51 protein-coding genes, 2 tRNA genes and 2 pseudogenes (1 of these 55 running past the window's edge) are annotated in these 57,671 nt (G+C 51.0%); 27 read left to right on the top strand and 28 right to left on the bottom strand.

Annotated elements, in window-relative coordinates; all coding sequences use genetic code 11:
- Positions 1-85: the start of a S8 family serine peptidase gene (locus AGRI_RS12590; protein ID WP_008985286.1), read on the bottom strand. The gene continues 1,283 nt to the left of window position 1, outside the view; the window shows 85 of its 1,368 coding nt (coding positions 1-85); it begins with the start codon at positions 83-85; its stop codon lies off the left edge, out of view.
- A 120-nt stretch (positions 86-205) separates the two neighbouring features.
- Between AGRI_RS12590 and AGRI_RS12585 the strand changes: the two genes are divergently transcribed.
- From AGRI_RS12585 to AGRI_RS12575, 3 genes are read left to right on the top strand one after another with little or no spacing between them, the layout of a single operon-like run.
- Positions 206-700, top strand: coding sequence for an RNA polymerase sigma factor (locus AGRI_RS12585; RefSeq protein WP_008985285.1), 495 nt, complete (start codon positions 206-208; stop codon positions 698-700).
- On the top strand, positions 691-1,410 hold the full coding sequence (locus AGRI_RS12580; RefSeq protein WP_008985284.1) for an anti-sigma factor: 720 nt from the start codon (positions 691-693) through the stop codon (positions 1,408-1,410). Before AGRI_RS12585 ends, AGRI_RS12580 begins: the two co-directional genes overlap by 10 nt.
- Positions 1,403-1,903, top strand: a complete 501-nt coding sequence (locus AGRI_RS12575; RefSeq protein WP_008985283.1) for a CC0125/CC1285 family lipoprotein — start codon at positions 1,403-1,405, stop codon at positions 1,901-1,903. The genes AGRI_RS12580 and AGRI_RS12575 overlap by 8 nt, the downstream gene beginning before the upstream one ends.
- A gap of 79 nt (positions 1,904-1,982) precedes the next feature.
- On the opposite strand, the gene AGRI_RS12570 is transcribed toward AGRI_RS12575, so the two are convergent.
- Together AGRI_RS12570 and AGRI_RS12565 are read right to left on the bottom strand one after the other, a co-directional pair.
- Positions 1,983-3,356, bottom strand: coding sequence for a histidine-type phosphatase (locus AGRI_RS12570; RefSeq protein WP_008985282.1), 1,374 nt, complete (start codon positions 3,354-3,356; stop codon positions 1,983-1,985).
- 65 nt (positions 3,357-3,421) lie between these two features.
- Positions 3,422-6,244: a TonB-dependent receptor gene (locus tag AGRI_RS12565; RefSeq protein ID WP_008985281.1), complete on the bottom strand. Its 2,823-nt coding sequence runs from the start codon at positions 6,242-6,244 to the stop codon at positions 3,422-3,424.
- A gap of 207 nt (positions 6,245-6,451) precedes the next feature.
- On the opposite strand from AGRI_RS12565, the gene AGRI_RS12560 reads away from it, so the two are divergent.
- From AGRI_RS12560 to AGRI_RS12545, 4 genes are all read left to right on the top strand, one after another.
- Complete coding sequence (locus tag AGRI_RS12560) at positions 6,452-7,363, top strand: GGDEF domain-containing protein (protein ID WP_008985280.1); 912 nt, start codon at positions 6,452-6,454, stop codon at positions 7,361-7,363.
- A complete protein-coding gene (locus AGRI_RS12555) occupies positions 7,360-8,382 on the top strand; it encodes a helix-turn-helix domain-containing protein (RefSeq protein WP_008985279.1) in 1,023 nt (340 codons plus the stop codon). Before AGRI_RS12560 ends, AGRI_RS12555 begins: the two co-directional genes overlap by 4 nt.
- Before the next feature lie 35 nt (positions 8,383-8,417).
- Entirely contained in the window at positions 8,418-9,275 is an 858-nt protein-coding gene (locus AGRI_RS12550; protein ID WP_008985278.1) for a metallophosphoesterase family protein, read from the top strand.
- A gap of 121 nt (positions 9,276-9,396) precedes the next feature.
- Entirely contained in the window at positions 9,397-10,266 is an 870-nt protein-coding gene (locus AGRI_RS12545; RefSeq protein ID WP_202800800.1) for a DMT family transporter, read from the top strand.
- Here AGRI_RS12545 and AGRI_RS12540 read toward each other — a convergent pair.
- Entirely contained in the window at positions 10,263-10,814 is a 552-nt protein-coding gene (locus AGRI_RS12540) for a cytochrome b (protein WP_008985276.1), read from the bottom strand. The two genes, AGRI_RS12545 and AGRI_RS12540, sit on opposite strands and share 4 nt — an antisense overlap.
- On the bottom strand, positions 10,807-11,802 hold the full coding sequence (locus AGRI_RS12535; RefSeq protein ID WP_008985275.1) for a catalase family peroxidase: 996 nt from the start codon (positions 11,800-11,802) through the stop codon (positions 10,807-10,809). Before AGRI_RS12535 ends, AGRI_RS12540 begins: the two co-directional genes overlap by 8 nt.
- Positions 11,803-12,057: 255 nt before the next feature.
- Here AGRI_RS12535 and AGRI_RS12530 point away from each other — a divergent pair, with 255 nt between their 5' ends.
- The gene (locus AGRI_RS12530; protein WP_008985274.1) at positions 12,058-12,399 is read left to right on the top strand and encodes a PRC-barrel domain-containing protein; all 342 of its coding nucleotides are present in this window, start codon (positions 12,058-12,060) and stop codon (positions 12,397-12,399) included.
- A 116-nt stretch (positions 12,400-12,515) separates the two neighbouring features.
- On the opposite strand, the gene AGRI_RS12525 is transcribed toward AGRI_RS12530, so the two are convergent.
- The 4 genes from AGRI_RS12525 to AGRI_RS12510 all read right to left on the bottom strand — a co-directional run bounded on the left by AGRI_RS12525 (position 12,516) and on the right by AGRI_RS12510 (position 18,160).
- Positions 12,516-12,863: a BON domain-containing protein gene (locus AGRI_RS12525; RefSeq protein WP_040291987.1), complete on the bottom strand. Its 348-nt coding sequence runs from the start codon at positions 12,861-12,863 to the stop codon at positions 12,516-12,518.
- A gap of 192 nt (positions 12,864-13,055) precedes the next feature.
- Positions 13,056-14,489, bottom strand: a complete 1,434-nt coding sequence (locus AGRI_RS12520; RefSeq protein ID WP_008985272.1) for a YfcC family protein — start codon at positions 14,487-14,489, stop codon at positions 13,056-13,058.
- Positions 14,489-15,367 (bottom strand): N-formylglutamate amidohydrolase, encoded by an 879-nt coding sequence (locus AGRI_RS12515; protein ID WP_008985271.1) that lies wholly within the window; start codon positions 15,365-15,367, stop codon positions 14,489-14,491. Before AGRI_RS12515 ends, AGRI_RS12520 begins: the two co-directional genes overlap by 1 nt.
- 42 nt (positions 15,368-15,409) lie before the next feature.
- Positions 15,410-18,160: a TonB-dependent receptor gene (locus AGRI_RS12510; RefSeq protein ID WP_008985270.1), complete on the bottom strand. Its 2,751-nt coding sequence runs from the start codon at positions 18,158-18,160 to the stop codon at positions 15,410-15,412.
- A 112-nt stretch (positions 18,161-18,272) separates the two neighbouring features.
- Here AGRI_RS12510 and AGRI_RS12505 point away from each other — a divergent pair, with 112 nt between their 5' ends.
- On the top strand, positions 18,273-19,181 hold the full coding sequence (locus AGRI_RS12505; protein ID WP_008985269.1) for a LysR family transcriptional regulator: 909 nt from the start codon (positions 18,273-18,275) through the stop codon (positions 19,179-19,181).
- Positions 19,182-19,245: 64 nt separating this feature from the next.
- Here the strand turns inward: AGRI_RS12505 and AGRI_RS12500 are convergent, their stop codons facing one another.
- Both AGRI_RS12500 and AGRI_RS12495 read right to left on the bottom strand, forming a co-directional pair.
- Positions 19,246-19,659: a GNAT family N-acetyltransferase gene (locus AGRI_RS12500; protein WP_008985268.1), complete on the bottom strand. Its 414-nt coding sequence runs from the start codon at positions 19,657-19,659 to the stop codon at positions 19,246-19,248.
- Positions 19,660-19,674: 15 nt separating this feature from the next.
- Positions 19,675-19,857, bottom strand: coding sequence for a hypothetical protein (locus AGRI_RS12495; protein ID WP_008985267.1), 183 nt, complete (start codon positions 19,855-19,857; stop codon positions 19,675-19,677).
- Positions 19,858-20,076: 219 nt separating this feature from the next.
- Here AGRI_RS12495 and AGRI_RS12490 point away from each other — a divergent pair, with 219 nt between their 5' ends.
- Both AGRI_RS12490 and AGRI_RS16725 read left to right on the top strand, forming a co-directional pair.
- Positions 20,077-20,361, top strand: a complete 285-nt coding sequence (locus AGRI_RS12490; RefSeq protein WP_008985266.1) for a hypothetical protein — start codon at positions 20,077-20,079, stop codon at positions 20,359-20,361.
- Positions 20,362-20,777: 416 nt separating this feature from the next.
- Positions 20,778-20,906: a hypothetical protein gene (locus AGRI_RS16725; RefSeq protein WP_272942277.1), complete on the top strand. Its 129-nt coding sequence runs from the start codon at positions 20,778-20,780 to the stop codon at positions 20,904-20,906.
- Positions 20,907-21,041: 135 nt separating this feature from the next.
- Here the strand turns inward: AGRI_RS16725 and AGRI_RS12485 are convergent, their stop codons facing one another.
- On the bottom strand, positions 21,042-22,214 hold the full coding sequence (locus AGRI_RS12485; RefSeq protein WP_008985265.1) for a porin family protein: 1,173 nt from the start codon (positions 22,212-22,214) through the stop codon (positions 21,042-21,044).
- 328 nt (positions 22,215-22,542) lie between these two features.
- Between AGRI_RS12485 and AGRI_RS12480 the strand changes: the two genes are divergently transcribed.
- Genes AGRI_RS12480 through AGRI_RS12460 form a run of 5 tightly spaced genes read left to right on the top strand, consistent with a single transcriptional unit; the run spans position 22,543 to position 28,945 of the window.
- On the top strand, positions 22,543-23,706 hold the full coding sequence (locus tag AGRI_RS12480; RefSeq protein ID WP_040291959.1) for an iron-containing alcohol dehydrogenase: 1,164 nt from the start codon (positions 22,543-22,545) through the stop codon (positions 23,704-23,706).
- Between the two features lie 10 nt (positions 23,707-23,716).
- Positions 23,717-25,060 carry a permease family protein gene (locus tag AGRI_RS12475; RefSeq protein ID WP_008985263.1) on the top strand — a complete coding sequence of 448 codons (1,344 nt, stop codon included), beginning with the start codon at positions 23,717-23,719 and terminating at the stop codon, positions 25,058-25,060.
- Positions 25,057-26,409: a sigma-54 interaction domain-containing protein gene (locus AGRI_RS12470; protein ID WP_008985262.1), complete on the top strand. Its 1,353-nt coding sequence runs from the start codon at positions 25,057-25,059 to the stop codon at positions 26,407-26,409. Before AGRI_RS12475 ends, AGRI_RS12470 begins: the two co-directional genes overlap by 4 nt.
- 20 nt (positions 26,410-26,429) lie before the next feature.
- The gene (locus tag AGRI_RS12465) at positions 26,430-27,878 is read left to right on the top strand and encodes an NAD-dependent succinate-semialdehyde dehydrogenase (protein ID WP_008985261.1); all 1,449 of its coding nucleotides are present in this window, start codon (positions 26,430-26,432) and stop codon (positions 27,876-27,878) included.
- Between the two features lie 32 nt (positions 27,879-27,910).
- Positions 27,911-28,945 (top strand): cyclase family protein, encoded by a 1,035-nt coding sequence (locus tag AGRI_RS12460; protein ID WP_008985260.1) that lies wholly within the window; start codon positions 27,911-27,913, stop codon positions 28,943-28,945.
- 309 nt (positions 28,946-29,254) lie between these two features.
- Here the strand turns inward: AGRI_RS12460 and AGRI_RS12450 are convergent.
- Positions 29,255-29,689: pseudogene (locus AGRI_RS12450) on the bottom strand (IS66 family transposase); the annotation flags it as partial.
- Positions 29,690-29,752: 63 nt separating this feature from the next.
- Here AGRI_RS12450 and AGRI_RS12445 point away from each other — a divergent pair.
- On the top strand, positions 29,753-30,742 hold the full coding sequence (locus AGRI_RS12445; RefSeq protein ID WP_008985258.1) for a zinc-dependent alcohol dehydrogenase family protein: 990 nt from the start codon (positions 29,753-29,755) through the stop codon (positions 30,740-30,742).
- Positions 30,743-30,911: 169 nt separating this feature from the next.
- Here the strand turns inward: AGRI_RS12445 and AGRI_RS16790 are convergent, their stop codons facing one another.
- Complete coding sequence (locus AGRI_RS16790; RefSeq protein ID WP_414631646.1) at positions 30,912-31,220, bottom strand: helix-turn-helix domain-containing protein; 309 nt, start codon at positions 31,218-31,220, stop codon at positions 30,912-30,914.
- Between the two features lie 768 nt (positions 31,221-31,988).
- On the opposite strand from AGRI_RS16790, the gene AGRI_RS12435 reads away from it, so the two are divergent.
- The 5 genes and pseudogenes from AGRI_RS12435 to AGRI_RS12425 all read left to right on the top strand — a co-directional run.
- Entirely contained in the window at positions 31,989-32,291 is a 303-nt protein-coding gene (locus AGRI_RS12435) for a putative quinol monooxygenase (RefSeq protein ID WP_007182542.1), read from the top strand.
- 178 nt (positions 32,292-32,469) lie between these two features.
- Positions 32,470-32,673 (top strand): hypothetical protein, encoded by a 204-nt coding sequence (locus AGRI_RS16545; protein WP_156808392.1) that lies wholly within the window; start codon positions 32,470-32,472, stop codon positions 32,671-32,673.
- Positions 32,674-33,529: 856 nt separating this feature from the next.
- Complete coding sequence (locus AGRI_RS12430) at positions 33,530-33,784, top strand: helix-turn-helix domain-containing protein (protein WP_008985255.1); 255 nt, start codon at positions 33,530-33,532, stop codon at positions 33,782-33,784.
- A 3-nt stretch (positions 33,785-33,787) separates the two neighbouring features.
- Positions 33,788-34,132, top strand: a complete 345-nt coding sequence (locus tag AGRI_RS16410) for a HipA N-terminal domain-containing protein (RefSeq protein ID WP_337445397.1) — start codon at positions 33,788-33,790, stop codon at positions 34,130-34,132.
- Positions 34,113-34,304, top strand: a pseudogene (locus AGRI_RS12425) (IS3 family transposase); the annotation flags it as partial. The gene AGRI_RS16410 and the pseudogene AGRI_RS12425, both read left to right, overlap by 20 nt.
- Before the next feature lie 125 nt (positions 34,305-34,429).
- Here AGRI_RS12425 and AGRI_RS12420 read toward each other — a convergent pair.
- Positions 34,430-35,329 (bottom strand): AraC family transcriptional regulator, encoded by a 900-nt coding sequence (locus AGRI_RS12420; RefSeq protein WP_008985252.1) that lies wholly within the window; start codon positions 35,327-35,329, stop codon positions 34,430-34,432.
- Between the two features lie 169 nt (positions 35,330-35,498).
- Here AGRI_RS12420 and exaC point away from each other — a divergent pair, with 169 nt between their 5' ends.
- Entirely contained in the window at positions 35,499-37,019 is a 1,521-nt protein-coding gene (gene exaC, locus AGRI_RS12415) for an acetaldehyde dehydrogenase ExaC (protein WP_008609528.1), read from the top strand.
- 220 nt (positions 37,020-37,239) lie between these two features.
- On the opposite strand, the gene AGRI_RS12410 is transcribed toward exaC, so the two are convergent.
- The 3 genes from AGRI_RS12410 to AGRI_RS12400 all read right to left on the bottom strand — a co-directional run bounded on the left by AGRI_RS12410 (position 37,240) and on the right by AGRI_RS12400 (position 38,192).
- A tRNA-Gly gene (locus AGRI_RS12410) sits at positions 37,240-37,314 on the bottom strand.
- A 23-nt stretch (positions 37,315-37,337) separates the two neighbouring features.
- The gene (locus AGRI_RS12405; protein ID WP_008985251.1) at positions 37,338-37,589 is read right to left on the bottom strand and encodes a hypothetical protein; all 252 of its coding nucleotides are present in this window, start codon (positions 37,587-37,589) and stop codon (positions 37,338-37,340) included.
- Between the two features lie 526 nt (positions 37,590-38,115).
- A tRNA-Arg gene (locus tag AGRI_RS12400) sits at positions 38,116-38,192 on the bottom strand.
- A 149-nt stretch (positions 38,193-38,341) separates the two neighbouring features.
- On the opposite strand from AGRI_RS12400, the gene AGRI_RS12395 reads away from it, so the two are divergent.
- On the top strand, positions 38,342-40,243 hold the full coding sequence (locus AGRI_RS12395; protein WP_008985250.1) for an ATP-binding protein: 1,902 nt from the start codon (positions 38,342-38,344) through the stop codon (positions 40,241-40,243).
- Between the two features lie 175 nt (positions 40,244-40,418).
- On the top strand, positions 40,419-42,587 hold the full coding sequence (locus tag AGRI_RS12390; RefSeq protein WP_008985249.1) for a M3 family metallopeptidase: 2,169 nt from the start codon (positions 40,419-40,421) through the stop codon (positions 42,585-42,587).
- A gap of 86 nt (positions 42,588-42,673) precedes the next feature.
- On the opposite strand, the gene pmbA is transcribed toward AGRI_RS12390, so the two are convergent.
- Complete coding sequence (gene pmbA, locus AGRI_RS12385; RefSeq protein ID WP_008985248.1) at positions 42,674-44,014, bottom strand: metalloprotease PmbA; 1,341 nt, start codon at positions 44,012-44,014, stop codon at positions 42,674-42,676.
- Positions 44,015-44,132: 118 nt separating this feature from the next.
- On the opposite strand from pmbA, the gene yjgA reads away from it, so the two are divergent.
- Positions 44,133-44,669 carry a ribosome biogenesis factor YjgA gene (yjgA, locus tag AGRI_RS12380; protein ID WP_008985247.1) on the top strand — a complete coding sequence of 179 codons (537 nt, stop codon included), beginning with the start codon at positions 44,133-44,135 and terminating at the stop codon, positions 44,667-44,669.
- Between the two features lie 78 nt (positions 44,670-44,747).
- Here yjgA and AGRI_RS12375 read toward each other — a convergent pair whose 3' ends face one another.
- The 9 genes from AGRI_RS12375 to AGRI_RS12335 all read right to left on the bottom strand — a co-directional run bounded on the left by AGRI_RS12375 (position 44,748) and on the right by AGRI_RS12335 (position 56,395).
- Complete coding sequence (locus tag AGRI_RS12375) at positions 44,748-45,749, bottom strand: branched-chain amino acid aminotransferase (RefSeq protein ID WP_272942278.1); 1,002 nt, start codon at positions 45,747-45,749, stop codon at positions 44,748-44,750.
- A 63-nt stretch (positions 45,750-45,812) separates the two neighbouring features.
- On the bottom strand, positions 45,813-47,252 hold the full coding sequence (tldD, locus tag AGRI_RS12370) for a metalloprotease TldD (RefSeq protein ID WP_008985245.1): 1,440 nt from the start codon (positions 47,250-47,252) through the stop codon (positions 45,813-45,815).
- Positions 47,249-48,121: a carbon-nitrogen hydrolase family protein gene (locus AGRI_RS12365; RefSeq protein WP_008985244.1), complete on the bottom strand. Its 873-nt coding sequence runs from the start codon at positions 48,119-48,121 to the stop codon at positions 47,249-47,251. The genes tldD and AGRI_RS12365 overlap by 4 nt, the downstream gene beginning before the upstream one ends.
- On the bottom strand, positions 48,090-51,917 hold the full coding sequence (locus tag AGRI_RS12360) for a YhdP family protein (protein ID WP_237713090.1): 3,828 nt from the start codon (positions 51,915-51,917) through the stop codon (positions 48,090-48,092). Before AGRI_RS12360 ends, AGRI_RS12365 begins: the two co-directional genes overlap by 32 nt.
- 32 nt (positions 51,918-51,949) lie before the next feature.
- A complete protein-coding gene (gene rng, locus AGRI_RS12355; RefSeq protein WP_008985242.1) occupies positions 51,950-53,416 on the bottom strand; it encodes a ribonuclease G in 1,467 nt (488 codons plus the stop codon).
- Positions 53,413-53,985: a Maf family protein gene (locus tag AGRI_RS12350; protein ID WP_008985241.1), complete on the bottom strand. Its 573-nt coding sequence runs from the start codon at positions 53,983-53,985 to the stop codon at positions 53,413-53,415. The genes rng and AGRI_RS12350 overlap by 4 nt, the downstream gene beginning before the upstream one ends.
- Positions 53,985-54,467: a rod shape-determining protein MreD gene (gene mreD / locus AGRI_RS12345; protein WP_008985240.1), complete on the bottom strand. Its 483-nt coding sequence runs from the start codon at positions 54,465-54,467 to the stop codon at positions 53,985-53,987. Before mreD ends, AGRI_RS12350 begins: the two co-directional genes overlap by 1 nt.
- Complete coding sequence (gene mreC, locus AGRI_RS12340) at positions 54,467-55,324, bottom strand: rod shape-determining protein MreC (protein WP_008985239.1); 858 nt, start codon at positions 55,322-55,324, stop codon at positions 54,467-54,469. The genes mreD and mreC overlap by 1 nt, the downstream gene beginning before the upstream one ends.
- A 27-nt stretch (positions 55,325-55,351) precedes the next feature.
- Complete coding sequence (locus AGRI_RS12335) at positions 55,352-56,395, bottom strand: rod shape-determining protein (RefSeq protein ID WP_008985238.1); 1,044 nt, start codon at positions 56,393-56,395, stop codon at positions 55,352-55,354.
- A gap of 263 nt (positions 56,396-56,658) precedes the next feature.
- Here AGRI_RS12335 and AGRI_RS12330 point away from each other — a divergent pair, with 263 nt between their 5' ends.
- On the top strand, positions 56,659-57,597 hold the full coding sequence (locus AGRI_RS12330) for a 1-aminocyclopropane-1-carboxylate deaminase/D-cysteine desulfhydrase (protein ID WP_008985237.1): 939 nt from the start codon (positions 56,659-56,661) through the stop codon (positions 57,595-57,597).
- Positions 57,598-57,671: the final 74 nt, after the last annotated feature.

Raw genomic sequence — 57,671 nt, 5'->3', positions numbered from 1 at the left:
GCAGCTCAGGGGGGCGCACTACCTGCCCTGGGCTGACAGCAGGCAAACCGGCCAGAAACAGTGCTGCGACTAAGGTTTTTTTCATCAACACACCTCTTTAACTTGCATAACTTGTATCATGCTAACGGCTGGTGTCAAAAAAAATTCCCTGCTGCTGGAATAAAAGGTCAACCTCAGCCGTTATCCCGGTAAAAGGAGAGCGCTTATGACCAAAGCTGACTTACAATTACTACTCCCGGCCTTACGCCGCTTTGCCTATTCGCTAACGGGCAGCCGCGCTGATGCCGATGATTTAACCCAAAACACTCTGGTCCGTTTGCTGGACTACCCAACACCCGATGGTGTGCCAGCGGCACAGTGGGCCTTTCGGATTTGCCGTAATTTATGGATAGATGAATACCGCGCACGGCGCGTAAGGCAGACGGCCCAGCCACAGGTAGAGTATGAAACCCTGACCGAAACCGATGGCGAAGCGCAGCTATTAAATGATATTCAGCTGACTCAGGTTGGTAAGGCCCTGGATACGCTACCGCCCGAGCAGCGTGAAGTTTTATCGTTGGTGGCGGTGGAAGGGATGAGCTATCAGGAAGCTGCCTCAGTTCTGGCGATCCCGGCTGGGACTATTATGAGCCGGCTGGCCAGAGCGCGGCTTGCCATCGCCAACAAGTTAAAATTACCCGGGGGGCTGACATGCAATTAACCGATGAACTGTTATCTGGCTTTCTGGATGCCAGCCTATCCGAAGCTGAGATGGCCCTGGTGCGTCAGCAGTTGCTGGAAGATGAAAGCTTAGTGGATCGCCTCGCCAGCCTGGCCATGGTGGATGTGCTGGTGCAGCAACATGCCAGACAAATTGAGCAAACGCCTATTCCTGAGGCGATCACCGCACTGCTGCACGGCGCAACAACGCCTGAAACGGCAGAAGTGATCCCCTTTCCGTGGTGGCGCCGTGCCAGTCAGCAGCTTCAACGCCATGCCGCTGCCGTCGCTTGTGTGGCACTGCTTGCCGGCTATGGCGTAGCGCAATGGCTCCCCGACAGTAGCAATAGCTTCGCCGCACAACTGGCGGTTGCCCTCGATAGCACGCCAAGTGGCCGTCAGGTGCAGGTGCAGGATCAGCAGTTAACACCACAACTGAGTTTTATTAATCACAGCGGAGAGTTTTGCCGCTACGTCAGCCTGCAGAGTGCAACGCAGCTTACCGAAACCATCGCCTGTCGTACCACAAACGGCTGGCAGCAACAGGCCAGTATCACGGTGGCACAGCACCGTCAGGCCGGCGGCTATCACACCGCCAGCGCCGCCATGCTGCTGGATCCGATGCTGGACCAATTAATGGCAGGGCAGGCATTAGATGCAACGGCTGAACAGCGATATTTAAAATCACCGCTCGGAGGTAATGATGAGTAAGGTGTCCTTTTTAGCGAAACCTTGGCTGTTACTGGCGGTGTTATTGCTCGCCGCCTGTAGCAGCAAACCGGATTACCGGCCTGCACTAAACGGCGGTTTCGGCTATGCCGAACAGCGCATAGCGGATAATTTTTACCGGGTCAGCTTTAAAAGCCGTGGTGAAGATCGCGAGCGGGCCAAAGCTTATGCGATGCAGCGCGCTGCCGAACTTACTGCAGAGCAGGGGTTCGACTGGTACCTCGTGGTTGAGCAGGAAACGCTGCGGGAGCGGCAACGCGATAACAGCAGCCAGCTTGGCGTTAGCTATCAGCAGGATACGGTGCGCGACTGTTCATTGCTGGGCTGTCGCACCCGTACTGTTCATCGACCACAATATGAAGCCGGTATCGGCCTGGATAAGCGTAATGAGGTCGAGGTAGTGCTGCAGATCAGAATGGGTAAGGGCGTGATGCCGGAACGTGGCGCTTATCCGGCAGCAATGACGCACAATTAATCACACACCCGGTACCAGTTATCCACACGTCTCCGGTACCGGTCAGAGGTCAGACCGGTACCGGAGTGCTGTGGATAAGTTAGGGGAGCAGGCAGCGACGTAGCTCGCTGCTGGTATAGAAAAAGTGGCTGCCGGTATAGGGTTGGCAAGTGCCGCCAAAAGCGGTTTCCTGTTCGTGATGCAGCATCCGGATCAGCGTCAGGTTATCGGCATTACGATACACTTCCCACTGCACATTAGCTGCCATCGGCGAAACCTTAGCACTGCGCCAGGGGCTGTTTTTATAGCTATATAACACGCTTTGCGGCAACGGCTCACTGGCACCAGCGATGCCTAACAAGGCTGCCAGTGGCATCAGCACCTGGGCATGAGTAAAGCGAAAACTGGCCACGTAACCGTTTGGCTGCTCGGCTTTATCCAGCATATCAGCAACTAAACGCCCGGCCAGACGATAGGTAATATCATCACCTGCAAACGCCGGACCGCGACCATAAAAGGAATCCGCATCATCCAGTTCAGCCAGCGGTTGCAAATGCTCCTCCAGCAACAGCTCACTGAAATCAAACGGACCTTCCAGCGTCAGGTTACTGGCAATGCTGTACAGGCTAAACAGCACATTAGCCGCATCCAGCGGATTGCGAATCGCATCGTCGTCATCCGGCAGCGTTAGTTCAATTTCGCCCTGCTGCAGGCGGTTAAGAAACTCTGGTTGAAAAAACCGCGCCAACATCGACAGCGCCGCTTGCTGCCGGCTTGGGTCGGCAGCGAGTTGCTGCATGGCACTCAGTAACCGTGGGTCTTCGTCACGATAGCGGGCGAAGGCTTCACTCCCCTCTGCTTTATAAAAATATAAGGTACGCTCGTCGGCTTGCGGAGTATCAAACAGGGGTTTAAGCGCTGGCATAACCTCTGTTAGCCCGGCAACAAAGGCGTCGCCACTTTGATCGGCACGCTCCCGCCCTGAATGCAACACCGCGATCCGCAGCTGCTGTGCCACTGCCTGCTCGAACAACTGTGGCGACCTTGCCAGTAAGCGCTGCGCCATCTGCCGGTGCTCTTGCACGCCCAACGCAGAAATTTCACCATAATTATTGGGCTGATGCGCCTGATGCAGCCGGTTAACCAGCGCAGCCAATTGCTGCCCTAACGGGGTTAAGGCACCAGCATCTGCAGCCTGCTTTAGCAATTCTAACATCAGGATGTCATCGCCCTGACTGGATAAAAAACGCGAGCCATGCCGCGCCACATGTTGTAGCCCTACGGCGCTGAACCCCACGGGTACGGCACTGTAACTGCGCCAGTCTTGCTGGGGTTGGTACGGCGTTTTACTGGTTAATAACGCCCCGTTGCTGGCCGTGGTGGCCGCTGCACTCACGTTAGCCGCAACTTGTGGTGCGGGTTGACAGGCCGACAGCATCAGCAGCATTCCGGAACTGAGTAGAAATTTTTGCATAAGATAAGATTCCTTTAGCGATAAAAAAGGCCGGAACCCGGTTCCGGCCTCTGCTGCGGTTAAGCTTAGAATTTACCGCTTAAACCCAGTTGCCAGGCCCGGCCAAACTGCTCATGCTCGTAAACCCGGCCGCGCTCGCCCTGATAGCGAATGGCTTTGCTATCGGTCAGGTTAGTGGCCTCAACAAAAACTGACAGCTGTTTGGTTAGCTGATAACTGGCTGTAAAGTCGAGAGTGCCGCGACCATCCCAATACAGGTTTAACCCCGGATTCGCCGTATCGAAAGCATCGATATACTCTGAGCGATAGTTATAGGCTAACTGGCTGCTGAATTTTTCGATGTCATACTGCAAGGCCAGGTTCACCGTATGGCGGCTGGTGCCATTTAACTCGGTTTTGCCGATACCAAAGGGTAAATCGGCTTCAGACTTAGTATGGGTATAGTTGGCAATAAAACCTAAGCCACTCAGCGCGCCTGGCAGGAAGTCCAGTGTTTGCTGCCAGTTCAGCTCAATACCGTACAGATAACCACTGTCACCGTTTTCTGGCCGCACCATATTAAAGCCATCAAATTCGCCCCCCACCAGCTCGCTGCGGGCTTTAAAAATCGGATCGGACAGCTTTTTATAGAACACGCCCGCCGACAACAAACCCACCGGCGCAATGTAGTATTCGCCGGTCAAATCCAGGTTGTGGGCGTAGGTCGGTTTTAAATCGATATTCCCGATATCGACCGAACCACTGCCTGATTCGCGATCTTCAATAATAAAATACGGCACCAGGTCGACAAAGTTCGGCCGGCGAATACCGGTGCTGTAGGCGGCTTTTATGATCAGGCCATTGTCCAGTTCATGGCGTAAATGCGCACTGGGGAACAGCTTGGTGTAGGTCTTGCTGGCATCCTGCAAAGTCGCAGTATCGGTATCCAAATCATACTCAAACGCCTGGCCACTGTTTTTGGTTTGCTCTAACCGCGCACCAAACAACACGGTAGTGTTGTCCCAATCCAGTTTATTTTGCGCGTAAACCGCCAGGATGTCTTCCTTGGCACGGTAGTCACCGGTAATGGACGGCGCACCACGATCGAGAAAATCGGCATTCTCAAAAATATCGCGGTAAACCGCGACAAAGTCACGGCGCAATTTCGGGCCGTTGTTATAAAAGCCATCAAAAGGCCGGGATTGCTGATCGATAATCACCTCGGCATAACCCGGGGCATTGGTACCAACCGAATTACGCAGACGGTTCTCATCATTTTCTTTTTCTTTAAAGCGGGCTTTGGCACCAAATTTCAGTTCAGAGAACGCGCTGCGCCATTCCCCCGGCACGGTGAAGTTAAGTACATAAGCCTGTTCGGTTTCCTCGGCACCCCCGGTACGACGCTCATAACGGCGCCAGTTCATATCAGCTGGGGCAAAGTTAAAATCGGTACGCACCACCTGACCGTCCGCACTTAAGATCTGAAATTCCGGCAGATCCGGGTTGCTGAAATCATAGGCCAGACGTGGCCGGGTGCGTTCGCGGTACAACAGGTAATCCCGATTGGGATAAGCCTGCTCAGCTGACGAATAAGAGGCCTGAAAATCGGTGCTAAAGCGGTCCATATCGACACGGCCACCGGCAACAGTGGTGTTAATCGTGTTAACAAAGGTACGGTGGCGCAGTTCCTTTTCAAAGGTGGCTCGCCCGGCAATACCACTCACCTGGTTTGAGTCCGGCGTGTGACGCTCCCACTCTATCAGCAAGGTATCGCGATACTCGTTATCTTCAAACCGCGAATAGTTATGGCTCAGATAAAAGTGCTTATTGTCATCAACGCGGAAATCAAAGCGGCCGCTAATACCAGAGCGGATACGCTTTAAGTCATAATCTTTAAACTCGGTGATTTCAGGTGCATATTCGCCGTTATCCAGCTGCGTCCAGACATGCTCTACGTTATCGGTGACGCGGTTGGTCTCGCTATGCTGTGCCGAGAATAAAAAGCCGGCCCGCTCTGAGCCGTTAAACTTGTCGCCATACGTCAGGCTAAGTTTATACGCGTCGCCATTGCCTTTCTCATTTTTACCGCCCGACACTTTACCGCGTAAAATACGGCCTTTGCTGTCCAGCGCCCCCTGCGTCACGATATTGATATTACCGGCAATCGCATCGGCATCCATATCCGGAGTAATGGCTTTAGTCAGCTCTAACAACGAGATAATGTCAGAGGGAATGGTATCCAGATCCACCGCCCGGGTCGTGCCGTCAGGTGACGGGACCTGCACACCGTCGATCGAGACATTCGCAAACTCCAGCGGCGCACCGCGTACGTTGACGTATTTGCCTTCACCCTGATCGCGCTGAATCGAGGCGCCGACTAAACGTTGCATGGCTTCTGCAACGTTATCATCCGGAAAACGCCCCAGGTAATCGGCGGAGACTACCGACTTCACATTATCTGACGCCCGTTGAATATTCAGCGCCCGCGATTGCGCATCGCGACTGCCGACAATATTCAGTACTTCAACCTGATTATTGGCAAACCGCAGCGTCAGGGCCGCACCCTGCTCCGCGGTGACTAAGGCATCAACCTGTTTGGCAGCGTAACCCAGGTAGCGCACTTCCAACTGATAAGTGCCGGCCGGCAGATTTTCAAACCGAAACCGCCCCTGACTGTCGGTGGTGGTTTCACGGTTAGTGCCGATTAACCTTATCAGCGCGCCTTGCAGTAGCACATTACGGTCATCACTCAGCTGGCCGCGGATGGCCGGCCCGTCAATTTGTACTACTGAAACCGTTAATGGCACATCGACACCCTGCGCCAGAGCAGCAGTGCTGAAAAAGCCGGCTGCCGCGAGCGCTAAAGCCAGGCTGTTGCGTTTAAATCCAGGTCGAAGTAAAGCTTTCATCTTAGAGTTATTCCCGAGGCTATAAATTCAAGCCAAGAGTGTGCTGACCGCAGATGACAAAATAACGACAAGCTCGGGCTTGGCTGAGCTAATAAGACCCGGGTCCGCCTGGCTCAGTCGATACGGTCAGAAATATTTTTGCTTCATATTTCTGTCACAACACTGCCACACACTAAACCCATGACGACGTCACGCGACAGGCACATGATGTGGCAACAACATTTGGATAAGCTGACGCTGGCTGCGGTTTTGCTTCTGGCAGCCCTGCTGCTGGCGTTACAACTGGGCGATGTGAAAAGCTGGGCCGCAATTGATTGGCTGGACATCCTCGGAGAAGGCATAGTGTTGGCAGTGGCATTAAGCTGGCTGACGCTGAATCTGCTGAATCGCCCGGCCGGTCGGGTTACCGACTGGCTGTACTATGGCAGTTTATTGTTGAGCTGCTCTTTTGCACTCGACTTACTGGACGAGTTCCTGCGTTACCCGGCGCATGTGCGTACCATGAGCTGGCTGGAGTCTGTACCCGCGCCTTTAGGCATGCTGGCACTAACCTATGGTCTGATGGGCTGGCATCAGGAGCAGCGGCAAATTAACCGTCAGTTACGCGGGCGCGAGCGCTTTTTACGTGACCATCGCTTACTTGATCCGCTAACCCAACTCTACGGTCTGGACTACCTGTATGCGGTGTTAAACCGCGAATTGGCGCTACATCAACAGCAGCGGTTACCACTGAGTATTTTGATGCTGGATATTGATCAATTTGCGGCATTTAACCGCCAACATGGCACTGCTGCCGGCGATAATTATTTGATTAGTCTGGCGGAGCTGCTTAGCAGTCAAATGCGGGAATCCGATGTCATTTGCCGCTACGCTGGCGACCGCTTTGTCGCGGTGCTGGTGCATACCGAGCAGGCTGCCGCCGAGATTATTGCACTGCATCTGCAGCAACAACTGCAGCGGTTAACCGCAGCCGGACAAACGTTGCATTGCTCAGTAGCCTGTATTCAGGCAACCCAGACGCAGGCAACTGCAGTTTTAAAGCAAGCAGAATTGGCACTGCGGGCCAGTAAGTTGCGCGGGGCACGCCCTGTTTATCAACCAGGCCACGGTAACCTATGACAGTCGCTATCTTTGATCACAACGAAAAAAATCTGTTATTGCAGCACAGTGTCACGGCGTTATTGCACCTTGCCCAGCGGCGTGGCGCTTGCCTGCATAAGCTGTTACACGGCACGCAAATTTTCGAACAGGATTTATCACGGCCTGACAGCCGCTGCCACCATCGGGACTGGTTAACTTTACTCGGGCGTTGCCAGCAGCTCGCCAGCCCGGAGTTACCCTTTATTCTGGCTGACGCGCTACTGCATAATCCGGCGCTGGCGCTCAGCCAAAGTTTGCCCAAAGCCCCCCATTTAGCCGGCTGTTTGCGCCAGCTCTGGTACTTCCGCCATCAGATGCTGCCCGGCGTTTTTACTCTGGTACAGCACACGGAGCAATACCGTGTACTGTTGCTAAAGCCAGCATTACAGCTTGGGCCACAACAGGGCTTTATCCTGAATCTGGCGATGGCGCTGCTGGTGCAACTAATTCAACATCACACCGGGCGCGGAAATAACCTCAGGGTGCAACTCAAGCAAGCTGCCCCCAGCCACCCGGCACAGATCAGCAGTTACTGGCCATGCCCGGTCAGTTTCGGACAGCCCGTGGACGCGCTTTATATCCCTCATGAGCTTTGGTTTCAGCCCTGGCCAGAGCACCATGCCGGTGAATTTCGGGCCTATCGCCGGGCCTGCTATCAACTTAACCGTCGCTTACCACGACAACGCGGCCTGTTTGAAATCCTGCAGCGACAACTTTACCGCACTATGCCTGCCACACTCAGTCTGGAACAAGCAGCCAGCTTGTTAGGCTGCAGCAGCAGTAGTGTAAAACGACTGCTGCAACAGCAGGGCAGCAGTTATGCTGCCTTAGCGGACGATTTACGCTGTGATTTAGCCACGTTGTTGCTGTGCCAGGGCAAATTATCCAACAAGCAACTGGCCAGTCAGCTCGGCTATTCGGACGAGCATAACTTTCGCCGCGCTTTTAAACGCTGGACCGGGAACGTACCCAGCAGCCTGCGGCTACCCGTGAGCTGATCTGAACCTATTACTCAACTAAACAAGGAAACCTTATGCGTCTGTGCCGTTATCTGTTATTACCTCTCGCTGCGCTGCTACTGGCATTGCCTCTGTTCAGCTTCGCCAGCACCGCTGTCAGTTTCGCGGTGCTGGGCGATGCAGAGCCAAAACCCAAAGCCGAATTCCCACATATGGCACAGGCTGTAGCCGATATTAATCAGTTAACACCCCGCCTAAACCTCAAGTTTGTGCTGGGCGTTGGTGACATTGCCCATAAAGGCACGCTGTTACAGTACGAACAAGCCACGCCGGTATTACAGCAACTCCAACTGCCGTTTTATCCGATTATGGGGAATGAAGAGCATGGCAGTACTGTTGAACGGTTTTTGCATTTCGCCAAGCTGTGGAATAGCGGCAAAGCGACGATCAACAGCCCGCGCTACAGCCTCGAATTTGAACAATTTGCGCTGGTGTTGGCATCACCTGATTTTGGCCGCGATTTTAACGACGACGGTATTGCCTGGTTAAAACAGGAAATCACCCGACTCTCGCCCAAGCCAGTATTGCTGGTGGTGCATGGCGCTCAGCAGGGGGTGTATCAGGAAAACGCCGACAAAGGGATCAGCCATGCCGGCTTTGTCAGCGAAGTCATCAGTCAACCTAATCTGCGGGCCGTGATTTCAGGCGATTTACATATGGATATGCCAAGGGTTAAGCATTCGTTGGCAATTAATGGCGTGCATTATTTACATATCCCCGCGCTTGAGCGCACTAAGATCCCGGATGAAAGCCAGCATACTGCGATGTTCCGGGTGTTTCATGTCCAGGCCGATGGCACTGTCGTGGTCGAGACTTACCAAAATGGTACACTGCAACCTAAACCTGAGTTTCAATATCGCTTTCAGCTCTGAGCCCGACGCAGACTCTGGATATCCCCAAGGCTAAAATTGGGGATTTCCAGACTTTCGACTTCTATGCGCTACCGACACCTGCTAGCATAGCCATCCTGACGGCTTAAGAGTATTTACGGTGCTGTGGATCCCCTTTACCTTGCTGGCGGCCTTTATGCAGGCCTGGCGCAATGCGTTTCAGAAACAGCTGAGTAAAGAGGTCAGCGTGGCTGGCGTGACGCTGGCACGTTTTCTCTTGGCTTCGCCGCTGGCGGCAATGTATCTGGCCGGCCTTTATCAATGGCAACCCGTGGCCTTGCCTACCCTCAACCATCGCTTTGTGCTTTTTATTGTCGGTGCTGCTGTTGCGCAAATTATTGCCACCGCCTTAATGGTCAAACTGTTTAAGTTGCGCAACTACGCCATTGGCGCCGGCTTGGCGAAAAGTGAAGCCATACTGGCTGCGATACTGGGAGTCGCCTTTTTTAGTGAATCGTTAAGTTTGCTGGGTTGGGTCGGGGTACTACTGGGGGCGGTAGCTGTATTCTTGCTTAGCGGCGCCAGCTGGCGCAAGCTATCGTGGCCGGTCTTATTACTTGGCATCAGCAGTGGCTTGAGCTTTGCGCTAACCTCGCTCTGGGTACGGCAGGCCAGTCTGGCGCTCGGGCTACCTTTCCCGCACGGTGCGGCCTGGGTGCTGTTGGTCGTGATTTTACTGCAAACCTTGATCTTACTCAGCTACCTGCTGTGGCGGGAGCGCAGCACCTTGCTGGCTCTGTGGCGACGTCCGCGGCTGACCCTGTTAATCAGTATCAGCAGCTGCATCGGCTCAATTGGCTGGTTTACCGCCATGAGCCTGGAATCAGTCGCGTTGGTCAAAACACTGGGCCAGGTCGAAGTGTTGTTTATGCTGCTGATCTCCGCCTTTTTCTTTAAAGAAAAGCTGCAAAGAACCGATCACGGCGGCCTCGCTCTGATAGTCCTGGCCGCCATCGCAGTGATGTGGGCTTAGGGTTTGCGGTTAGCAGTAGCGGACGCTTTGACCATACTGCTAAACACCCCATCCCGCTTAATCAGGCCGTGATAGAGCGCAGCAATAATATGCACCACAAGCAGCAGCACTAACAGCAGGGCGGCCCAGCCATGAATTTCGCGAAACAGGCCATATAACGCTAAATCGGTATTGAGCAACGATGGCAGCGACAATCCAAACAGCTCCAGCGGGCGACCGGCAGCATTTTGCATTAAATAACCGGACAACGGCATCACTACTAATAATATATAAAAGCCAAGTTGCGTGAGTTTCGCTGCAAGCTGCTGCAGTTTCGGCACACTATCTGGCAACTTTGGTGTGTCACTACGCAAGCGGATGTAAAGTCGCACCAGGATCGCCAACATGGCCAGTAAGCCCATGGCTTTATGCCAGGCCAGCAACTGCTGCTGCCAGGGGCCCAGCGACTTCACCATAGTTAAACCGGCGAATACCAGGCTCAGCACTAAAGCCGCCATTAACCAATGCATTACCCGCATCGCAAGGGGATAAAGGTGTGGCTTATTCATTGGCACCTCCGGTAGTTTGCTGCATTAACACTTCACGGGCACGGCGGCGGTGCGATTCGGCATAGACTGCTGCTCGGGCGCGTAAAATCGGATCGTCTGAAGGCGCAAAACCCGCCGGCAGTACCAAGGGATCGAAGTTAATCGCATTACAGGCGCCAGTATCCTGCAAACTGGCTTGCTCAATCACGATAGTACCAGCACTGAGTTGCGGGTTAGTTTCAGGCCAGGGGATAGTGGCATCAGCCGGATTGTCGCTGGCGGTGGCCAGGGTAAACTGTAAATCAAAGCGTACCGGCCCTTGCTGCAGCCGGCTAAAGAATTCCTGCTGTAGTGCATCTGTGGCTTCTGCATCGGCTAGTTGCCCGGTTTCGTTGGTTAACGGTACCGCCGCCCAGCGCACTGCTTGTTGCTGGCCTTGAGTATCAACCAGATAAAAAGCATTAATACTGTGATAGCGCTCGGTAGCAAAGCTCTGGCTGGGCTGATAGCTGTTACGCCAGTTAATAAAGTTTTGCGCTTCCGGGTGGGCGGCAAAAAACTCCGGCACTGTGCTGTTTTGAATGGCTAACAGCTGCTGATAAAACTTTTCTGGGGTCGCGACCGCTAATACCGGCGGCGTATTCATTGCCGTGCGCCACTGCTGCGGGCTATCGGGCAGAATAGTTAGCGCCAGACTGCGTACCGGCGCTTTCAGATCGGGGGCAGATGGGTTATTACCAGCAATCGAGATTCGGCCAACAAAAGGATAACTGCCACTTTGCAGCACCTGAGCACTGGAATACTGCGCTAAGGCACCAGAGGACTGAAACTCACCACTGATGCAAAAGCCTTTAGCATGAGCGCGCCGAAAACCGGCCTGCACTTGCGCACCCTGCTGTAAGTTAACAAAATCCTGAGCACTGACGGGACCGCGCCCGCTAAAGCTAACGGCATAAACGGCAGCAGCTACCACAGAACCTGCGGCGGCGGCAAAAAGTAGGTATCGCATAAGAATGGCTTCTTCTAGTCAGAATAGGGAGTATCACTGATGCATCATCGGTATTGTACGGCAATGTTGTGAATCAGATCATGGAATATTTTCCGGCAGCTCCTGCTACTCAGTTAATGATAAAAAACTTAGCTACGTTAGCGAGCGAACAGAGTCAGAGGGTAGTTGTAGCTAACATAACAATAGCATCCTGTTTTCCCTTGCACCATGGTCAGAAGCAGGATCTGGTCAACAACCTCATTGGAGTATCAACTTATGGAAACGTCAACAACACTGCTAAGCGCTTCAACGATTACTAACGATGATGTAGTTAATCTAAAGCAAGAGAAGCTTGGTAAGCTTCAAGATATTATGCTTGATATCACCCAGGGCAAGATACGCTATGCCGTACTAACGTCAGGTGGTTTTTTAGGTATGGGTGATCGCTTGTTTGCTATTCCCTGGAGCGCGTTAAAGCTGGACACAGCAAACAAACGTTTTGTTCTGGATGTCGGAGTTGAACGCCTGAAAAATGCACCGGGTTTTAATAAAGATCAGTGGCCTAATATGGCGGATCCGACATGGAGTGCTGCGGTCGACTCCTACTACGTCAGATAAACCACACGAATGCGTAAATTTCTCAGGCCGAAAGTGTAACGCTGGATAACAACAGCGTTACTTTTCTTTCGCTTTCAAGTATCGGCGTTATGAGTGCCATTTTGACTGAAATATCGTTATTTTTTGACCTTTAACTGGTTGTTCACTGCGTGTACACCCGAAGTTGCCGCTACGATCCGGCCGGCATGCTCGCGCTGAGCCTCAGTTTCCACGTCGCCTGACAATTTTACATCTCCCTTGCGAGTTTCTACGGCAATCGTCAGATGCTTTAGCTCCATATCTGCCAACAGCATGGTATGCACCGCTGTCGTGATTCTTGCATCATCCCCAGATCCATCTTCTGTGGTCACCGTGAGATCAATCGGACCAGGTTGTGTGTTTGGGCCAGGATCACAATTAACTAATGCTAAACTGCCTGCCAACACTACACCAAGTGTAATAAATGAACGTTTCATTGTTTGCATAGTAGGCTCCTGCACGCTGCCAAAATGCAGCGTATATGCCATTCTCCTCTAACAACTCAGCTGCATTTGTTCGTTAACAAACAGAGAGACCGTTCAATCTAAGTACTTATTAGCATGATTAACTCTACTGTTGATAAAGCAGTATCTCCGCCGACAGAGCCAGAGCAGCTTTGGCCTGCGATGCGACAAACGCTAAAAACCCACATATACCGCAAAAAATAACATCATGCAGGCCAACACGATAAAAATCAGCACCAGCGGCAGAATAAATCTGGCCCAGTCGGTCCAGCTCACCTGAGCGGTAGCCAAATAGGCCAGCAAGGTACCGGAGGTTGGGGTAATCATATTGGTTATGCCATTGCCGAACAGAAATGTCAGTACTGTGGTTTGCGCCCCCACGCCGGAGAGCTGACCTATAGGCCCCAGGATCGGCATACTGACCGCCGCCTGACCAGAGGTAGAGGGGATCATCACATCCAGCAGTAACTGCGACACAAACATCCCCAATACAGCCAGATAGGAGTTATCCTCTCCAATGATACTGACCAGGCCATGCACTACCGCGTCAAGGACCTTGCCGTTTTCCAGCGTGATGGCAATAGCAAAAGCAACACCTATCAGGATACTGGCCAACAGGATTTTCTTCATCCCTGAGACAAAGGCATCAGCGGCGCCACTAGCTCCCAACCCACTACAACAAGCCAGTAAGATACTCATGCCGATATAATATGCAGACAGCTGCTGGTTTTTCCATTGCCAAGTATTGGAGGCATAGACCAAACCGGCAATCCCAACCAGCATGATCAACAACAATACCAGATGGCGCAAACTGAGTTTTCGGCTATCAAAACTGATCTCCAGCTGCTTTTTAAACCCGGTTTTCTTAATCACCCACAGCATGTAAGCAATACCAAACACTAAGAAAACAGCGAAAAACAAAGTTCTCATCCCGGCACCACTGAAGATAGGTAAACCGAGAAGCGGCTGTGCAATAGTAAGTGGTAAGGGGTTGGTAATAGAGGATAGGTAACCGACTTTTACGGCAATGGTCAGAATGGCCAAACCGATCAGATTTGACATACCCAGCCGGCGTGCCAGCTCAACCATCAGCGGAATAATCAGTAAATACTCCGAAGCCAGGCCTAAAAAGGTGCTACCCAACGCAAACATGGTCATCAGAAAGATCACCAGACCGTAGACATTGCCCTTTACCGCACTTATTAGCCGCTCAAGCCCGGCATCGACAGCACCTGATTTATTCAGAATGCCGAACATGCCGCCAATAATCAGCACCATAAAGATCAGCCCGGCTCCCCGCTGCAAACCTGCGGGTATCGCTTGCAGCACATCAATTACCCCCACGGGTCTGGCCTCACCTGCAGGCGCCTGGGTAACCGAACCAAACAGATTGCTCAGAGAACGGTCTTTTTCTATTACCTGATAACTACCCGCAACCACCAAACCATCAGTTCTTTGATAACTACCCGAGTCGAGTAAATAGGTGAGGCCGGCGGCAACGAGTAAAATAAACAGCAACACCACTATCGGGTTTGCCCCGGAACGCTGCGGTACAGCGATACTGACAGCGGGCTCAACCGTAGCGGAAACCTTGGCTTTATCTGACATTAATTCACCTCGTCGGCCAGTGCTGGCAAGCGCTGGGTAATATAAGTACGGATTGCGGCCACCAATTGCTGCAAATCATGTTGTAGCTTGTTAAAACCCTGATGTTTCATGAATGTTTGCTCATTCATATAGAGCGCCCGGTTGATCTCAATTTGCACACTGTGGATCTGCTGCGCGGGGGCGGCGAAACACTCGGTTAGATAGCCCCCTTTATAGGGATAATTTACACTGACACTATACCCCCTATCCTGAAAAAACTGCACAATCAGGCTGGTGAAACCCGGTTCAGCAGATTGCCCGTCCTTATCGCCGATCACGATATCGGCTCTGGCCTGCCCCTGATCGATATTCATGGCGTTACCCTGCGATTTCATCGAGTGACAATCAATATGCCATACCGCGCCAAACTTCTGATGCAAGGCGCTAATTTGCTCAGAGAGACAATGATGATAAGGCAGATAATACTGTGCGATACGCTGCTGCACCTCGCTAACAGCGAGTTTCTGCTCATACATCGGCACGCCGGGTAAGGCAAAGCGACGTAACAAACCCATCCCTCTTTTACTGTAGGTGGTAGGCTTTAACTCGCCGGGCCAATCGCCAGAAAGCAGCTCAGGATCGATATCATCCACAGCCCGGTTCAGATCAATATACATTCGTGACGCTCTGGCGGCGATCAAGGTCGCGCCTGCCAAATGGGCAGGCTGCCACAACTCATCAACAAAGGCATCCCAGCCTGAACGTAACTGTACGTCAGACGCTAAACACCGGAAATCGGCCGGAAATTCCATACCGCTGTGCGGCGAGTCGAAAATCAGCGGCATAAGGTTGCCGGCAGGCAAAAATAACTTATAGCCTTGTGTTAACTCTGTTCTCATAATACATCCAATACCGGACGCCCTTTGGGTGCCCCGGCGCGGTTAAAAGTCGTAGGTCAGCTGTAAATAGTAGAAACGGCCCACCGCATTGTAGGTTTGCTGATCAAAGTTAATATTGACGTTTACCAGCGAGGTTGGAGGCTGTTTATCAAACAGATTATTAATCCCTGCACGTAGTGACAGTCCTTGCTCAAATTTATAACCGGCAGAGAGGTTGTGATACACCATAGAACCGATACTTCTTGGCTGATTCGCGAAGGTTTCCGTGGTATCACCGATATAACGCAGGTTATAGGCCGCGCTCAGATTATCTTTGCGCCATTGGGTGGTAAAGTTACCGCGCCATTTAGGATAGGCCTCCCGTACTCCGGCAAAGCCTTTTTTGTCGGTGGTTAACTCAGAGCCGTCCGCCAGGGTTGAAGATTCAGCAAACTTATTTAACTTCGAGACACTGGTACTAAAATCCCAGCGGCCGATGGCGGTATCCAGGTTGTAACGGATTACGGTATCAATACCCGACACCTCAGTGCGATTCAGGTTAACCGGCCCATCCACCACATTCAGGATCTCACCCGATCCGGCACGGCTAATCACATTACAGTTACGCCCAGTAAAGGCACACAGGTCGATCAGGTTCTGAGTACCAAAGGTGCTGATGGTGTTATCAATTTTGATATTGTACCAATCCATGGTCAGGCTGAATCCTGACAGCCAGGCAGGGGTGTAAACCAAACCAGTTGAAATATTCTCGGATGTTTCAGGGGTTAGCTGATTATTGCCACCAATGGTGATCGGCACATTGGCATCGGTTTGGGTGTAAGAGGCGGGCACACCGGCACAACCAGGCAAACTGCTGTTTGCCGCACAAGGGTCATTGACCGGGGCAAAGGATGCACGTTCCCCTTCATACAGTTCCAGAATAGAGGGCGCCCGGAAGCCTTCTGCCCAGGTAGCTCTTAACATCAGATCACTTACCGGCCGGTAAAGCACCCCTACCTTGCTGTTAGTGGTGTTACCAAAGGTACTGTAATTGGAGTAACGGCTGGCCAGATTGAGTTCCAGATATTCAGCCAGTGGTTGTGCCGCCAACAGGGGAATATTCAGCTCCAGATAGGCCTCGGATAAATCATACTCACCGACGGTGCCGGTGCGTGGCGCAGAGGAGGTGGTTTGATAACGATTCACGCGCGGTGCCGCATTAATGACGCTATCCGGGGTGTCGGTACCCTTTTCTTTGCGGTATTCCGCACCGGCAGCCAGCAACAGATCACCGGCCGGTAGCTCGGCCACAGCATTGCTCAGGTTAAAGCGCAGGTGTTGCTGCTGAGTTTGGTTACGATCTTCACCCGTGAAATTAATGTATCGCACCATATCAGCGGTAAGAGGGTTAAACATATTTACCGGTACACAGCCAACCAATAAATCGCTGACATCCGCGGTTAAACCGGCCGTACCGCAAGCCCGCATCCCCAACGCCAGTTTATCCAGATGTAACTGGTTAGCGGACGTAAAGGTGCCCTCGTTCTTTGCCACCGAGGCAAACATATCCCAGCGCCAGTCGCCCGGTAAAAAGCCTTCAATTCCCAGTCCGGCCCGGCTGGTTTTGACTTCCTGAATGTTACGGCGCAAGCCGTTATCAACAAAGAAGTTATTCAGCGAGAAGTCATTACCGGAGAATTCGACACCAAAGGGGTTCACTCTGGGATCATTAACAATCACAAAGCCGCGGGCACCTGTTACCGTCGGAATAACCGCCGAAAACTGTTGGTCAGACTCACGTTTGTTATGTAACAGCTCGACCCGCAACCGGGTATCCTGAAATACCGCAGTATCGGGTAACTGGAACAGGGCCTGTCCATAAAGGCTTAGGCGCTCATTTGGCCCAACCACGTAATTATCGTGGTAACGGTTAAACCGATCATTGGTGGTTGCCGGGCGCCAGCTTGCCAGATTATTACCATCTGAGCCCGGCGCACGGGTAATGCCCTGCGCCGGGATCGGGAAATTCAGTACTTGTGCCAGGTTAGCTTCCCGAAATAGCCCTTCGGCAGTACCCAGTGATAAGCCATTTAACGGAATAGCCGTCAGGGCCCGGTCCTGAGTCAGGATCGGCTTTTGGTCAGAATAACTGGCAGCAAAAAACAGGTTATGCTTACCCCAATCACGGCCGAGTTTCAGATCAAGATTAACGGTTTCACGATCCTGCTTCGATGTTTGTCCGGCATAGGCTTTAAGCTGGGCGCCGTCATAGTCTTTCACGGTATGAATATTCACCACACCGGCAATGGCATCGGCACCATAAATAGCCGTAGCACCGTCCTGCAACACCTCAACCCGCTCAATAATGGCATAGGGGATGGTGTTTAAGTCGACAAAATCTCTGAACCCCCGACTACCGGCACCATTAACCCAGCGGTTACCGTTTACCAGAATTAAGGAGCGGTTTTCACCAAGATTTCTAAGGTTGATACTGGCCGTACCATGGCTGGTACCCGCTGAACCATTGTCATTTAAACTGGCACCGACGCTCGGCAACTGCTGCAGGATCTCGCCGATCGACATCGCACCCTTGATATCCATCTCTGAGCGTTCAATAGTTTGAATAGGGCTACCTTCGGTTTCGCCACGGCGTAAAATTCGCGATCCGGTTACCGAGATCACTTCTACGGCTTTTTGTTGCGCCTGTTCAGATGCTGCCGCATCCTGCGCCCTGAGGTGTACACTGTTCATCAGCAAGGCGGTACTGATCGCCAAACTGAGCATTGAGATTGGGTAAAGCGGTTTGTGCTGCATAGTTATCCCCGTTGCTTTTTATGTATGGGTTATTGTTTAACCAGAAAGCTAGCAAAGCCGCCAAAGCTATGCAATATTATGATTTAATGTTATCAACCCATAACAAAACGTCATGCAAATAGCGCATTTGAATCTGCGAAGCCTGCAAGCATTTCAGGCCATTATGCAAACTGGCTCCGCTACCGCTGCGGCTAAACAGCTTGGCCTGACCCAACCTGGGATCAGCCGGTTACTGGCTAGCCTGGAAGAATTGGTTGGCTTTCAGTTGTTTTACCGTGAGCATAGCCGGCTGATTGCCACCGAAGAAGCGAAACACTTAACCCCGGAAATCGATCTGTTACTTAGCAATAGCGCGCGTTTTCTGGAACTGGCCCGTAATCTTCATAAAACAGAAACCGGCTCCCTAACCATAGTTGCACCGGCAAGCTTTAATTCCGGCCCTCTGGTGAATGCCGTCGCCAGCTTTATTGAGAAGTATCCGCGGGTATCGGTCAGCATTGACTCGCATAATCCGCAAGTTGCCAGAGATTTGGTGGCGCAGCGCTCTATTGATTGTGGCTTTATCCAATTACCGGAGAACCATCCCGGCTTAATCAGTGTACCCATTCTGCGCAGCCCGATGGTGTGCGCGGTTCCGGTGGGTTTTGCTCTGGCGGGCAAGACAGTGATCGGTGTCAATGAGCTGCTTAACACCCCTTTGATTATGCTTGGACAAGGTCGGCCAACGCGGCAAAAAATCGATCTAATGTTTAAAGCCGCTCAGGTACAACCGCAGATCCGGCTGGAAACCCATAGTGTGGCAACAGCTTGTGCCTATGTAAAACGTGGCCTGGGTGTCGCTATCCTGAATCAGGTACTGGCTCAGCAATATACCGATGACCAGATCTTACTGATTCCGCTGGAGCCGGTAATTGAGCATCAGTATGGGTTTATCTATTCCGCCTATGCTCCAATGCCAAGGCTGGTACAGGCATTTTATAAACACTGTATCGATTATTTTAATGGCACGGCCGAAGCTTAATGGCCGTCGGCTACCATGAGTAACTAACCGCTTGCCGGCAGGCATAACTTATCAGTTTCTGCTTTTACAGCGTTTTGGTCATAAAATATTTGGCGCCGCCGGCAAAGGGGTAATCCTGCTGTATCCACGCCACCCGATAACCATGGCGCTGATAAAAGGGTTTTGCCTGAAACTCCAGGGTATCTAATAACACAAAACGGCAGCCGCGACGTCTGGCAATCGCTTCTGCTTCAGCCAGCATGGCGCTGCCCAGGCCCTTACCGCGCTCACTTTCCTGCAACCAGAAGGATTCCAGATAAAACCAGTTGCCAAAGGTGCGCCCGGCCAGCATGGCCACCACTTCGCCATGCGCATTAAGCTGCTTTAAACCTAACGCCTGACGTTGGCTGGCATCCCAATGCTGCGCATTAAACTCGGCAATTTTTTGTTTGGCTTGTTCAGCGAAGTCGCTGCTGTTATCAACGATAAAATTGGTCATATAGAACCAATAAAACTAGCATTTTCCTTTCTTTGCCTGACCCGGAGGGCAATGTTTGCCTTGTTTTTCGCCTTCAACGATTACGCCCGGAATAATCACTTTAGGCGGCTCGACTTTCACACTTGGCCCCCGGATGGTGCAACCCGTTAATCCTGCAGCCATAACGACAGCGACAACTAAAGCGGAAGAAATACGCATGGTGTTTCCTTTTCTGTAGAATACTAACGTTAGTTTAGTGTTGGCTGATCATATTGTACAACTGCGGATGTATGTCCGCTGAATATTTGAACATTCAGCTTCTGCCAGATAGCTTGCTTTGCCCACGGCATTCGCCCGCTGCTACAGATTGGTTAGGTGTCGCGAAAAGTATGGCGGTAATTTCTTTGCCTGCGCCAGCTGGAGCAGCAAGATGTAACGTTGACAGCCATTCATAAAGCCGCTGATAGTAGCAACTGGAAAAGCTTTGTTACCTTAATGGGTGGCGTATTTTGCACTCGCAAAGAGCAAACTATCAGGCCGCATTACGATATTGAGATAGACACCGAAACCGGCCAAATCAGTACTGACTATTACGATGGCTTTATCACTATCAAACTAAAAGGCATTTGCTACTTAGGGCAAGCAATAATCACCCGCCTGCACCAATGGCGGCTCGAATTCGACCGAAGCGCTTTTCGCTCTAACTTGGAGTTCTGTAAATAAGTGTACGTACGGGGGATTTTGCACTCTATGACTCATCAGCCTACAAAATAAGTAACCGTTAACGCACATACATGTAAAAGCGAAGCTCACCTTAGATTACGGTAAGGTGCATTCATAAAGTACTCTTGGCTACCTAAGCCCAGAAAATATTAAGTTGAAGAACAGTACTTAGTGAGTGTCTAATGTTGCTGGTACAGATCAGGTACTGGTCAACCTAATGTGACACCCAACCGGCCAAGATAATTGTCGTCAACCGGTCATCCTAATTGTCGCCGAACAGAAAACATCAATTTGAAGAACTCTCCCAAAAAATGGGAGCGGCAGCTCATTTTGGAGAGTTAAGAAAACAGCATGTCTTGCACTTTAGACAGACTCTTGGATTGCCAGAGGCACTCTAAGCAAGGATTATTGAGCAAATGAAAAAGACAATCCTGCCGGCTGCACAAGTTGCTGCAGAGCTCGCCCATGATGGTAAAGCTTGCGAAATGCAAATGCTGAAGAACATCCGCCATCTAAAAATTCAGGAAATGCTAAATCAGCTGTGAGCAAAATAATTTATCCTTATTGTGATACATTCGCTTCAACTCATGCTTGCTGCACGGAAACGGAATAGAGCTTAGGGCGAAACCAAGAGTAACGACCCACACCTTGCGTGCGGGCCTATGGTTTTTCAGGGACGTTTAGAAACTTAATGCAAGCCCCACGCTAAACGCGGTATTTTCAATGCTCTCGCCGGCATGGCTTTCTGCTTCCATCCGCGAGACTTCTCCAGAAATGGTGAACATGGTCCAGAGTGTGTGCCATACACCTGCACTCAGTTTCCTTTGCTGCTCCACTTGCACCAAGGCATCAACGCCAGCTAAATCTACGGTTGAGACGCCATAGTTAATGCCAAACTTAGTGGCTCCGATAGTGTGCGTGGCTTGGGTGAACCAGCCTGAGGTGTCGCGCGGCGTGCCATTGATATCTGCGCCGTCGACCAGTAATCCATAATAGCCTAAACCTTGGCCATCAAATGCTGAGGCAGCTAAGCGCGTCGCGCCGAGTTGGAGTGCTGCGGTTACGTCGATACCACGTGCGGTATAATCACCGTTCGGGGTGGCAACGTCTTGGCTGAAAAAGGTACTAGAAATATAGCCTTGCTCGAAATTGTAGCGCAGACGTCCGTGGATACCCGGACGTTCAGAGCCGGAGTCGCCGACGTAACCGTTACCACCAAAGCTTACTGGGTCGAGCGGTTGGAAGATCCCGATATCAGCTTGAAAGTGCTCACCTAACTGGCGACTGTAAGTGATCTGCGAGAGTCGGTCGACAAACACATAGCCGTAACCTGCGGCACCGAGAGTGGTATTCAACGGACTCCGAATAGCAGCTGTTGCGCCAACGCCACCCAAGGCCATGTCTTCTAGCACGACATCGATACCAAATACCCCATAATCACGCCCCACTTTAATGGTGCCCATGTCGGCGTTACCAACGGTGAAAAAGGCGCGATAGGCACGATTATCGCCGTTCCCGTTAAAGGCGCTGTTGTCGGTGGTGCCAGGTTCAATCGCGAGAAACGCTTTGAGATCGAAACCATCTCGCTGCGTACTTGCCGAAAACTGGAAGCTGGCTGGGCTATAGCCATTCGATACTGAGGTTGCATCTTTGCCGGTACATAGCAACGCGTTGCCAGCCACAGCGGCGCCGGAGTCATCGCAATCAGCGAATACAGCGTGAGCATTTATGTAGCCGTGAAATTCGAAATCCCAAGCCGGTGCTGCGGTTTCTGCGTGAGCCGCAGCGGATGCGGAAAGTGCGGCCGCAACGACTGCAGGTAAATAATATAGATGAGTTGTTTTGAGTGCCATAACCATTGCCTCTTGTAATTGTTATTGTTGATGACAGATATCAGCAATTGCTGCGACCTGTTGCATCTTTTTTCTGCAATGGCTGTGCCAAGTCGAATACCAACCTTAACTATATGTTTTCATAGGATTTATCTTTTTCACAAAAAGCTAGTTATGATGACATTATTCATCAGCTTAAGGTAAACTGATGAAAAACATCATCAACGCAATCGCTCCATCTAGTCATTCAGATTAAAAATAACTATAAAAAACATAATGTTAAACATTTAATTAAGGTTGGCATGGGGTTTGCAAAAGCTCTAGGCCAAAAATAAGAATAAGGAAGCACATGGATACTTCATCTGTTCAAATCTTCAAAACTGCAAGGCGGCTTCTAACCGGTGCGCAGTCGAGCCGCGAGCTCTATCGAGAAATGTGTCAGTTGGGCACGCAGAATCCACTTATAGTGACCGACCGCGGCGTTAGTGACGCGGGTATTACAGCACAGATCACCGCACAATTACGCGACCAAGGCATTGCAGATTTAACGGTGTTTGACGCCATTACTGCAGAACCAGAAATGGCTGTTGTAGAGACCTGCCGTGACTTATTCGTCCAACATCAGTGCGACGGAATTATCGCTGTCGGTGGAGGCAGCGCTATGGATACCGCAAAAGCGGTCGCGGTTTTTGTCGGTGATGAGCGTCCGTTGTCTGAACTCTTCGGTGAAGATCAAGTGGCATCGCGCCGTTATCCTCTGATCTGCTTACCTACCACGGCGGGAACAGGCTCGGAAGTTACCAATATCTCAATTCTGGCCGATACCGAAGCGCAAATCAAAAAAGGGATAGTCAGCAATGAACTGCTGCCAGATGTCGCAATTGTAGCGCCGGAACTGACTCTAAGCTGCCCCCCCTCCGTGACTGCGGCCAGTGGTATAGATGCTCTAGTGCATGCGGTCGAAAGCTATTTGTCGAACTTTGCCACCGCGTTGACCGAACCTTATTCGCTAGCGGCGATCACTAAAATCCGTGCCTCGCTCGAGCGTGCCTACCGGCAACCTGACGACCTTGCTGCGCGCGAAGAAATGGCGACTGCGAGCCTCATGGCGGGCCTTGCCTTTGGTAACGCCGGCGTAGGTGCGGTTCATGCGCTTGCGTACCCCTTGGGCGGACGCTACCACCTGTCACACGGAATGAGTAATGCAGTGATGTTTGTTCCAGTGATGCGCTGGAATCAAGCCGCTTGCCCTGGGCGCTTTGTCGCACTCGCACATGCCTTCGGCGCTGCACCTGATATCCGCAATGCTGAGGCGGGCGAATATGTACTTAGTGAGATTCAGCGCCTGTGTGACGCGGTAAATATTCCATCACAATTGCGAGCTTTTAATATTCCGGAATCGGCGTTATCGGAACTAGCCTTAGCGGCGAGCGGCGTCACTCGATTGCTGCGCAATAACCCACGGGAGCTATCCGTGAGTGATATCGAAGATATTTATCGAGAAGCCTATTAAGGAGCGCCGTATGTCTTTATGGAAGCAACGTACGTTTGGTGCAGAGGCTCCGTTTTTCGCGCTGGGACCGTTTAAACTGCGGTTACCGTTTATTCATTATCGGTTTGAATGGCCGGATTACTTTCAAGGTCTACTGATGTGTGCGGTCGACTTGGCCGCAATTTCGCTTATGACCGAGCTGTTGGGGATGCCGTTTGAGGCAGCGTTGGCCATTGTGGTCATCAACGGGCTATTTTATTTGCTGCATCATTTGCTCGGAGACCCAGTAGTACCCGGTTGGATCACTCCGGCGATTCCTCTGCTGATGATGTATGTTGGGGCGTTCCCTGAGGGTGAGGCGCGGGTGCATGCGCTGATTGCCTTCCAAATGATGCTTGGGTTGTTCGCAATATCCCTTGGCGCGTTGGGAGCCGCTAAACGCGTCGTGCAATTGATTCCCAGCGCCATGAAGGCTGGTATTATCATGGGTGCAGGTCTGGCAGCCATTGCCGTAGTGTTTGACGATGGTGGTCGTTTCGAGAGCTACCCGTTTACGATTTCGATTGCCGTAGGCATCGCATTTTACTTGATTTTTTCGAAGCACTTCACTGCGCTGCAAAGCCGTCATTGGTTGTTTGCAACCATCGGTAAACTCGGTATTTTCCCGATTATTGCGTTGGCGATAGTACTAGCGCCGCTGTTCTCAGAAGCACCATGGCCTGATATCGAATGGGGTTTCACATCGCCCGATTTTGTCACCATGTTCAGTCAATACACCGTGTTTGGGGTTGGCCTGCCACCTTGGAGTATGTATATAACGGCAATCCCGACAGTACTTGCGGCATACATCGTTCTGTTTGGCGATGTCCTGCAAAGCAAGGCGATTCTGGACGAAGCCGATGAAGTGCGACAAGATGAAAAAATTGATTATGACCCCGACCGTGCGCACATGATTTTTGGCGCACGGAACTTGGGAATGAGTTTTATCGGACCGGATGTAACCATGTGTGGTCCGCTGTGGGCGGCGATGCATGTAGTTATTGTCGAGCGCTTCAAAAAAGGTCGACAAGCCATGGACTCGATTTTCGGTGGTGCAGGTTCGTTCCGCTGGGGCACCAATACTGGCTTACTGTTGCTGCCCGTGGTTAGCCTCGTACAACCCATATTGGGCATCGCGTTGGCGTTAACCCTTCTGATTCAAGGCTATGTCAGTGTACGTATCGGCATTCAAGAAGCGCAATCTGAGCGTGATCTTGGTATCGCCGGCGTTATCGCCGCTATCTTAGTCGTCAAAGGCGCTACTTGGGCATTCGCTGCCGGCTTACTCCTGTGTTTCTTGATATACGGCTGGCGCTTACGGGAGCAGCAGTCATGATTTCCGGTGACAACTTACAGCGTATCATTGATGCCATGAGCGATGGCGTGTACATCACCGATGGTAATGGTATCACGTTAACGGTCAACAAAGCCTATGAACGGATCTCCGGTATTCCACGGCAGGCACTGACGGGCTTGCACATGTCGGAAGTGGTGCAACGCGGCTATATCTCACGGTCGGTGACACTGGAAGTGCTTAAAGAACAGGGACCAGTCACCTTGACCCAAAACATTGGCGAATGCCACCAGATACTAGTGTCGGGAACGCCCATGTTTGATCGCGAAGGGCGCATTGAATATGTGTTGACGACGGTGCGCGACGTGACCGAGTTGCTGCAAGCGAAGCGGGCTGAAGAGCAGCTTGAACAAATCTTACATGTGCGCGAACACTATAGTGGTGAGCAAGAGCACGAGCCCTTCATTATTAGTCGGGCAACGCAGCAGTGCTACGATCTGGCTAAGCGCGTCGCACCGACAGCAGCGAAGATCCTGATTCAAGGTGAGACCGGTACAGGTAAGACGCTTCTGGCACGCACCATTCACGAATACAGTAGCGTCGCGAAAGGACCCTTTATTGAGCTGAACTGTGCGGCAATGCCAGAAAGCCTGCTCGAAGCCGAGTTGTTCGGTTATGTTCCGGGGGCGTTTACAGGGGCCTCGCAGAAAGGCAAAACAGGGCTTTTAGAGGCAGCAAATAATGGCACGCTATTCCTTGATGAAATTGGTGACTTGCCGTTAAGTCTGCAGGCCAAACTGCTCAAGGTGATCGCAGAAAATCGCTTTATTCCAGTCGGCGGTACGCAATTCAAGCGCACCAATTTTCGCTTGATTTCTGCTACCCATCACGATTTACATCAACTGGTGGCACAACAGCGTTTTCGCGAAGATTTGCTGTATCGCCTCAGAGTTGTACCGTTGGAACTCCCCCCGCTGCGTGAACGTGCCGAAGAAATCGAAGCTCTGTTAGAACACTATCTGCATCATTTTAACTGCAAGTATGAATTCGATTGCCGCTGGCAGCGCGAGGTGATTGAACGGATGCAACGTTATGCCTGGCCGGGTAACATTCGTGAACTGATTAATCTCACTGAACGCTTAGTGGTGACTGCTGAGCAGTCACTGATAACCACTGCGCAATTGCCCATCGAGTTAGGAGTTAATGAGAGTTATAGAAGCCCCGGGTTGAGCCTGAAAGACCAGGTTGAACGGCTGGAACAGAGACTGATTGAACAGGCGATGGCCATGTATGGTACCACACGGCAAGCAGCGACGGCTCTCGGCATCGATCAATCGACCTTGGTCAAAAAGCAAAAGCGTTGGCTCAACCAGCGCAGCTCGTATCAATAGTAGGAGTTAAAGAAGTGCAGATGTTTCACAACGAAATACCGCAGTTACGCCAGCAGGCCTATGTCAATGGCAAATGGGTCGACGCGCTTGATAAGAGCACTCAGTCGGTATTCAATCCGGCCACGGGCGAACGCTTAGGTGCTGTGCCCCAGCTCGGCGTACAACAAATCGATGACTGTATTGAAGCGGCCGAAGCGGCATTTTATCACTGGCGGGAAGTGCCCGTGCGTGAACGCTGTGCGCTGCTTACGGCTTGGTTCAACAGTATTAAGGCCGAGCGTAAGCGGTTAGCTCGAATCCTCACCCTCGAACAAGGTAAGCCCTATGCCGAAGCGCTCGGTGAGATTGATTATGCGGCCAGTTATATCCAGTGGTTCGCGCAACCCGCCTTGCTCGATATCGGCGCCGCGTTACCTTATGGTCAGCAACCTTTAGATATGCTGGTGACAAGTGAGCCGGTAGGGGTTTGCGCCGCCATTACGCCGTGGAATTTTCCGGCGGCAATGATAACGCGTAAGGTTGCCCCCGCTTTGGCCGCTGGCTGCACCAAGATCGTCAAACCAGCGCCCGATACCCCTTTCACCGCGTTAGCGCTCGCTGAACTTGCCGCGCAAGTAGGTATTCCGGCTGGGGTGCTCAATGTGGTGACGGGTGATGCGCAAGTGATTGGCGAGCGTTTAACCCAATCGTCAAGGGTGCGCAAGCTAAGCTTCACCGGCTCGACCGCAGTAGGACGCAGTTTAATGGCAGCTTGTGCACCGACGCTTAAGCGCCTATCGCTGGAGTTAGGTGGCAACGCTCCTTTCATAGTTTGTGCCGATGCTGATCTTGATGCTGCTGTCGACGGAGCAATCGCTGCTAAATTCCGTAATGCCGGACAAACCTGTGTTTGCGCTAATGCCTTTTATGTTGCCGACAGCGTCTATGATGACTTTGCCCAGCGCCTGACTGACCGTGTGCAACAGTTGCAACTGGGAACGGGCGATCAACCTGAGGTGACGGTGGGGCCGCTGATCAATCGTGCGGCGTTGCACAAAGTCGAACAAATGGTCACAGACGCGATCCAGCATGGTGGTGAAATTCGTTGCGGCGGAAAACGCTGGCGTGACCATGGAAACTGGTATTTACCTACGGTGATCACCGAGGTCGATGCTTCGGCACGTTGTGTCCAAGAAGAGATTTTTGGGCCAGTGGCACCACTAGTGCGCTTCATTGATAGCAGCACGCTATTGCAACAATTGCGCGTTCAGCACGCGGGCTTGGCAGCCTATGTATTTACACAGAATATAGAACAAATTCAACGCTTTGTAAGGCAGCTTGAAGTCGGGATGGTAGGCATTAATAGCGGCCTGATTTCCGATGCGGCTGTGCCATTTGGAGGTATCAAAGCGTCGGGTATGGGCCGTGAGGGCGGCCGTCAAGGCATCGAGGAATACCTCGAAACGAAGTACATAAAACTAAACAACTGATAATAACACCAATAACAAGAAGGACTTTTATCATGAAGACAACTAAAACACTGATCTCGGCAGCACTTACCGCAGCTTTTGTTAGCCTAGCTGCCGTTGCTGTTGCGAGCGAAACTCCAATTGAAAAGCTGCAAGCAGACATGCCAAAAAACTGGGGTAAATGGGGTACTAACGACCAAATCGGTGCCCTGAATTATCTCGACGATGCGCAGGCATTGCGTGGTGTAAAGGCGGTCAAGCAAGGTAAAAAATTCACCTTACAATTACCGATGATTCACGGCGTGGGTCCCGTTTTCCCGGGGCGCGTGCCGGCCATGCATTATATGACGCAAGACGAAAGTATGTATTCAACTGGCAAGCTCGATACGCTTGCGGGTGGAGTTAAGTATTCCGACGACGCGGTATTTATGTATTTGCAAGGTACCACTCATATGGATGCCTTGGGTCACGCATGGTACGGCGACAAGGTCTACGGTGGCGTGAGTGCAGACAGCACCGTTCACGGTCATGACCACGTTGATATCGGTAGTCTGGCGAGCCACGGTATTGTCGGCCGCGGTATACTGCTGGATGTGGGTAAACTTAAAGGTGGCAAATCAGGCCGCCTTGCACCAAGTAGCTGTGTAACTTTAGAAGATTTGAAAGATACCGCGAAAGCGCAAGGTGTGACCATTGAAAAGCGCGATATCCTGTTGATTCGTACAGGTTCAGTCGGTCGTTTCTACACTGATACGCCAGATGCGGAATGGACTGCAACCACTGAACCAGGCCTTTGTTACAGCAAAGAACTGGTGAAATGGGTCGATGCGATGGAAATTCCAGTGATTGCTGCGGATAACCTAGCGGTCGAGCTGGTGCCACAAAAGATTGACGGCGTTGATTACGTGATTCCATTGCACGGCGCGTTGATTCGCGACTTGGGCGTGGTTTTAAGCGAGCTTTATTGGTTAGACGATCTGGCGGCTGACAGCGCTAAAGATGGTCAATACACCTTTATGTTCACCGCTGCTCCGTTGAAGATGGCACGTGGTTCAGGGTCACCGATCAACCCTATCGTTATTAAGTAATCTAAGTTCCGACCGTTTCATCATGAAATGCAATGCTTTCATGGTGAAACGGCAGCTATCATTGGGCTGTCCATTAGAAACAAGAACAATTGTCGGGCGATAAGCAGGTGACGCAATGGTCACAATGTCCTCGGTCACGACCTTGGCAATCTTTAGGGCGGCTCCCATCGAGGTCATACCTTTTGCCTGAAGACACTGCCACTGCACTTTAGAAGCTTTGTTACTCGTAGTTTAATACGTGCTGGGGAGAGAAGTTCTAGGATCAGGTGTAAGCGTAACGCCAACCACACCTTGCGGTGTGGCGGGTGATCAGTAAGGCAGGAGTTGCTGTAGTTTCTCTTGGGTGTTGGCTTTGGGTAGCTCGGTTAATAAGCGGCATAGGTAATCATACGGCTCCACTCCGTTGATTTTTGAGGTCTCGACCAGGCTGTACAGTGCCGCACTGGCTTGTGCTCCCGTCTTGGTATTAGCGAACAACCACGCCTTGCGACCAATCACGAACGGTTTGATGGCGTGCTCCGCACGGTTGTTATCGATATTTAATCGGCCATCATCCAGATAGCGGACAAGCTTGGGCCACTGATTCAGGCTATACGTAATAGCCGCTCCCAGTAAACTTTCTTTCGTGACACTCTCGCTTGATTTATCCAACCAGCTTTTGAATTGCGCGAGCAACGGCTTGGCTAGCGTTTGCCTGGCGTCATATTTCTTATCGGGCGGCACAGTTTTTAATTTACTCTCCAGCCTTCGAGTGCCCGGATACCTTCCGGATGTACGTCGAGGCCCATTGATAAACGAGGTATCTATATGGCACGCATTGTCAGAATTCATGAATACGGTGACGCCAGCGTTCTGAAGCTGGAAGATCTGGAAGTATCGGCACCAGCAGCAAACGAGGTGCAGATTAGTGTTAAAGCCATTGGCCTGAACCGAGCCGAAGTGATGTTCCGCAATCACGCATACCTACAAGAAGCGGAGTTCCCCAGCCGCTTAGGCTACGAGGCCGCAGGCATCGTAACGGCAGTTGGGAACGACGTAACCGAGATCACTATTGGTGACTCGGTCGCTCTGATCCCACCTCTGGATATTGCTCGCTGGGGCACCTACGGCGAGTTGGCCAATGTACCGGCCCACCTGGTGGTAAAGAGCCCTGAGAACTTGTCCTTTGAAGAGGCTGCGGCGTCTTGGATGCAGTACGTCACCGCCTGGGGAGCATTGATTGAACAGGCAAAGCTACGGCAGGGCGATTTTGTCATCGTTACCGCCGCGTCAAGCAGTGTTGGCTTGGCCGCCTTCCAAATGGCTCGAATGGTCGGCGCCACATCGATTGCGATCACTCGAACTCACGCGAAGAAGCAGGCCCTGCTTGATGCAGGCGCTGCGCATGTCATCGTCAGCGATGAAGAGGATATCGTCGAGCGTGTTATGACGATAACTGCCGGTCAAGGCGCTCGCGTTGTATTCGATCCTGTAGGCGGGCCGTCCTTTGAACCTCTCACGCAGAGCATGGCGCGGGGCGGAATTTTGCTGGTGTACGGCGCACTTAGCTCTGAACCAACACCATTCCCACTGTTTACTGTGCTGGGCAAAAGCCTGACTTTGAAGGGTTATCTCTACGCAGAGATTGTGGCCGCCCCTGAAGCCCTGGAGAGAGCGAAGGCTTTTATTCTGCAAGGGTTGAAGTCCGGTGCGTTGCGCCCGATCATCGCAAAGACATTCGCGCTTAGCGACATCCAGGATGCCCATCGTTTCCTTGAAGCCAATCAGCAGATCGGCAAGATCGTGGTAACTGTCTGACCAGCAATTATGGGCTGAGAGCGTAATCCTTCGGCCCCGATTCAAGCCAGCCCTGATGACCGCTATTGCCCGCTTCTGTTGAAAAAGTAGCTACTCCCATGCTGTTGGCAGAATTGCTCTGTCAGCTAGCGCGGCGGTCTCCAGCCGTACATACACCAAACGCCTCTGGTCATCCGCCGCGTCGCAACTCCCTGACACCCCGGCCCAGCTTGCGGCGCAACAGGGTTCGCAGGGTCGCCCCATCCGAATACCCGACCTGTGCGGCGACCTGGTCGACGCTGGCGTTTCCGGTACGCAAGAGATGGACGGCATGCTCCACGCGCAGGTCCTGGAAATACGACAGTGGTGTCTTGCCCAAAACGCTTTGCAGCCGCCGCGCCAAGGTGCGCTCGCTTGTGCCCGCGGCGCTGGCCGCCTCCGCCAGCGAGAACCCCTGCGCGAGCCGACGTCTGGCCCAGCTCTCGAAGCGCTCGACCATCGGGTCGGCATGCGCAAGGTGGTCGGGAATCACGAACTCGGCTTGCGAACTGCGTGCCTCGACCAGCAGATAGCGTGCCACCAGGGCCGCCAGCGCCGGACTGCGCTCCCGGATGATGCGCAAGGCCAAGTCGACGTGGGCCAAAGCGGCACCCGCGGTAGTGAAGCGTGTCGAGTTCACGATCATGCGTGACTCGTCCAGCTTGACGTTCGGATAGCGCTGCCGAAACATCGGCCCCAGCCACCATGACGTCGTCGCACGATGCCCATCAAGCAGGCCACTCTCTGCAAGTAAGAAACTACCGGAGCAGGCGGCACCAAGGTGCGCGCCAGCGGTGGACCACAGCTGTAGCGCGGCGACCGCATCGGGCACGTCGGGGCGTGTGAGCCGAGCCGAGAGCGTGTCAGGCATCTTGTCACCAAACGCGGGCACGAGCACGACGTCTGGTTCCGGCACGCCACGCGCAGTGACCACGGGGACCGTCAAGCCTTGCGCAGTTCGGATGCGACGCCGCACGGCCACCAGCGTGAGCTCTATGTGCGCGGGAGCCTGTGGCAGCGAGCCCGACATCGCATTGGCCAAGCCCACTGTGTCAGTGAGCGCCGCAAGCCCCAGATCAAACACGCCATCACAAACAAGGATATGAAGTTTCATGGCAATAATGATATCAAAGTTGTCATTGTTGTCTATATAAATGGTTGTCATGAACACTTAGACTGCAGGCTCGTCGATGCTTTCACCTAAACCATTTACCCAAAGGATTACAGTATGACTAAGCTCGCCCTGTTTGTTCGCCTCGAAGCCAAACCCGGCCAGGAGGCTGCGCTTGCCGACTTCCTGGCCAGCGCACTGCCGCTCGCCAACGCCGAATCCGGCACCACTGCCTGGTTTGCATTGAAGTTTGGCCCTTCGACGTTCGGTGTGTTCGATGCCTTTGCCGATGAGGCAGGTCGTCAGGCACATCTGAACGGCCAGATCGCTGCGGCCTTGATGGCCAACGCCGCGACCTTGCTCAGTTCTCCGCCCAATATCGAGAAGGTCGAACTGCTTGCAGCCAAACTGCCTGCATGACAACCCGGCCTTGACTCAATCAGGTCACGCTGCAGGATGGGGTCACACGGCCCTACGCAGCCCCCCCCTCGATTGCCGGGGGGGATGTTCGGCGACAATTAGGATGACCGGTTGACGACAATTATCTTGGCCGGTTGGGTGTCACAATAGGTACCTTGTTTTCAGTTCGGAGTTCAAGGTGCCAAGACAACATATCACCCACCGACAAGAGGAGCTGTATATGCAGCATCGCCAACAAAGCATGACTCAAGAAATCGCTGCTGCGAAGTCTGCCATTTCCACCCGCACTGCCCGACGTATTGAGCAGTCCAACACCTTACCCCGCGCTAAAGCTGATAGAGATTGGCGCACCCGTGAAGATCCAGGCATTTGCCATGCATAGAAGTCTTCGACATCAGCCAAACCTAGAAGCCCAAATGATTGCTCAGGCAAAATTGACCATTCCGCACATAAATTGCTGAAGATTTTTACCGCAGCTAGTCTGACTTTTCTATCTTACTCATCTGTCATCAAATTCATCACATGCCATACATTAATATCTGCTTTAAAATCGTTTTAAGGCCTGATGGTCTAAAAATCTAATCATCAACATTTATTACAAGAGTTGCAGCCTAACAGCCAATGACAAGCCACTGTTTTCACTTTATTTAAGTGAAAACACAGAAGTGATGAAGAATGTAAAATCGCCGAAGCAAAACAGCGTTTTTGCGACAAAAAAGCAGGAATATTAATGGTTTTGTCGGATAAATCCGACGTTTTCTGTCGAAAATTGTATGGAATGTCGGAAATAAGGCTTTTCCGACAAAAAACATGGAAAATGTGGGGAATCGTCGGAAAGTCATGCATTTTTCAAGCGAAAACTTAGCAATGAGCATACGCCTAAGCGTATTAAGGGTAGATTTACGGTTAAGTGTATAAATCCGGACAAGTTTTTTAACCGAAGAACAGTGCCAAGGACAGCTTCACACTCTTATTTTTGAGTATGGTAAACACCAGAATTACTCTTACAGGCAGCATTTGATTTAAGTAAGCAAACATTTAGCCGCGTTTGATTATCCTATGTCTTAGGGCAAAGTTGCAGAGCCCCCTGAAGCGAGACAATTTATACTGTTCAAACCTGTAGGTTTGATGTTTAAAAATTTAGGCAACGCCGGAAATACGCCCAAGCGTATATTGACGCAAGTTACGCCATGGCGTATAAGTTGTATTAGGCTTTCTTAGCAAGTGAATACCGAACCATGCATATCACCCGCCCTGAGCAACTCAGTACTTTTGTTAAAGAGTATCGTAAGCGGCATAGCCTAACACAAGCGGATATCGCTAAACAGGTAGGGCTGCGTGTTGCAACCATTTCAGACTTTGAAAATAAACCGGAGTCATGCAAATTGGCCACGTTTTTCAAAATTCTGGCGGCGCTGCAATTACAACTCGCTCTTTCTCCTCGCGCAAACGCCACTTCGACAGACAATAATACATGGCATGAAGGGTGGTGACCGATGAGTACACTAGATGTCTATATGAATGGTCATAAGGTTGGCGAGTACCAACGCGACAACTCTGGGTCAAATAGCTTTATTTATGATAACAGTTGGTTGAACTCTCCCGGCCGACGTAGTTTATCACTGTCCCTTCCCTTGCGCCCTGGTCGCATCACGGGTGCTGCGGTTTATAATTTTTTTGATAACCTGCTACCTGACTCGCGAAACATTCGTGAGCGTATGGTAGCAAGATTTAAAACTCAATCCACAGAGCCATTCGATATTCTGTCACAAGTGGGGCGCGACTGTGTTGGCGCCATCCAGTTACTACCAAGCGGAGCAGAATCACTTGTACAAAGCTGAGGTGATTTATAAAGACGGCCCGTGGAGAGGGCTGGAGCAGGTTGAGTTGGCAACGCTGGACTGGGTTGACTGGTTTAACAATAGACGATTGCTGAGCTCAATTGGTGATATCCCGCCAGCTGAATATGAGGAAAACTACTATCGACAATTAACACAAGATACGGCAGCATGACTCAAACAAATCCGCCTCCGAATTTACCGGTGCGATTCATACCAAGCTGCACACATGAAGATGTAGTGAGGTCACTGAACCAGCTAAACTAGCGTAATATGCGTTAACACTGTTTTAAACGGCTGCTAATTTGCTTTAGTAATGTGTTTTGGAGACGCCCCAAAGGTTTGCTTAAACACCCGACTAAAGTGGCTCGGATTATTGAAGCCTAACTGGTAGCAGACCTGACTGATTCGCTCGCCTGCTTGCAATAAGCGATAAGCTTGTTGTAACCGCAATTGTTGCTGCCATAGCGCTGGGGTTACCCCAAAAGCTAATTTAAACTGCTGATAAAATTTACTGCGGCTCATGCAGGCGATCTTACATAACGTTTCAATCTGAATATCTTCATGCAGATGTTGTTCAATAAAATTCAGCACATTCCCCAGCGGGGTAGACATATTAGCTTGCTTACAACTGGCCAGCAGCAGCTCGCGGCTTTGCTGCTGTAACAGACGAGTAATCAGTTCGTTTAATGACAATTCAATTAAGTATTCACGATGTTGCTCGTTTTCACTAAACAACGTGATCATTTTTTCCAGTAACTGTTGTGTTTGCAGATTATGCTGACCGTGCACTAACTTCGGCACATAATGAAAAAAATCGTTGTTGCTAATTTCTTGTTTAAAATTAAGTGCATCTACCACTTTACGAATTTTATCGGTACTAATTTCAATGGCTAAGCAAGTAGTAGGTTGTTGCAGTGTTGCCTCAGGGAAATCGATGAGCACTTTTTGTCCTGGTGCCAGGACAAAAGATTGATGCGGTAAAAAAGCACTATGATATTGGCAATCGGCCACATGCATGACTTTCTTGCCCGTTAACATGCCGCAAAACAATAGCTCGCTGGAATGCAAGGAAACCTTTTGCGCATCTTGATAGGTGTCATAAATACTCAATTCGGCATGCTCACCGGCAAAGCTCACTTTGTTTTCAACAAGTACGTTAATGCGTTGGCGTCTTTGGGTGAGAACCGATGTTGTCATAGTCTCCCTCTATTTGGACAAATAGACAAAAAGTCTGGACTAGAAAGCAAGCGTGTTTAACACACCTTCGTTAAGGTGAACTTATGGCGGCTAAAACACAATAACCTTCCGCCAAATTTAGTTAATTAATCACTAAATGCACTATCACTATTTAGACAAAGGATAGACTATGATTTATGCAAATCCAGGTACAGCCGGTGCCTTAGTAAACTTTAAAGCGCAATATGGTAATTATATTGGTGGCGAATGGATCGCTCCCATTAAAGGACAATATTTTGAAAATAAAAGTCCGGTTAACGGCAAGGTGTTTTGTCAGATCCCACGATCTAGCAAAGAGGATATCGAATTAGCGCTCGACAAAGCACATCAGGCTAAAGCCGCTTGGGGCAAGACTTCAGTGGCGACGCGCAGTAATATTTTGTTAAAAATTGCCGATCGCATGGAGCAAAACTTAGAGATGTTGTCGGTTGCTGAGTCTTGGGATAACGGCAAAGCCATTCGTGAAACCTTGGCAGCAGATATTCCGCTAGCTATTGATCACTTCCGCTATTTTGCTGGCTGCATTCGCGCTCAAGAGGGTAGCATTGGTGAGATTGACGAAACCACGGTTGCATACCATTTCCATGAGCCACTGGGTGTCGTTGGCCAAATCATTCCTTGGAACTTCCCTATTTTAATGGCCGCGTGGAAACTAGCACCTGCATTAGCTGCCGGTAACTGTGTCATTTTAAAACCCGCAGAGCAAACGCCCGCTTCTATTTTAGTGCTGCTTGAATTAATCGGCGATTTGCTGCCAGCCGGTGTGCTGAATGTAGTCAATGGCTTTGGTAAAGAAGCCGGTGAAGCCCTGGCCACCAGCACGCGCATTGCCAAAATAGCTTTTACTGGCTCTACGCCTGTTGGCTCGCACATTTTGAAATGTGCCGCAGAAAATATTATTCCATCAACCGTCGAGCTTGGCGGTAAATCGCCAAATATCTTTTTTAACGATGTTATGGACAAAGATGATGCGTTTTTAAGTAAGGCCATTGAAGGCGCTGTACTCGCCTATTTTAACCAAGGTGAAGTCTGTACTTGCCCGTCACGACTGTTTATTCAGGAAGACATTTACGAGCAATTTATTGCGCGCATTTTAGAGCGCACACTACAAATTAAACGCGGCAACCCATTAGACAGCGAAACCATGGTAGGCGCTCAAGCCTCCCAAGCTCAGTTTGATAAAATCTTAAGTTATATTGAAATCGGTAAAAAAGAAGGCGCACAAGTGCTGATCGGCGGTCACGTTGAAGAACTAAACGACGACTTAAACGGTGGCTATTATATTCAGCCGACTATCTTAAAAGGCACTAACGATATGCGGGTGTTCCAAGAAGAGATTTTTGGTCCAGTGATTTCCATGTCTACCTTTAAAGATGAAGCTGAAGCATTGCGACTGGCCAACAGTTCGGAATTTGGCTTAGGTGCGGGTGTGTGGACGCGAAATATGAATCGCGCTTATCATTTTGGCCGCAAAATCGAAGCCGGTCGGGTGTGGACTAACTGCTACCATATGTATCCGGCGCACGCTGCTTTTGGTGGCTATAAAAAATCGGGTATTGGCCGTGAAACGCACAAATTGGCCTTGAATCATTATCAGCAAACCAAGAACCTGTTAGTGAGCTACAGCGAGGATCCATTAGGTTTCTTCTAAGCCAATAAAACCGAATATATAAACCTCAACCCGCACGCATTTGGCTCGATAACAACGGCTTACAGCAGTTCTAACGCATAATGCACCAGCAGGGGATTTTGTGTTCTAAGAAGGGACTAAATAAGGTGAACAGTGCCACAGAACGTGAATAGGATAACGATGCCAAAAGCGATACCGCAGATGCAAAAAAGCCGCTTGGGTAAGCGGCTTCTTAAGTATTTGGAGCGAGTTACGAGGTTCGAACTCGTGACCTCGACCTTGGCAAGGTCGCGCTCTACCAGCTGAGCTACTACACACCCTAAGCGGCTATACCTGACACTATGTAAAATCACTATATTTCGATGCTAAATACACCAAGCGCTCTTGCTCAGAATTGAACTCACGCACCTTGATAAGCTCCATATCTTCAAGCTCTTCCGGCGGCAGTAAACTGGCAATGCTACTCTCATCAATGGCCACATTGTATTTGCCGCTATGCTCTTGAGTATAAACTGCACCGCCTTCAAAGCGCTTAAACAGTGTTAAACCTGCTAACTCAGTAATTGACTGATATGCGTTTCCTGATGACACCGCTATTCCTTTTGTTCGAACTGAGGCTTAACAAACTTATGAAACTATCAGGCATCCCTGCCAATTTATCCCTGTCCTTGCGAGTAGCACCTTCCACCTCATCCATAAAGTGTCATGATTAATGACATGTCATCCGTGTGCCACCATCTTAGGCTGTCTGTTATTTCACGCCATACTGTGCAGGTGCTCAGTGTATGCTTTTCAGGCAGTTTTTTGTCGGATAATGTTATCTATACTGCAAAATCAATGAAACGGAAAAGCAGGTACTAAAACTGATTCTGGCCAAATTCAAAACGAACCTAAAGCAACCGCAGATTGAGGGCGATAAACTTGGATGAAGTGAAACACCATACGTTTTAAAAGCTTTAGCTTGTCCATTAATTTTTTTGCTACAGTGAATTTAGAGCAGAGGTCGAAAAATCAGATTTTTTAAATTTGGGAAAATAGTGTTGGTCACAGAATGGTCACCGTTTGGTCACCGGACATAAAAAAACCACTTGAGATTGCTCTAAGTGGTTGATTTATATGGCGCACCCGAGAGGATTCGAACCTCTGACCTCTGCCTCCGGAGGGCAGCGCTCTATCCAGCTGAGCTACGGGTGCATCCAGAGCGCGCATTATAGACAGGCTTGCGGCGTAAGTCTATTGTATCTCTGTCGCTTTTTTAGGCGAACAGTCAACCTGGCTTTTTAATCTTGTCGCTAATGCTTATAATCTGAGCTGTTGTTACTTTTTGCTGAGAGTCTTTTGTTATGCCTTTTCCAAATTTTGCGCTCGGCAAACGACAACGACTACTGCTGTTTCTGCTGGGCCTGTTGCTGGTTATCGGGGTAGAAACGATTCTGCACAATGAGCAACAGCGGCTGCGCAACGCCACTCTGCAGCAGCAACTTACCGCCGGTGACCAGCTTCGGGTACGGCTGGAAAAAGAGTTAAATATTCCGCTGTACTTAACTGCCAGCCTGGCCAGCTACCTTAGTGCCAAGCATGGGCAGCTGGAAGCCAATGAACTTAAGATGCTGCTGGCTGGCCTGGTCCGGCAATCTCCGCATATCCGCAATATTGGTATCGCCCCGGCGAACCGGATTAGTTACATCTATCCCGAACAGGGCAACGAACAGGCGCTAAACCTCTATTATCCGGATCTGCCGGCACAATGGCCTGCGATTGAAGCGATGATAGCAAAACGTGAGGCCAGGCTCAGCGGCCCGATTGAACTGGTGCAAGGTGGGCGTGCTTTTATCTATCGTTATCCGATCTTTCTGGAAGATGACAGCTACTGGGGCATTGTAAGTACCGTCGTTAATATTGAGCAAATCTGGCAACTTTTGACCAGCACAGCCGCCGAGCTGGATCTTGATATCGCACTACGTGAAGTCAGTACCTCGGGTGAACCCGCCGTCAGCTTTTTTGGCGATAACCGGATTTTCTCAGAGCGCCATCTCACCCTGAATATGGCGATTCGGGGAGCTGAATGGCAAATGGCGATCCGCGAGGCTGGTATTCCCGGTTCCCGTTTACTATTACTCAGACTTAGCCTGTACAGTACCGTTTTGCTGTTTCTTTACCTGCTCAGCCGGTTACTTGCAACGGTCTATCGCCTGCAGCAGAGCCGTAGCGCCTTAACTGAAAGCGAACAACGGTTACGTAGTATCCACGATAATGTACTGGACGGTATCATCACTATTGATCAGCAAGGCATTATTCAAACGGCGAATCATGCCTGTTACCGGATCTTTGGTTACACCCCCCCGGCGTTAGTGGGGCAGCACTGGCGTACACTTCTTAGTAGCAGCGAAAATATAGAACAACATTTCGATACGACCACAGATGGTCCGGTTGAATACGAGTGCCAGGGCCAGCGTGCCGACGGCCACCCATTCGAATTACTGCTGTTTCATACCCCGCTGCCGCAACAGAATCTTTATAAGCTCTTTGTGTTGCGTGATATTACCGCCCGCAAGCGCACTGAGCGTTTGCAAAATGATTTTGTGGCGACGGTCAGTCACGAACTCCGCACGCCGCTAACGGCAATTAATGGTGCCCTGGGACTGGCGATGAATTCAGTGTTAGGTCCCTTAACCGAGCAGCAATTAAAAATGCTGCACATTGCGCAGCAAAATTGCCGCCAACTGCATCAGTTAGTAAATGATCTGCTGGATTTTGAAAAGTTAAGCAGTGGCAAAATGGCATTTAAGCGTGAGGTAGTGGATTTATCAGTAGTTGTTCAGCCGCTTATTTTGCAGCTGAGTACCAGCCAACAGCGGGCTATTACTCTGGAAGCCGAGACTACCCCGCCCTATCTGGTTATTGCCGACGAGGTACGCTTACGCCAGGTGTGCAGTAATTTACTATCGAACGCGCTGAAGTTCTCCGACAAGAATAGTACTGTCACTATAAGATTACAGCGTTTACCGCAACAGGTGCTGCTACAGGTTATTGATGAAGGCAAAGGCGTACCTGCCGCTTTTGAGCCAATGCTGTTTCAACGTTTTGCGCAGGCCGACAACCAAAGTAGCCGCGCTCAGGGTGGTACCGGTTTAGGTCTGGCAATCAGTAAAGAGCTAACTGAGAAAATGCAGGGTGAGATTGGCTATCAACGTCTGCCAAACGGTAGCTGTTTTTACGTAAAACTCCCCGCTGCCAGTATCTAAAAAGCGAATTTCGCGCCAAAAGTTTGCACTACGCTGGCTTTTGTCTTAATTTGTTGGCACTTGGTTGCAAAGACCAGTGTTACTGCTGTTTTTTGTGCATACTGTGGCTTTGTAACCCGCCGCCACGCGGCCCGACTAAAACAAAAACCAGCCGACCTATCCACGGAGATGTGAAATGCGTAAAACTCTACTCGCTACGGCCGTTGGTGCAGTGCTGTCACTCAGCGCCTGCTCTGACAATACCGCCCCAACCCAACAAGCTAATCAGGCTGCACCAGCAGCGACTGCGGAAGTGACAGTGACTAACCCATTCTTCAAGAAAAGCACTCTGCCATTTGAAGCGCCAAATTTCGCTGAAATTAAAGATGACCATTTCTTACCGGCGTTTGAAGAAGGTATGAAACAGCATATGGCGGAAATTGAAGCCATTGCCAACAACCCAGAGCCAGCCACCTTTGAAAATACTTTTGTGGCAATGGAGAAAAGCGGTGAGCTGTTAACTCGCGTATCCCGGGTGTTCTACAACCTGACCGGTACCGACAGCAACGAACAACGCCGCCAAATTCAAAGTGAACTGGCGCCGAAAATGGCTGCACACTCTGACAATATCAACCTGAACCCAACTTTATTTGCCCGGGTTGAAAGTGTTTACAATGCCCGCAATGATCTGGGTCTGGATGCAGAATCGCTGCGTTTAGTCGAAGTGTACTACGAGCGTTTTGTCCGCTCAGGCGCCAAGCTGAATGACGAGCAGAAAACCGCCATTCGTGCGCTGAACGAAGAACACTCAAAGCTGACCAACCAGTTCTCGCAAAACCTGTTAGCCGAAACCCGTAATATTGCAGTCGTTGTCGATACGGTTGAAGAGCTGGACGGCTTATCACCGGCACAAATTATCTCGGCCGCCAATGCCGCCAAAGAGCGCGGTCTGGAAGGCAAATATCTGCTGAGCATCACCAATACCACGCGCCAGCCGATTTTAACTTCGCTGAATAACCGTGAAGTACGGCAGCGGGTGTGGGAAGCTTCGGCTAACCGCGCACAATCCGGTGAGTTTAATAATACTGAAATCGTTTCCCGTTTAGCACAACTGCGTGCTGAGCGCGCCAAGCTGTTAGGTTACGACAACTGGGCGGCCTATACGCTGGAAAATAACATGGCACAGAACCCGAAAGCGGTGTTTGACATGTTAGGCTCAATGGTACCAGCAGTGGTTGAAAACACCCTGAAAGAGCAAGAAGCGATTCAGGCGATGATCCGCGAAAAAGGCGGTGATTTTGACGTTCAGCCATGGGATTGGGAATACTATGCCGAGTTCGTACGTCAGGCCAAATATGACCTGGACGAGAACGAAGTTAAAAAGTACTTCGAGTTTAACCGCGTCTTAAAAGACGGCGCCTTCTATTACCTGAACCGTTTCTATGGCGTGCGTTTTGAGCCGCGTCCGGATTTACCGGTGTATCACCCGGATGTAGAAGTGTATGAAGTGTTTGATGCCGACGGCACCAGCATTGCGCTGTTCTATGCTGACTACTTTGCCCGTGAAGGCAAACGTGGTGGCGCCTGGATGAGCTCGTTCGTGGGTCAATCACACCTGACCGGCCAGAAGCCGGTTGTGGTTAACGTGATGAACATTCCAAAAGCGCCGGACGGTGAGCCAACCCTGATCAGCTATGACCATACCACTACCATCTTCCACGAGCTGGGCCATGGTGTACACGGTATGTTCTCCAGCGTGAAGTATCCGTCACTGGCGATGACTGCGGTATCACGCGATTTCGTTGAGTTCCCGTCTACCTTCGAAGAAGACTGGGCGCAGCATCCGGAGATTCTGGCTAACTATGCGAAGCATTACCAAACCGGTGAGCCAATCCCTGGCGATCTGCTGGATAAAGTCATGCGTTCACGCAGCTTTAACCAGGGCTTCGATACGTTAGAGTATATCTCTGCTGCCCTATTGGATATGGAATGGCATACGCTGGGTGCTGACGCACCGCTGCAAAATCCACAAGAGTTTGAAGCCGCAGCACTGAAAAAACACGGTGTAGATTTGGCTGCAGTACCACCGCGCTATAAGTCGAATTTCTTCTCTCACTCTATGGGTGGCGGTTACTCTGCCGGTTACTATGCCTATATGTGGAGTGAAATTCTGGCGGCTGATGCTTTTGCCCATGTGCAGAAGAATGGTGGTTTAACCCGTGAGAACGGTGATCATTACCGCAAAAACATTCTGTCAGTGGGTAACTCACGTCCAACCATGGAGTCTTACAAAGCCTTCCGTGGTCAGGAACCTACCACTGATGCGCTGTTAATCCGTCGTGGTCTGAAAACCAAGATTGATTAATTGCGCCATTAAACCGCAGCACAGCGCTGCGGTTTAACAGCAATAAAAAAAAGCCTCGCATGAGGCTTTTTTTATTGGGTTAGCCGTTAATCACCGGCAACCTGCATTTGACTGACCAGTACTGAGCCGGTTTGTACCCCGCCACGCCGATCAACATCATTACCAATGGCCACGATATTCATAAAGATATCTTTTAAATTACCGGCAATGGTGACTTCGGCAACCGGGAACTGAATTTCGCCATGCTCTACCCAGAAACCACTGGCACCACGAGAATAGTCGCCGGTGACGGTATTGACACCCTGGCCCATTAACTCTGTTACCAGTAAGCCCTTACCCATTTGCCGGCATAGTGCGGCTAAATCGTCATTGCCGTGCTGCACTAACCAGTTATGAATACCGCCGGCATGACCGGTACTGGCCATGCCTAATTTACGCGCCGAGTAGCTGGTGGTCAGATAGGTGGTTAACACGCCCTGTTCAATCACCGTTAGATCGCGGGTTTTTACGCCTTCGCTGTCAAAGGGGCTCGACGCTAAAGCCAGATCCAAATGTGGCTTTTCCAGAATCGTCAGCCCAGGCGCCATAATTTGCTGGCCCACTGTATCCAGTAAAAAGCTCGATTTACGATAAATACTGCCGCCGCTGATTGCAGATACCAGATGTCCGAACAAGGAGCTGGCAATATCTGCACGGAATAATACCGGCACTTTCTGGGTTGGAATTTTGCGTGGCTGTAGCCGGGATACCGTTTCGCGGGCGGCTTCGCGGCCAATTTGCCGTGGGTCAAGCAAATCGGCATAGCGACGTGCCACGGTGTAGCTGTAGTCGCGCTGCATATCATCACCGGCTTCGCCGATTACCACACAGCTAAAACTGTGGCGCGAGCTGGGATAACCAACTAGTTGGCCATGGCTATTGCCATACACCTTTAAACCCTGATGGGTTGAAAACGACGCGCCTTCAGAATTAGTAATGCGGCTATCTTCTGCAAAAGCCGCTTCTTCTGCGGCAGCACAGAGTGCGATGGCCTTTTCGGTGCCGATACTGTCCGGGTAATATAAATCTAGCTGTGGCGGGTTAAACTCCAGCCAGCTGGCTTCTGCGACACCGGCATGCGGATCTTCCGAGGTATAACGGGCAATATCTGCAGCCGCCTCAACGGTGCGCTTTAACGCTTGCGGGCTTAGATCTGCAGTCGAGGCCGAGCCTTTGCGCTGGCCGAAATATAAACTGATCCCTAAACCACCGTCCTGATTAAACTCAACCGTTTCCACCTCGCCATGGCGGGTTTCAACACTTAAGCCTCGAGTACGGCTCATTGAGGCTTCGGCGCTACTGGCGCCTAATTGCTTAGCATGCGCCAGCACCTGGCTGACAGCTTGTTTAACTTCGGCGATTTCCTGCTGAATAGCGGTTTGCTGCATAGTATTCGAACCTTCTAACGTGATGCGCCTAGCTTATCATAGTCCGCTTCTGGCCGCTGCCCGCGATCCGCTATTTAGTGATATACTAGAGGCAGACCAGTGATAAAGAAGCCACAGCATGACAGATACAGAATTTAAATACGGTGACAGTAAATGGCTGGAGCAGCCAGATCACATCAGTAAAAGCCAGATCAAACGTGAGATGCACGCCTTGCAGGCCTTGGGGGAAGAGCTGATTGCCTTAAGCCCGGCAGCTCGTGCCAAGATCCCGCTGGATGACGAATTAAAAGATGCGTTAGAGCTGGCCGACAAGCTGGCTAAAAAGCGCGAAGCATTGCGCCGCCATATTCAGTTTATTGGTCGCCTGATGCGGGAACGTGAAGATGAATTAGAGCCAATCGAACAGGCGCTGGCGATTATCCGTAATACCAATCAGGCTGCGACCCGGCAGTTCCACAAAGTGGAGACCTGGCGTGACCGCCTGTTAGCAGAAGCCGATGCGGTAACCGCATTTATCGCCGAATATCCTGAGGTTGACGTACAGCAACTGCGCCAGCTGATCCGTAATGCCAAGAAAGAGCAGGAGAAGCAGCAGCCACCGAAATCTTACCGTGAGCTGTTTCAGCTAATTAAACCTTTTATTATTCAGGACTAAGCAATCCTTTATCACTTGCTCAGAATAATCAGGCCGCGAAATGCGGCCTGATTTATTTACTGATGTTGCGCGATGCAGTTAACAAACTTTGGTTAACCAGCCATGCGGATCTGCCGCCTTACCCCACTGAATATCATTCAGTGCCTGGCGTAAGCTGGCTGTAGTATTGCCAGTCTGGCCACCACCAACCGCATATTCCTGACCATTGTGAATTAAGGTACCAACCGGTGTTAATACCGCAGCAGTGCCCGATAACGCCGCTTCAGCACCCGGTTTTACCGCCCGCTCCAGCAACTCATCCACGGTTAGCTCACGTTCTGATACCTTCATACCGCGGTCACGCGCCAGGGTTAAAATCGAGTCACGGGTAATACCATGCAGGAAGCTGGCATCCAGCGCCTTAGTGATAATTTCGTTGCCATCGATGAGCAGGAAGTTGGCGGCGCCGGTCTCCTGCACATCACCATTCGGGCAGAACAGGACCTGATCGGCCTGCACCGCTGCCCGGGCTTTCATAATAGGTTGCAGTGCGCTGGCATAGTTACCGCCACTTTTTACCATCCCCATATGCGGCGCGCAGCGTGCATTGTCTTCCAGTAACAGCCGCAGTGGTCTAGCGCCACCGGCAAAGTAATCGCCAACCGGCGACAACAGAACATACAGCATTGAATTTAAACTTGGCGCCGCCGCCTTACCAATAGAGGGCTCAGTACCGATATGGGTTGGCCGGATATACATCGAGCCAGGAGGATTAGGTACATCGGCAGCATAGCGTTTAACAATATCCAGGATCATCTGGCGCAGCATCGCACCATCAAAAGCCGGTAGCGCCAACAAAGCACTGCTTTGCTGTAAGCGGGCGATATTACGGTCCATCCGGAAAATGTGCACCGAGCCGTCGGCATGGCGAAACGCCTTTAAGCCCTCAAAGCAAGTGCTGGCATAGTGCAGCACATGGGCGCCGGGATGCAGGCTAATGCTGTTAACCGGTACTAATGCCGGTTCGCTCCACTGGTTATTGGCAAATTCTGCCAACATCATATCGGGGGTAAAAACGGTTCCAAATGCTGCCATGTTAATTTCCTGCTGTAGAGTAACAGGCCAGCGGCGGGCTGGCCAAAGATCTGATCTTATAATTAATATTTACTGGGTACCGCCAACGGTCATGGCATCCAGCTTCAGCGTCGGCTGACCAACCCCTACCGGCACACTCTGGCCTTGCTTGCCACAGACGCCGACTCCGCTGTCTAGCCTCATATCATTACCCACCATCGATACCTGCTGCATCGCTTCCGGGCCATTACCAATTAAGGTAGCGCCTTTAATTGGCGTGGTAATCTTGCCATCTTCAATCAGATAGGCTTCTGACGCCGAGAACACAAACTTGCCGGAGGTAATATCCACCTGACCACCGCCAAAATTCGGGGCATAAATGCCTTTTTTCACGCTGGCGATGATTTCTTCCGGCGCATAGTCACCACCCAGCATATAGGTGTTAGTCATCCGTGGCATCGGCAGATGTGCAAAGGACTCACGCCGGCCGTTACCAGTCGGTGCTACGCCCATTAGCATCGCATTGTGTTTATCCTGAATATAACCTTTGAGGATGCCGTTTTCGATTAGCACGTTGTATGCGCTTGGTGTACCTTCATCGTCGATATTCAGCGAGCCACGGCGACCCGTTAAGGTACCATCGTCAACGATAGTACAGTGTTTCGAGGCAACCTGCTGACCAATCCGACCACTGAATGTGGAAGAACCTTTGCGGTTAAAATCGCCTTCCAGACCATGGCCGACCGCTTCATGCAGTAACACACCGGGCCAACCCGCCCCTAATACTACCGGCATGGTGCCGGCAGGGGCATCGATAGCAGTCAAATTCACCTGCGCCATCCGCACCGCTTCACGGGCATATTGCTGCCAGCGTGGCTGACCATCGGTCTCTTCACTGAAGTAATAATAATCAGTGCGGGCACCGCCACCGGCGCTGCCACGTTCACGCCGGCCATCCTGTACCAGTAATACCGAACAGTTTAGCCGTACCAATGGCCGGATATCAGTAGCAAAGGTACCATCACTGGCCGCCACCAAAACTTCTTCATACACACCGGTCAAGCTAACCATCACCTGTTCGGCCCGGCTATCCAGGCTACGAATATAGGCTTCAATCTGATGTAGTAACGCCACTTTTTCGGTATTCGTTAAACTTTGCAGCGGCTCGCAAGGCAGATAAATATTGCTGTTACCACTTTTGCTAAAAGCTTTTACGCTGCCCTGTTGACCCTGTGCCGCGATACCGCGGGCGGCACCAGCGGCTTGCATTAATGCATCACGGTTGATGCTATCAGCATAGGCAAAACCGGTTTTTTCACCGCTAATGGCGCGCACGCCAACACCGCGTTCAATATTAAAAGAGCCGTCTTTTACCAGGCCATCTTCCAACACCCAGGACTCATGCACACTGGATTGGAAGTAAAGGTCGGCATAATCGAGCTGATGCGCAAACAAAAAGCCCAGCGTCTGCTCGAGATCGCGGGCGCTTAGCTCAGAAGCATTAATCAGATTTTGTTCTACGACATTCATGGTTTCAGCTCACTTTTAAAACGGTTATGAAGTTTTACCGGCATTTTGCTGGCCAGTTGCGGACATTCTGCCAGGTCAACTTCGATACTGATCGCGCCCACCTCAGTGCCAGCATCGGCCAGCACTTCGCCCCAGGGGTTGATAATCAGGCTATGACCATAGGTTTCCCGGCCATTAGCATGAATACCGGTTTGCGCGGGAGCGACGACAAAGCACTGGTTTTCAATCGCTCTGGCCCGTAACAACGTATGCCAGTGTGCAGCGCCGGTAGGCCGGGTAAAAGCCGCGGGCACCGCCAGTACATTCATGCCTAACATTGCCAGTTGCTGAGCCAGTCCCGGAAAGCGCACATCATAACATATCGTCATACCGAGTTTCAGACTGCCCTGCTGGCTTAATGTCACTTTATTGCCCGGCATAGTGCTAACGGATTCACGATAGCTGCCAGTGCTATCGGCTACCGCCACATCAAATAAGTGTAACTTCTGGTAATCAGCCAAAATACGGCCATCCGGGCCAAATAAAACGCTGCTGGCGTAAAAACGCTGTGGATCAGGGCTGGCCGTAGGCATACTTCCCGCCAGTACGTAGACCTGATACGTCTTTGCCAATGCTGCGGTTTTTTGTTGTAGTTGCCCTGCTCCCAGCGGCGCCTGATATTGCCGTTGTAAAGTTTCACCACCGCCAAACACCGCAAAGCATTCAGGCAATACCACCAGATGCTGCGCGGCCTTGGGTAAGGTGGCCAACAACTGTGCTACCTGAGCGAAGTTACGCTCAGGCTCAGGCTGACTGGTTAATTGTAATGCGGACAATCGCCAGCGACTGTCCGCAGTATCAGTTGAGCAGAGGTTGGCGGCTGTCATCATTGCGGATCTCAGGTTGGGCAATTCTTACCGGCACCGGCACTTCGGTGCTGTGACGGTTTACCTCGGTCACCACCGGCTTATCAAAACTGCCCGTGACCGTAAAGTTAATCCGGGAAATCACTTCAGCCGATTGAAACACCTCATCCAGCGCCAGCGCAGCCAGGCCAGTTGCCGGATTAACCATCCAGGCGATGATTACCGGTAAACTGGAGGTGACCTTCGGAGAAAATGATACCTGATAATCCATCTCACGCTTTACCAGGTCGGCATACCCCTGCAGCTGCATATTGCCAGGCACACCATCGATACTGAAATCGCTGGTTTGCGCTACACCTTGCTGCAAGCTGAGATTTCCGCTCATCCGGTTATAAAAAAAGCCTTTCGCAAACACATCGCGAAAATCCAGCCGGAGTTTGCGAACAAGTGAGTTTAAACTGAAGATTGAGAATAACCGGGCGCCCTGATCGCTGACTTCAGTCAGTGAGCCTTCACCCAAGGCAAATTGCACCTTGCCGTTCAGCGCCTTCATCGCGAACTGCTGCGGCGCACCCTGCCAGTGCAATGTAAAATCAAGCTCGCTACGACTGCCGCTAATCGCACTACTTAAGCCATATTCCGTTAATAAGGCGCCGAGATTAGGGCTGACGAAGTTACCACTAAACTGACTGAGTCCTAACTCCGCATCCGGTTGCCAGTTCCCTGTTAGATTAAATTTATTACCCTTGTAGTCGGTTTGCAGCTCAGTTAGCTGCCAACGCTCACCTGTACCTGCGGCTTTAAGCGTTACATTACCAAAGCGATAAGGCCCAACGGCACAATCTTTACACCGTAGTTGCAACGGCACCATTTCCGTTAGCCATTGCTGAGCCTGACGTTCCGGCTCGGGTGCGGGTGTGGTTTCCACCGCAGCACTGTCTGCTGCAAGCAGCGGCTGTGGCAACACTAAATGCAGGTAGTCCAGCTCGGCGGTTAAACCTTTGGCTTGCCAATCATGGAAAAATTGCCAGCGGCTGGCAATTTCAGCGCCATTTAACTGTAACTGCCAGGCATCGGCCGTTGGTGTCAGGTCAAATACGGTATTCGTTAGCTCAAGCTCAGCGGGTAACCGGATTTGCTGGATCTGCCCCCGCACCCGTTGCAAGGGTGGTAACCATCCTGGTTCAGTTGCCGCCTTGCTGAGCAGCGGCTGCAACAGACTAAACCAACTGGTTAATTCGGCAGACGCTAAATCAACCTCTACCGTAAAACCCGTTTGTGTCAGGCTGGCTTTATCCGGCCCCAGCATTAATTGGGCCCGCTCTATGCGGCCACTGCTATGCGATAATTGCGCCTGAAAATCCAATAGCTGCGGATAACTTAGCGCCACAAAGCTTTGTTCGGTATTACCATTGGCCACCAAATGCAGCAACGCGCGCTGCCCGACACTTTTTTGATAGGGAATGGGTAATTGTAAAGCCAGTGCACTGAGATCGGCATCTAAGGTTGCCTGATAAGTAAAACCCTGCTCGGGTAGGTTTAATGCTAACTTTAGTTGCCAGTCGGCGGCTCCGGCGAGTAAGTCTTCATTATCGGTAACTAGCAATAATTGCAAATCTTCGGCCAAGGCCTGCCCTTGTAACGTCAGCTCAATTTGATAACCAAGGTCCTGCATCGCACCGTTAAAACTGCCGCTGGCCGGCAAACCCAAATAGCGAAATTGTAAGGCTTCGCCGGCTAACACTTCGTTGCGAAAGTTCACCCGCCCGGTTAAGCCATCAAGCTGAATCGCAGGTGCCTGCAGGTTTGCCTGTACATTGAGTAGGTCAGCGCTGCCGGATGCCACCACACCAGGTTCGGTAAGTCCAATCTCTAATAACAAATCACCGCGCACCGGACCTGCCAGCCCGAGATGTTGCAAGGTTTTACCTAAACTATTTTGTAGCGAAGACGCCAACATCAACTCTGTTAACGCAGCGGTATCAAGCTCCGTATTGAGCCGGATATCAAGTTGAGTGGCACGTCGCAAATCGACAATACTGGCTTGTACCGGGTCAGTCAGGGGCAATAACCCCAGATAGCCCTGCTGACCTTCAATTAGCATGGCGGCATTATCAAACCACAGTGCAGCCTGTAACTCAGTTAATGCCGGCCAGTCTGGAGCAAAGCGAAAGGTTGCGCCGTTTAAACCGGCGTACACCTGAAAATGGCCCGTCGCATCACTAAACGGATAATCAGCAAAAGCACCTTGCCACAGCACTGTTGCCTGCTGTAGCTGACCGCCTTCTATCGCTACACTCAGATAATCCCGTGTTTTCTCAGGCATATAACGCTGTGGAAAATACTGACTGGCCTTTGCAGCATCCAGACCGGTTAACTGTGCCAACAGGGCGAGCTCTGGTCGCTCTCCGAGGGTGATACTGGCTTCGGCTGCCAGCTCGAAATCGCTCAGTTGCAATTGAAATTCAGGGATCTGGATCTGCCAGCCCGCTGTCGTGGGCACTAACCTGAGCTCTGCTACCAGCTGTTGGTAATCCCACGGCGTCGGGAACAGTCCGTCCCAGTCTAAACTTTGTTGCTCACCATTTAGCCGCAGCCAGATCAGGTGCTCGGTCGCCGCCAACTGCCCCTGTAACTGCTTTAATCCGGGCACATCACCAACTGCAACAGTACTGAGCGCCTCCACCGTACCCGTTAGTTGCCATTGCTCCTGCCGGACGCGAAGTTGTAATTGTTGTAAATATCCCGTCGGTTGGTACGCCAATATGGCTTCTAGTTTTTCACTGTCTTCCGCCAGCAACTGAGCGAGTGGCTGTAGCGCGTCTAACTGAAAATCGCTCAGGGTTGCCAGATACTGCTCATCGGCACGACTTAGTTGCAATGTCAGCCCTGGCCATTGTGTTAATGCATCAGCCAGCGTGAGTTCAGTAGATAATAGCTGCCAGCCGTTGCTGTTGGGCGTCCAGAGTAATTGTCCAGGGCCGAGTTTCAAACTATGTTGCACGGCCTCACGCTGCCAGTACAGACTATTTTCGGCCAGCTCTAATTGCAGATAGGTGAACTGGCCACCGCTTAAACCCGCCCAGGCCCGGAAGTTAAGGGCAGCTTTCTGTAACCGGCTACTTTGTGGCAGGAATTGCACAAACCAGGGCAGTACGTCCAGCTCTGCGCTCTCTAAATAGAGTTGCCCTTGTGCTTGCTGAAGATCTGGCCCCTGAAAATCGAGAATAAAACTGATGGTATTGGCTGTAACTCCGGCAATGGATAACTCGCCATGCCCCTGGTGACGTTCACCCACATTTCGCCAGTTCAGGCGGTGGATCTGTATCTCCTGCTCCGGGTGCTCGGCACTGATCAGCACCAGCTGACTGTCGATAACGGTAAAATCTTTTAGTTGCCGGAAAAACAATTGTTCCAGTGCCGGGAGTGTTAATTCGTTGCTAGCCGCAGAGGGTTGCTGGCCTAACAGTTGGTCGGCATTGAGCTGATAGCGCAAGCCCTGTAACTCGATTTGCTCCGCCGTGATGGTGCGTTGCAATAAGGTTTGCCAGAAATCGAGATGTAATGATGTTTGAGCGATAGTCAGGACGGGTTGTTGCGGGTCACCCAGTTCAAGCTGTTGCAGTAACAGGGCCGGTCCGCTACCCCGCCATCCAGCACTGATCTGGCCGATCGCAACCGTAGCACCTAGCTGGTTGCTAAGTACCTGCTCAATTTGCTGTTTGTAACTGTCCGCATAAGGTAAGGCCAGGCGTAATACTGAGATTACCGTTGCCAGCAACACTAAGCAAAGTGCCAGCGCAACCCAAACTTTATGCAAACAGTAAAAGCAAACCCGTTTTACTTGCTGCACTACATCATTACCACGTCGAACTGTTCCTGCGTATACATGGGCTCCGACTGAATACTGATTTGTTTACCAATAAACACCTGCAATTCTGCCAGGCTGTGGAACTCATCTGTCGTTAGGGCATCACGAACTACCGGCGAGACATACACGACAAATTTATCTGCAGAATAGGCACGGTTTACCCGGACGATTTCCCGCAAGATTTCAAAACAAACGGTTTCAACGGTTTTCAGCGAACCGCGCCCCTTACATACTGGACACTCTGAGCATAGGATATGTTCCAGACTTTCGCGGGTTCTTTTCCGGGTCATTTCAACCAGACCCAAGGCTGAGAAGCCGTGAATGTTGGTTTTCGCACGATCACGGGCCAATGCCAGTTCCAGACTATGGAACACCCGTCTTTTATGTTCGTCATTTTGCATATCGATAAAATCGATAATGATAATACCACCGAGATTACGCAGGCGTAGCTGACGGGCAATCGCCTGGGTGGCTTCGGTATTGGTGTTGAAAATGGTCTCGTCCAGATTGCGATGGCCAACGAAAGCACCGGTATTGACATCGATTGTGGTCATCGCTTCGGTCTGATCAATCATCAGATAGCCACCACTCTTTAGCGGCACCTTGCGCTCCAATGCGCGCTGGATCTCGTTCTCAACGTCAAATAAATCGAAAATCGGCCGCTCGCCAGGGTAATACTCCAGTAATGGAATAATCTGCGGCATAAATTCTTCACAAAAGGCGGTAAGCTGCTGAAAGGTCAGTTTCGAGTCGACCCTTACCCGCTCTAGCTCAGTGCCGACAAAGTCCCGCAAAATACGGTAACTCAGACTCAGATCCTCGTAAACCACCCCTTCTTTCCGGGTATTTTTTTTCCGTTTTAGGATCTTACTCCAGAGTTTTTTTAGAAATTTGGCGTCTTGTACCAACTCGTCTTCAGCCGCGCCCTCTGCAGCCGTGCGCACAATAAAGCCGCCACAATCGTCGACGCAATTGCTCACAATATCTTTTAAGCGTTGCCGCTCTGCTTCGGACTCCAGCCGCTGCGAAACACCAACATGCGCACTGTCTGGCATAAACACCAGGTAGCGTGACGGCAAGGTAATGTCAGTAGTGAGTCGGGCTCCCTTAGTGCCAAGGGGGTCTTTTACCACCTGTACCAGTAAGTACTGCCCTTCACGAACCAACACCCGAATATCTTTACTGACGGCCGGCTTAGTATCTAATTCGCTGGCTTCATTGTGTTGCACTATATCTGACGCGTGCAAAAAGGCTGCTTTATCTAAACCAATATCGACAAAGGCAGCCTGCATTCCCGGTAATACCCGGCTGACTTTACCGACATAAATATTGCCTACTAAACCCCGTCGAGCCTGACGCTCAATATGCAACTCCTGTAAAACCCCGTTCTCAATTAAAGCGACACGGGTTTCGGTCGGGGTGACATTAATTAATAGTTCAGCACTCATCCTAGCTCCTGCAGTTGCTGTAACAGGCGATCAGTCTCACACAGTGGTAAACCTACCACGCCAGTGTAACTGCCGTTAATCCGCTCAACAAAACGGGCAGCCTGCCCCTGAATACCATAACCGCCCGCCTTATCTGCAGGCTCGCCGCTCTGCCAGTATGCATCCAATTCAGCAGCAGAGATATTCCTGAACCAAACCTCGGTACAACTTAGTGCCTGTAATTGGTGCTCACCGCTAACAACAGCGACTGCCGTGAATACCTGGTGGCTACGCCCGCTGAGCTGGCTCAGCATCTGCAGAAAGTGACTTTTAGATTCCGGTTTACCCAGAATGTGCTGCTCCAGCACGACAGTGGTATCCGCACCAAGCACCGGCAAACGTCCGGCTATCGCAACAGCACCAGCGCGCGCCTTTGCCAATGCCAGCCGGCTAACATAGGCCGCAGGCGTCTCACCAGAGATCACACTTTCGTCAATCTGTGGACTAACTAATTCAAAGTTAACGCCAATTTGCGTCAACAACTCCCTACGCCTCGGTGACGCTGAGGCAAGCGCAATTTTCGGATACATTATTGGATCTTAAGTTGACGACGATAACGGCGTAACAGCCAGAATAACCAGGGCCAGACTAACATCCCGATCACCACCGGCCACAAATAAGCGGGCCGGAAATTGACCCCGGTTAAAAAGTGACTCAGCCAGAATACCAGTAACTGATATAGCGCTAATAACAAACCGACTAAAAGCGCTTGCTGAATTACTGCGAAATTCCTTATTTTTAGATAGTTCACCCCTACAACAAAGCTAACTACCGAAAAGGCCAGCGCATTTACACCTAACACTGTGCCTACCAATACATCGGTTAAAAAACCGACGACAAAGGCCGTACCAATATTTACTCGTCTTGGTAACGCTAGGGTCCAGTACATCACCACTAACAGTGCCCAGTCAGGGCGAAATAATGTCAATTGGTAGGGCACCGGAATAACCGTCAGTAATAACGCCGCTAACAAACTAAGATAAATAAAACCTAACCCCTGAGCCGGACGCATTAAAGTGGCTCCTCCGCTGGCGGCTCAACAGTGAGCTGGTTACCTGGCAACAAAATTAACACGTGACGGATCCGGTCGAGCTTCGCATAGGGTCTGGCCATCACATTCATAAAAGGCTGGCTATCATCTTTAAACACCCGGGTGACTTCCGCTACCGGATAGCCTTCCGGAAAACGACCATCTAAACCGGAGGTTAATAAACGATCGCCCTCACGGATATCCGTACTCAGAGGTAAATGAATGACCCGCAGCTGGTCCCATTGCCCGATACCCTCGGCGATCGTACGGATCCCGGTACGCTCGGCACGCAACGAAATGGCATGAGTATTGTCTGAAATCAGTAAAGCCCGACTACTACTGGGCCCAACACTAACAATCTGCCCCACAACACCTTTATCATCAATCAAAGGTTGATGTACGTTAACGCCATCATTACTGCCTTTGTTTAAGACCACTTGATGTGCGAATGGGTGGCTGTATACGGCTAAAACCTCTGCAATCAGCCGCTGCCCTTCTACCACGGGCGCAGAGCCCAGCAAGGCACGTAACTTATTATTTTCCTGCTGCAGGAAATTTAGTAACTGCAACTGTGCATCTTGCTGTAATAACCGTTCTCGCAATGCCGAGTTTTCGGTAAGTAATTGTTGTTGTGACATCAATTGTTCGGAAGCACTGGAAATCAGACTTTCCGGTAAACTGGCGGCGTAAAAAAGTGGGCTGACCGCTGAGGTCAGATAACTGCGAACTTGGGTGGCACTATCCGTGTAACGGTCAACAAACATCAGCCCGATACTGCAGGCTACCGCTAAAACTAAACGCAGCCCGAGTGCCGGGCCGCGTGCAAAAAAGTCATTCATGTAAGTCTCAGAAAGTGAGAAACCTCTTTACTCGTAGCTGAAGACATCACCACCGTGCATGTCGATCATTTCCAGTGCCTTACCACCACCGCGAGCCACACAGGTTAAAGGATCATCAGCAACCACCACCGGAATGCCAGTTTCTTCCATTAACAAGCGGTCTAAATCACGTAGCAGTGCACCACCACCGGTTAATACCATACCACGCTCAGAAATATCTGATGCCAGCTCAGGCGGTGATTGCTCCAGCGCCACCATAACTGCACTGACGATACCCGCCAGCGGTTCTTGCAACGCTTCCAGAATCTCGTTGCTGGTCATCGTAAAGCTGCGTGGCACCCCTTCTGCCAAGTTGCGGCCACGAACTTCAATCTCCAACACATCATCACTTGGGTAGGCAGAGCCAATTTCTGTTTTAATGCGCTCAGCAGTGGCTTCACCGATCAAGATGCCGTAGTTGCGACGGATATAGTTAACAATAGCATCATCAAACTTATCGCCACCAATCCGCACTGAAGATGAATACACCACACCGTTTAACGAGATAATGGCAACCTCAGTAGTACCACCACCGATATCCACCACCATAGAGCCTGTTGCTTCCGACACTGGCAAGCCGGCACCGATAGCGGCAGCCATTGGTTCATCAATCAGATACACCTCACGGGCACCAGCCCCCTGGGCTGATTCACGAATGGCCCGGCGTTCAACCTGAGTGGAGCCACAAGGTACACAGACTAGTACCCGCGGGCTTGGCCGTAGGAAACTGTTGCTGTGCGCCTGACGGATAAAATGTTGTAACATTTTTTCGGTAACGTAGAAGTCAGCGATAACACCGTCTTTCATCGGCCGGATCGCTTTGATATTGCCAGGAGTACGCCCCAGCATCCGCTTAGCAGCATGGCCAACAGCAGCAACACTTTTCGGGCCACCAGCACGCTCCTGACGAATAGCAACTACCGAAGGCTCGTTCAAAACGATGCCCTGATCTTTGACATAAATAAGGGTATTAGCTGTACCAAGGTCAATGGACAGATCGTTGGAAAAAATGCCGCGCAATTTATTAAACATGGGGAAGGTGGATCCTTTTAACGACATCCCGCTGCAAGGCTGAAGTAGCGGCAGCAGAAATAAATTTATACAGAATTATTGCTATTCTAAGTAACTCTCCGGCAAGAAAATAGCTTTTTGTCACATTTTTCCCAAATAAAGCAGGAACCCGTTGTAACTGACAAAATCGCCGCACAAACTGGCCCCCACAGATGGAAATTGCCGCACCAGTGAAACCGATGACGTTATAATAGCCACCACGCGTTATTTATTGGTCACTTTGCATGACGACACAGCTGTCAGCCGAATATCACTGGCAACTACTGCCGGCTAGCATGGTTTCAAACCCAGCACCGGAAATTTGGATTTGCTCGTTAAAAGCACCTGTCGCCGAGATAGCGGGTAACAAGTGGTTAAAACTGCAATCGGCATTACAACAGCGTCAACCCGGACAAGGGATCCTGAGCTTCGGCGGCGCCTTTTCTAACCACTTGGCGGCGTTAGCTGCAGCTGGACATCACTATAACTTTCCTACTATTGGTATTGTCAGAACTGACCACCTTGACCAACAGAATCCTACTTTAAAACGCTGTCAGGCTTTTGGGATGCAACTTAAAGCACTTAACCGCGATAGCTATAGACAACACCAGCAGACGGAGTTCCTGAATAGTTTAAAAATATCTTACCCGCATTATCTTATAGTACCTGAGGGAGGGAGTGATCAGGCAGGTGCCTGGGGTGTTCGCACTTTACCCCTGCAGCAGACGCCAGCAGGCGCCGCCGATCTGCTCTGCTGTGCCACTGCCAGTGGTGGCACTCTGGCTGGCATTATTCATCAACATCCAACAATTAGGTGTCTGGGGTTAGCTGTAGTTAAAGATAGCTCTCTGCCACAACGCGTCAACGCCTGCCTGCCATCCGATGAGATATTCAATAACTGGTCTATTGCTCAGGCAAGATCAGGCTATGGCAAGCTATCGGCAGACCTCATCGCTTTCTGCTGCCAGTTAAAGCGTGAATATAATATCAGCACTGAGCCGGTATACACCGGTAAAGCTCTGCACCTACTAATAGAACTTATAACAAAAGGCGCGCTTGCGAACGTAAAGCGGGTAGCGTTTTTTCATACCGGTGGTTTGCAGGGGCTGCATGGTTTGCACTATCGCCAACAGCTGACTGCAGAGCAGTATCAGCTGTTGGCAGCAGAGTCGGCGATGATATAAGTTTTAGCGACGCGTGATCGTTCAGTCATATAGCTGCAGCTATGGTTCGCTGTGATAAGCCGTTGTTGGGGGTT

It is taken from the genome of Alishewanella agri BL06 (assembly GCF_000272005.1).
Taxonomy (GTDB): Bacteria; Pseudomonadota; Gammaproteobacteria; order Enterobacterales; family Alteromonadaceae; genus Alishewanella; species Alishewanella agri.
The sequence above is the reverse complement of the archived record's forward strand: the minus strand, read 5'-3'. Positions and strand labels throughout refer to the sequence as shown.

Coding starts and splice junctions, on each gene's coding strand:
- AGRI_RS12585 (WP_008985285.1), top strand. CDS start 206: ATGACCAAAGCTGACTTACAATTACTACTCCCGGCCTTACGCCGCTTT.
- AGRI_RS12580 (WP_008985284.1), top strand. CDS start 691: ATGCAATTAACCGATGAACTGTTATCTGGCTTTCTGGATGCCAGCCTA.
- AGRI_RS12575 (WP_008985283.1), top strand. CDS start 1,403: ATGAGTAAGGTGTCCTTTTTAGCGAAACCTTGGCTGTTACTGGCGGTG.
- AGRI_RS12570 (WP_008985282.1), bottom strand. CDS start 3,356: ATGCAAAAATTTCTACTCAGTTCCGGAATGCTGCTGATGCTGTCGGCC.
- AGRI_RS12565 (WP_008985281.1), bottom strand. CDS start 6,244: ATGAAAGCTTTACTTCGACCTGGATTTAAACGCAACAGCCTGGCTTTA.
- AGRI_RS12560 (WP_008985280.1), top strand. CDS start 6,452: ATGTGGCAACAACATTTGGATAAGCTGACGCTGGCTGCGGTTTTGCTT.
- AGRI_RS12555 (WP_008985279.1), top strand. CDS start 7,360: ATGACAGTCGCTATCTTTGATCACAACGAAAAAAATCTGTTATTGCAG.
- AGRI_RS12550 (WP_008985278.1), top strand. CDS start 8,418: ATGCGTCTGTGCCGTTATCTGTTATTACCTCTCGCTGCGCTGCTACTG.
- AGRI_RS12540 (WP_008985276.1), bottom strand. CDS start 10,814: ATGAATAAGCCACACCTTTATCCCCTTGCGATGCGGGTAATGCATTGG.
- AGRI_RS12535 (WP_008985275.1), bottom strand. CDS start 11,802: ATGCGATACCTACTTTTTGCCGCCGCCGCAGGTTCTGTGGTAGCTGCT.
- AGRI_RS12530 (WP_008985274.1), top strand. CDS start 12,058: ATGGAAACGTCAACAACACTGCTAAGCGCTTCAACGATTACTAACGAT.
- AGRI_RS12525 (WP_040291987.1), bottom strand. CDS start 12,863: ATGCAAACAATGAAACGTTCATTTATTACACTTGGTGTAGTGTTGGCA.
- AGRI_RS12520 (WP_008985272.1), bottom strand. CDS start 14,489: ATGTCAGATAAAGCCAAGGTTTCCGCTACGGTTGAGCCCGCTGTCAGT.
- AGRI_RS12515 (WP_008985271.1), bottom strand. CDS start 15,367: ATGAGAACAGAGTTAACACAAGGCTATAAGTTATTTTTGCCTGCCGGC.
- AGRI_RS12510 (WP_008985270.1), bottom strand. CDS start 18,160: ATGCAGCACAAACCGCTTTACCCAATCTCAATGCTCAGTTTGGCGATC.
- AGRI_RS12505 (WP_008985269.1), top strand. CDS start 18,273: ATGCAAATAGCGCATTTGAATCTGCGAAGCCTGCAAGCATTTCAGGCC.
- AGRI_RS12500 (WP_008985268.1), bottom strand. CDS start 19,659: ATGACCAATTTTATCGTTGATAACAGCAGCGACTTCGCTGAACAAGCC.
- AGRI_RS12495 (WP_008985267.1), bottom strand. CDS start 19,857: ATGCGTATTTCTTCCGCTTTAGTTGTCGCTGTCGTTATGGCTGCAGGA.
- AGRI_RS16725 (WP_272942277.1), top strand. CDS start 20,778: ATGAAAAAGACAATCCTGCCGGCTGCACAAGTTGCTGCAGAGCTCGCC.
- AGRI_RS12485 (WP_008985265.1), bottom strand. CDS start 22,214: ATGGCACTCAAAACAACTCATCTATATTATTTACCTGCAGTCGTTGCG.
- AGRI_RS12480 (WP_040291959.1), top strand. CDS start 22,543: ATGGATACTTCATCTGTTCAAATCTTCAAAACTGCAAGGCGGCTTCTA.
- AGRI_RS12475 (WP_008985263.1), top strand. CDS start 23,717: ATGTCTTTATGGAAGCAACGTACGTTTGGTGCAGAGGCTCCGTTTTTC.
- AGRI_RS12470 (WP_008985262.1), top strand. CDS start 25,057: ATGATTTCCGGTGACAACTTACAGCGTATCATTGATGCCATGAGCGAT.
- AGRI_RS12465 (WP_008985261.1), top strand. CDS start 26,430: ATGTTTCACAACGAAATACCGCAGTTACGCCAGCAGGCCTATGTCAAT.
- AGRI_RS12460 (WP_008985260.1), top strand. CDS start 27,911: ATGAAGACAACTAAAACACTGATCTCGGCAGCACTTACCGCAGCTTTT.
- AGRI_RS12445 (WP_008985258.1), top strand. CDS start 29,753: ATGGCACGCATTGTCAGAATTCATGAATACGGTGACGCCAGCGTTCTG.
- AGRI_RS16790 (WP_414631646.1), bottom strand. CDS start 31,220: ATGGTCGAGCGCTTCGAGAGCTGGGCCAGACGTCGGCTCGCGCAGGGG.
- AGRI_RS12435 (WP_007182542.1), top strand. CDS start 31,989: ATGACTAAGCTCGCCCTGTTTGTTCGCCTCGAAGCCAAACCCGGCCAG.
- AGRI_RS12430 (WP_008985255.1), top strand. CDS start 33,530: ATGCATATCACCCGCCCTGAGCAACTCAGTACTTTTGTTAAAGAGTAT.
- AGRI_RS16410 (WP_337445397.1), top strand. CDS start 33,788: ATGAGTACACTAGATGTCTATATGAATGGTCATAAGGTTGGCGAGTAC.
- AGRI_RS12420 (WP_008985252.1), bottom strand. CDS start 35,329: ATGACAACATCGGTTCTCACCCAAAGACGCCAACGCATTAACGTACTT.
- exaC (WP_008609528.1), top strand. CDS start 35,499: ATGATTTATGCAAATCCAGGTACAGCCGGTGCCTTAGTAAACTTTAAA.
- AGRI_RS12395 (WP_008985250.1), top strand. CDS start 38,342: ATGCCTTTTCCAAATTTTGCGCTCGGCAAACGACAACGACTACTGCTG.
- AGRI_RS12390 (WP_008985249.1), top strand. CDS start 40,419: ATGCGTAAAACTCTACTCGCTACGGCCGTTGGTGCAGTGCTGTCACTC.
- pmbA (WP_008985248.1), bottom strand. CDS start 44,014: ATGCAGCAAACCGCTATTCAGCAGGAAATCGCCGAAGTTAAACAAGCT.
- yjgA (WP_008985247.1), top strand. CDS start 44,133: ATGACAGATACAGAATTTAAATACGGTGACAGTAAATGGCTGGAGCAG.
- tldD (WP_008985245.1), bottom strand. CDS start 47,252: ATGAATGTCGTAGAACAAAATCTGATTAATGCTTCTGAGCTAAGCGCC.
- AGRI_RS12365 (WP_008985244.1), bottom strand. CDS start 48,121: ATGATGACAGCCGCCAACCTCTGCTCAACTGATACTGCGGACAGTCGC.
- rng (WP_008985242.1), bottom strand. CDS start 53,416: ATGAGTGCTGAACTATTAATTAATGTCACCCCGACCGAAACCCGTGTC.
- AGRI_RS12350 (WP_008985241.1), bottom strand. CDS start 53,985: ATGTATCCGAAAATTGCGCTTGCCTCAGCGTCACCGAGGCGTAGGGAG.
- mreD (WP_008985240.1), bottom strand. CDS start 54,467: ATGCGTCCGGCTCAGGGGTTAGGTTTTATTTATCTTAGTTTGTTAGCG.
- mreC (WP_008985239.1), bottom strand. CDS start 55,324: ATGAATGACTTTTTTGCACGCGGCCCGGCACTCGGGCTGCGTTTAGTT.
- AGRI_RS12335 (WP_008985238.1), bottom strand. CDS start 56,395: ATGTTTAATAAATTGCGCGGCATTTTTTCCAACGATCTGTCCATTGAC.
- AGRI_RS12330 (WP_008985237.1), top strand. CDS start 56,659: ATGACGACACAGCTGTCAGCCGAATATCACTGGCAACTACTGCCGGCT.